Origin of the sequence: Phocaeicola sp. RTP21359st1_B8_RTP21360_211022 (genome assembly GCF_040911965.1) — a bacterium.
Taxonomy (GTDB): domain Bacteria; phylum Bacteroidota; class Bacteroidia; order Bacteroidales; family Bacteroidaceae; genus Phocaeicola; species Phocaeicola vulgatus.
This window is the reverse complement of record NZ_JBDFXP010000027.1, coordinates 1-57,671: the sequence shown is the minus strand read 5'-3', so window position 1 is coordinate 57,671 and position 57,671 is coordinate 1. Positions and strand designations below refer to the sequence as shown.

At 42.3% G+C, this 57,671-nt stretch carries 47 protein-coding genes and 1 pseudogene (1 of these 48 running past the window's edge); 28 read left to right on the top strand and 20 right to left on the bottom strand.

From position 1 onward, the window contains the following. Nucleotides 1-425: the beginning of a DNA translocase FtsK gene (locus tag AB5062_RS14355; RefSeq protein WP_005839358.1), read on the bottom strand. 2,041 nt of this gene lie to the left of the window's left edge; 425 of the gene's 2,466 nt are visible here — the first part of the coding sequence; the start codon lies at nt 423-425; the stop codon falls past the left edge of the window. Nucleotides 426-529: 104 nt separating this feature from the next. Here AB5062_RS14355 and AB5062_RS14350 point away from each other — a divergent pair, with 104 nt between their 5' ends. The 3 genes from AB5062_RS14350 to AB5062_RS14340 are packed head-to-tail and all read left to right on the top strand — an operon-like array spanning nt 530 to nt 2,914. After that, a complete protein-coding gene (locus AB5062_RS14350) occupies nt 530-1,093 on the top strand; it encodes a DUF5063 domain-containing protein (RefSeq protein ID WP_005839356.1) in 564 nt (187 codons plus the stop codon). Then, the gene (locus AB5062_RS14345; protein WP_005851745.1) at nt 1,090-1,740 is read left to right on the top strand and encodes a 3'-5' exonuclease; all 651 of its coding nucleotides are present in this window, start codon (nt 1,090-1,092) and stop codon (nt 1,738-1,740) included. The genes AB5062_RS14350 and AB5062_RS14345 overlap by 4 nt, the downstream gene beginning before the upstream one ends. After that, the gene (locus AB5062_RS14340; RefSeq protein ID WP_032952412.1) at nt 1,730-2,914 is read left to right on the top strand and encodes a class I SAM-dependent rRNA methyltransferase; all 1,185 of its coding nucleotides are present in this window, start codon (nt 1,730-1,732) and stop codon (nt 2,912-2,914) included. The genes AB5062_RS14345 and AB5062_RS14340 overlap by 11 nt, the downstream gene beginning before the upstream one ends. A gap of 652 nt (nt 2,915-3,566) precedes the next feature. On the opposite strand, the gene AB5062_RS14335 is transcribed toward AB5062_RS14340, so the two are convergent. The 3 genes and pseudogenes from AB5062_RS14335 to AB5062_RS14325 form a co-directional block, all read right to left on the bottom strand. Further along, nucleotides 3,567-4,355, bottom strand: coding sequence for a bifunctional 2-polyprenyl-6-hydroxyphenol methylase/3-demethylubiquinol 3-O-methyltransferase UbiG (locus AB5062_RS14335; protein WP_032952411.1), 789 nt, complete (start codon nt 4,353-4,355; stop codon nt 3,567-3,569). 55 nt (nt 4,356-4,410) lie between these two features. Further along, nucleotides 4,411-5,649 (bottom strand): autotransporter outer membrane beta-barrel domain-containing protein, encoded by a 1,239-nt coding sequence (locus AB5062_RS14330; RefSeq protein ID WP_032952409.1) that lies wholly within the window; start codon nt 5,647-5,649, stop codon nt 4,411-4,413. Next, a pseudogene (locus AB5062_RS14325) lies at nt 5,646-6,190 on the bottom strand (RNA polymerase sigma factor). Before AB5062_RS14325 ends, AB5062_RS14330 begins: the two are co-directional and overlap by 4 nt. Nucleotides 6,191-6,421: 231 nt before the next feature. Between AB5062_RS14325 and AB5062_RS14320 the strand changes: the two are divergent. From AB5062_RS14320 to AB5062_RS14255, 14 genes are all read left to right on the top strand, one after another. Then, on the top strand, nt 6,422-6,670 hold the full coding sequence (locus AB5062_RS14320) for a hypothetical protein (protein WP_169757486.1): 249 nt from the start codon (nt 6,422-6,424) through the stop codon (nt 6,668-6,670). 153 nt (nt 6,671-6,823) lie between these two features. Next, a complete protein-coding gene (locus AB5062_RS14315) occupies nt 6,824-7,957 on the top strand; it encodes an aldose epimerase family protein (protein WP_032952432.1) in 1,134 nt (377 codons plus the stop codon). A gap of 186 nt (nt 7,958-8,143) precedes the next feature. Continuing rightward, complete coding sequence (locus AB5062_RS14310) at nt 8,144-8,614, top strand: RNA polymerase sigma factor (protein ID WP_049764385.1); 471 nt, start codon at nt 8,144-8,146, stop codon at nt 8,612-8,614. Next, nucleotides 8,605-9,171: a hypothetical protein gene (locus tag AB5062_RS14305; RefSeq protein WP_008669490.1), complete on the top strand. Its 567-nt coding sequence runs from the start codon at nt 8,605-8,607 to the stop codon at nt 9,169-9,171. Before AB5062_RS14310 ends, AB5062_RS14305 begins: the two co-directional genes overlap by 10 nt. 21 nt (nt 9,172-9,192) lie before the next feature. After that, entirely contained in the window at nt 9,193-9,807 is a 615-nt protein-coding gene (locus AB5062_RS14300; RefSeq protein WP_005839337.1) for a DUF5024 domain-containing protein, read from the top strand. 201 nt (nt 9,808-10,008) lie between these two features. Beyond that, complete coding sequence (locus tag AB5062_RS14295) at nt 10,009-11,286, top strand: MFS transporter (RefSeq protein ID WP_012055782.1); 1,278 nt, start codon at nt 10,009-10,011, stop codon at nt 11,284-11,286. A 58-nt stretch (nt 11,287-11,344) separates the two neighbouring features. Then, entirely contained in the window at nt 11,345-11,911 is a 567-nt protein-coding gene (locus tag AB5062_RS14290) for a bifunctional nuclease family protein (protein WP_005839333.1), read from the top strand. Between the two features lie 28 nt (nt 11,912-11,939). Further along, entirely contained in the window at nt 11,940-12,641 is a 702-nt protein-coding gene (locus tag AB5062_RS14285; RefSeq protein WP_005839331.1) for a 16S rRNA (uracil(1498)-N(3))-methyltransferase, read from the top strand. A 4-nt stretch (nt 12,642-12,645) separates the two neighbouring features. After that, nucleotides 12,646-14,178: a DUF4836 family protein gene (locus AB5062_RS14280; RefSeq protein ID WP_016270504.1), complete on the top strand. Its 1,533-nt coding sequence runs from the start codon at nt 12,646-12,648 to the stop codon at nt 14,176-14,178. Next, the gene (locus AB5062_RS14275) at nt 14,175-14,819 is read left to right on the top strand and encodes an ATP-binding cassette domain-containing protein (protein ID WP_005851731.1); all 645 of its coding nucleotides are present in this window, start codon (nt 14,175-14,177) and stop codon (nt 14,817-14,819) included. Before AB5062_RS14280 ends, AB5062_RS14275 begins: the two co-directional genes overlap by 4 nt. Further along, on the top strand, nt 14,816-16,018 hold the full coding sequence (locus AB5062_RS14270) for a hypothetical protein (RefSeq protein ID WP_005839325.1): 1,203 nt from the start codon (nt 14,816-14,818) through the stop codon (nt 16,016-16,018). The genes AB5062_RS14275 and AB5062_RS14270 overlap by 4 nt, the downstream gene beginning before the upstream one ends. 8 nt (nt 16,019-16,026) lie before the next feature. Continuing rightward, nucleotides 16,027-16,440: a secondary thiamine-phosphate synthase enzyme YjbQ gene (locus tag AB5062_RS14265; protein ID WP_005839323.1), complete on the top strand. Its 414-nt coding sequence runs from the start codon at nt 16,027-16,029 to the stop codon at nt 16,438-16,440. Nucleotides 16,441-16,841: 401 nt separating this feature from the next. Then, nucleotides 16,842-17,447: a hypothetical protein gene (locus tag AB5062_RS14260; RefSeq protein WP_008669498.1), complete on the top strand. Its 606-nt coding sequence runs from the start codon at nt 16,842-16,844 to the stop codon at nt 17,445-17,447. A 256-nt stretch (nt 17,448-17,703) separates the two neighbouring features. Next, nucleotides 17,704-21,138, top strand: coding sequence for a bifunctional proline dehydrogenase/L-glutamate gamma-semialdehyde dehydrogenase (locus tag AB5062_RS14255; RefSeq protein WP_032952406.1), 3,435 nt, complete (start codon nt 17,704-17,706; stop codon nt 21,136-21,138). Nucleotides 21,139-21,954: 816 nt separating this feature from the next. On the opposite strand, the gene AB5062_RS14250 is transcribed toward AB5062_RS14255, so the two are convergent. The 5 genes from AB5062_RS14250 to AB5062_RS14230 form a co-directional block, all read right to left on the bottom strand. After that, nucleotides 21,955-22,728 carry a LytR/AlgR family response regulator transcription factor gene (locus tag AB5062_RS14250; protein ID WP_368326905.1) on the bottom strand — a complete coding sequence of 258 codons (774 nt, stop codon included), beginning with the start codon at nt 22,726-22,728 and terminating at the stop codon, nt 21,955-21,957. Then, nucleotides 22,721-23,749, bottom strand: a complete 1,029-nt coding sequence (locus AB5062_RS14245) for a sensor histidine kinase (RefSeq protein ID WP_005851718.1) — start codon at nt 23,747-23,749, stop codon at nt 22,721-22,723. The genes AB5062_RS14250 and AB5062_RS14245 overlap by 8 nt, the downstream gene beginning before the upstream one ends. Nucleotides 23,750-23,889: 140 nt before the next feature. Beyond that, nucleotides 23,890-25,179, bottom strand: coding sequence for a TolC family protein (locus tag AB5062_RS14240; RefSeq protein ID WP_005851717.1), 1,290 nt, complete (start codon nt 25,177-25,179; stop codon nt 23,890-23,892). Further along, nucleotides 25,166-28,225 (bottom strand): efflux RND transporter permease subunit, encoded by a 3,060-nt coding sequence (locus AB5062_RS14235; RefSeq protein WP_032952405.1) that lies wholly within the window; start codon nt 28,223-28,225, stop codon nt 25,166-25,168. The genes AB5062_RS14240 and AB5062_RS14235 overlap by 14 nt, the downstream gene beginning before the upstream one ends. A gap of 20 nt (nt 28,226-28,245) precedes the next feature. Beyond that, nucleotides 28,246-29,292, bottom strand: coding sequence for an efflux RND transporter periplasmic adaptor subunit (locus AB5062_RS14230; RefSeq protein ID WP_032934801.1), 1,047 nt, complete (start codon nt 29,290-29,292; stop codon nt 28,246-28,248). Nucleotides 29,293-29,510: 218 nt separating this feature from the next. On the opposite strand from AB5062_RS14230, the gene AB5062_RS14225 reads away from it, so the two are divergent. Beyond that, on the top strand, nt 29,511-29,762 hold the full coding sequence (locus AB5062_RS14225; RefSeq protein ID WP_005839298.1) for a GlsB/YeaQ/YmgE family stress response membrane protein: 252 nt from the start codon (nt 29,511-29,513) through the stop codon (nt 29,760-29,762). An 88-nt stretch (nt 29,763-29,850) separates the two neighbouring features. On the opposite strand, the gene AB5062_RS14220 is transcribed toward AB5062_RS14225, so the two are convergent. The 4 genes from AB5062_RS14220 to AB5062_RS14205 all read right to left on the bottom strand — a co-directional run bounded on the left by AB5062_RS14220 (nt 29,851) and on the right by AB5062_RS14205 (nt 36,027). Further along, the gene (locus tag AB5062_RS14220) at nt 29,851-31,308 is read right to left on the bottom strand and encodes an efflux transporter outer membrane subunit (protein WP_005839297.1); all 1,458 of its coding nucleotides are present in this window, start codon (nt 31,306-31,308) and stop codon (nt 29,851-29,853) included. After that, a complete protein-coding gene (locus AB5062_RS14215; protein ID WP_005839296.1) occupies nt 31,286-34,435 on the bottom strand; it encodes an efflux RND transporter permease subunit in 3,150 nt (1,049 codons plus the stop codon). The genes AB5062_RS14220 and AB5062_RS14215 overlap by 23 nt, the downstream gene beginning before the upstream one ends. A 12-nt stretch (nt 34,436-34,447) precedes the next feature. Next, nucleotides 34,448-35,599 (bottom strand): efflux RND transporter periplasmic adaptor subunit, encoded by a 1,152-nt coding sequence (locus tag AB5062_RS14210; RefSeq protein ID WP_005851698.1) that lies wholly within the window; start codon nt 35,597-35,599, stop codon nt 34,448-34,450. Nucleotides 35,600-35,721: 122 nt separating this feature from the next. Beyond that, a complete protein-coding gene (locus AB5062_RS14205) occupies nt 35,722-36,027 on the bottom strand; it encodes a hypothetical protein (RefSeq protein WP_227238691.1) in 306 nt (101 codons plus the stop codon). A gap of 233 nt (nt 36,028-36,260) precedes the next feature. Between AB5062_RS14205 and AB5062_RS14200 the strand changes: the two genes are divergently transcribed. Beyond that, nucleotides 36,261-37,421: a Xaa-Pro peptidase family protein gene (locus AB5062_RS14200; RefSeq protein WP_005839290.1), complete on the top strand. Its 1,161-nt coding sequence runs from the start codon at nt 36,261-36,263 to the stop codon at nt 37,419-37,421. A gap of 156 nt (nt 37,422-37,577) precedes the next feature. Here the strand turns inward: AB5062_RS14200 and guaA (AB5062_RS14195) are convergent, their stop codons facing one another. The 3 genes from guaA (AB5062_RS14195) to mscL form a co-directional block, all read right to left on the bottom strand. Next, entirely contained in the window at nt 37,578-38,885 is a 1,308-nt protein-coding gene (gene guaA, locus AB5062_RS14195; protein ID WP_005839288.1) for a glutamine-hydrolyzing GMP synthase, read from the bottom strand. Nucleotides 38,886-38,923: 38 nt separating this feature from the next. After that, entirely contained in the window at nt 38,924-40,477 is a 1,554-nt protein-coding gene (gene guaA / locus AB5062_RS14190; RefSeq protein ID WP_368326906.1) for a glutamine-hydrolyzing GMP synthase, read from the bottom strand. Between the two features lie 240 nt (nt 40,478-40,717). Then, the gene (gene mscL, locus AB5062_RS14185) at nt 40,718-41,158 is read right to left on the bottom strand and encodes a large-conductance mechanosensitive channel protein MscL (protein WP_005839284.1); all 441 of its coding nucleotides are present in this window, start codon (nt 41,156-41,158) and stop codon (nt 40,718-40,720) included. Nucleotides 41,159-41,309: 151 nt separating this feature from the next. Here mscL and gap point away from each other — a divergent pair, with 151 nt between their 5' ends. The 4 genes from gap (at nt 41,310) to kdsA (ending at nt 45,169) form a co-directional block, all read left to right on the top strand. After that, complete coding sequence (gene gap, locus AB5062_RS14180; protein WP_005839282.1) at nt 41,310-42,320, top strand: type I glyceraldehyde-3-phosphate dehydrogenase; 1,011 nt, start codon at nt 41,310-41,312, stop codon at nt 42,318-42,320. Nucleotides 42,321-42,440: 120 nt separating this feature from the next. After that, the gene (gene miaA / locus AB5062_RS14175) at nt 42,441-43,364 is read left to right on the top strand and encodes a tRNA (adenosine(37)-N6)-dimethylallyltransferase MiaA (protein ID WP_005851691.1); all 924 of its coding nucleotides are present in this window, start codon (nt 42,441-42,443) and stop codon (nt 43,362-43,364) included. A 5-nt stretch (nt 43,365-43,369) separates the two neighbouring features. Next, nucleotides 43,370-44,299, top strand: coding sequence for a diacylglycerol kinase family protein (locus AB5062_RS14170; protein WP_005839278.1), 930 nt, complete (start codon nt 43,370-43,372; stop codon nt 44,297-44,299). Between the two features lie 72 nt (nt 44,300-44,371). Next, on the top strand, nt 44,372-45,169 hold the full coding sequence (kdsA, locus tag AB5062_RS14165) for a 3-deoxy-8-phosphooctulonate synthase (protein ID WP_005839276.1): 798 nt from the start codon (nt 44,372-44,374) through the stop codon (nt 45,167-45,169). 160 nt (nt 45,170-45,329) lie between these two features. Here kdsA and AB5062_RS14160 read toward each other — a convergent pair whose 3' ends face one another. The 4 genes from AB5062_RS14160 to AB5062_RS14145 all read right to left on the bottom strand — a co-directional run bounded on the left by AB5062_RS14160 (nt 45,330) and on the right by AB5062_RS14145 (nt 49,209). Further along, on the bottom strand, nt 45,330-45,842 hold the full coding sequence (locus tag AB5062_RS14160; protein WP_005839275.1) for a ferritin-like domain-containing protein: 513 nt from the start codon (nt 45,840-45,842) through the stop codon (nt 45,330-45,332). Between the two features lie 32 nt (nt 45,843-45,874). Beyond that, nucleotides 45,875-46,027, bottom strand: coding sequence for a hypothetical protein (locus AB5062_RS14155; RefSeq protein ID WP_005851688.1), 153 nt, complete (start codon nt 46,025-46,027; stop codon nt 45,875-45,877). A 129-nt stretch (nt 46,028-46,156) separates the two neighbouring features. Further along, nucleotides 46,157-46,858 carry a Crp/Fnr family transcriptional regulator gene (locus AB5062_RS14150; RefSeq protein ID WP_005839272.1) on the bottom strand — a complete coding sequence of 234 codons (702 nt, stop codon included), beginning with the start codon at nt 46,856-46,858 and terminating at the stop codon, nt 46,157-46,159. 161 nt (nt 46,859-47,019) lie between these two features. Beyond that, on the bottom strand, nt 47,020-49,209 hold the full coding sequence (locus tag AB5062_RS14145; protein ID WP_005839267.1) for a glutamine synthetase III: 2,190 nt from the start codon (nt 49,207-49,209) through the stop codon (nt 47,020-47,022). 175 nt (nt 49,210-49,384) lie between these two features. Here AB5062_RS14145 and AB5062_RS14140 point away from each other — a divergent pair, with 175 nt between their 5' ends. From AB5062_RS14140 to AB5062_RS14120, 5 genes are all read left to right on the top strand, one after another. Continuing rightward, entirely contained in the window at nt 49,385-51,583 is a 2,199-nt protein-coding gene (locus AB5062_RS14140; protein ID WP_005851685.1) for a DUF5686 family protein, read from the top strand. A gap of 62 nt (nt 51,584-51,645) precedes the next feature. Beyond that, on the top strand, nt 51,646-53,079 hold the full coding sequence (locus AB5062_RS14135; protein ID WP_032952404.1) for a TolC family protein: 1,434 nt from the start codon (nt 51,646-51,648) through the stop codon (nt 53,077-53,079). Between the two features lie 17 nt (nt 53,080-53,096). Next, complete coding sequence (locus AB5062_RS14130) at nt 53,097-54,092, top strand: HlyD family secretion protein (protein ID WP_005839262.1); 996 nt, start codon at nt 53,097-53,099, stop codon at nt 54,090-54,092. 60 nt (nt 54,093-54,152) lie between these two features. After that, entirely contained in the window at nt 54,153-55,325 is a 1,173-nt protein-coding gene (locus AB5062_RS14125) for an ABC transporter permease (protein WP_008669564.1), read from the top strand. Next, nucleotides 55,309-56,499 (top strand): ABC transporter permease, encoded by a 1,191-nt coding sequence (locus AB5062_RS14120; protein WP_032952403.1) that lies wholly within the window; start codon nt 55,309-55,311, stop codon nt 56,497-56,499. The genes AB5062_RS14125 and AB5062_RS14120 overlap by 17 nt, the downstream gene beginning before the upstream one ends. The last annotated feature ends 1,172 nt before the right edge of the window (nt 56,500-57,671 follow it).

Here is a 57,671-nt window from a genome sequence, read left to right as displayed (position 1 = left end):
CCCAATGTGATAGAGAACCAGATGAGCAGGATAGAACAGGACATAAACCATTTCCAGATACGGAACTGGTAAGCTTTCATTAATTTCATACCCACTACGGCCAGGAATAAAATGATAAAATAAGCAGCTAAGCCGAAACATTCGTTTATAAGGAATTCGGCAAGTTGTGCACCGCGTGCTCCGGCGTAATTTTTTACATGATTGGCGGTTTGCATCAGTTCACCCGGCTGCTGATTATCCAAAATACTTTGGTCGGCGGCCCCCGTAAAGAAGAAAGAGGTAAATGCCAGTAACAGATAAACTGCAAAAATTACACTGATCAATCCGATTACAAAATGTGTGGTTTCGTTCTTTAAAAAAGCGGAGAATCGTTTGGTAGATACCTTTTTAGGCTCTGTCTCCTTATCTGATTTTTTCTTTGCCATAGGTCTTCGTTCTATTTATTATTTCGCAAATGTACATGAAAAACATTAATTATTGCCTTATTTAATCTCTTTTTTCTTAACTTTGCGATTCAATTTTAATGTTTATGGAAAAGTACAGTCAGGTGATATTTGACAAAAATACAGTAGAGTTTGTAACGGTAGCCGCCGAATTTTGTGGCTTTCTGGAACGTGCCCGTGATATGAAACGCTATGACTTTGTAGATACCGCCTTAAAAATACTTCCGTTGCTTTATTTGAAAGCGACTTTGTTGCCTCCGTGTGAGCCGATAGGAGAGGACGAACCCGAAACCTTCGTTACCGAAGAAGATTATGAACTGATACGTAGGGCTATAGCCGGTGTGTTAGGAGCCAAGGATGATTATCTGGAAGTGTTCTTGCCGGATATGGTGTACAGTGACACGCCCATCAAAAAATGTATTTCAGAGGATTTGGCAGATATCTATCAGGATTTGAAGGACTTTATCAGTGTGTTCCAACTGGGCCTGAATGAAACGATGAACGATTCTTTAGTGGTCTGCAAGGAACATTTCAGAGAGTTTTGGGGACAACGGCTGGTAAACACTATGCGTGCTTTGCATGATGTGAAGTACAGCCCTGCCGATGATGGCGAGGAGGAAGAAATGGAAGATGAGAATTCATTATTATGAAACAAATAAAGAAAACGATTACTAAAGCCGAGATAGCAGCAATGCCCAAGGTGCTTTTTCCGGGACGCATCTTCGTGATTTATACCGAGAGTGAGGCCGAAAAAGCGGTAGCCTATTTGAAAGATCAACGCATAGTGGGAGTGGATACGGAAACACGCCCTTCTTTTAAACGCGGTACTACCCATAAGGTAGCTTTGTTGCAAATATCTACGCAAGATACCTGTTTCTTGTTTCGCCTGAACCGGATAGGTATGCCCGATTCTCTGCAAGAGTTTTTGATGAGCGATACCTTGAAGATAGGTTTGTCTCTGAAAGACGATTTTAACTCGTTGCGGAAACGTGAGGATGTGCATCCCGACCGGGGAAACTGGATAGAGTTACAGGACTATGTAGGACGATTCGGCATAGCTGACCGGAGTCTGCAAAAAATCTTCGCCAATTTGTTTGGCCAGAAGATTTCAAAAAGCCAGCGTCTTTCCAATTGGGAGGCGGAGGTGCTCAGCGAGGGACAGAAACTATATGCAGCCACGGATGCGTGGGCTTGTGTGGAAATTTACAATTGCCTGACGGAATTGGAACGTACGGGCGGTTATGAGATAACAGAGGAAGAACCAATAGAAACAACAGTAAATACAAATGGCTTATAAGAAAGTATACCTGAAACCGGGTAAGGAAGAGTCGTTAAAGCGTTTTCATCCGTGGGTATTCTCCGGAGCTATCCAGCGCATTGAGGGAGAACCCGAAGAAGGCGAGATAGTGGATGTGTACACTTCGAAGAAAGAGTTTATAGCTTGCGGGCATTTCCAGATAGGAAGTATTGCCGTGCGCGTGCTCTCTTTCAAGGAAGGTGAGATTGATCATGAATTTTGGAAGTATAAACTGGAAGTGGCATACGATTTGCGCCGCAGTTTGGGTTTGGCCGGTAATCCTGCAAACAATACTTACCGTCTGGTTCATGGCGAAGGAGACAACTTGCCGGGCTTGATTATTGATGTATATGATCATACAGCTGTGATGCAGGCACATTCGGCCGGAATGCATGTTTACCGTATGGAGATAGCCGATGCCTTGTCCGAGGTGATGGGGGATGTAGTCCGGAACATTTATTATAAATCAGAAACCACATTGCCTTTCAAGGCGGATTTGGGACCGGAGAATGGTTTTATCAAGGGGGGAAGCTCCGAAAACATAGCGATGGAATACGGCTTGAAATTCCATGTGGATTGGCTGAAAGGTCAGAAAACAGGCTTTTTTGTGGATCAGCGTGAGAACCGCCATTTGTTGGAGCGTTATGCCAAAGGGCGTAATGTATTGAATATGTTCTGCTATACAGGAGGCTTCTCTTTCTATGCCATGCGTGGAGGCGCGAATCTGGTACATTCGGTAGACAGTTCGGCAAAAGCTATTGATCTTACCAATATGAACGTGGAATTAAATTTTCCGGGTGATACCCGTCATAAGGCGTATGCTGAGGATGCTTTTAAATACCTGGATCGTATGGGGGATCAATATGATTTGATAATTCTTGACCCTCCTGCATTTGCCAAACACAAGGATGCTCTCCGCAATGCATTGCGCGGCTATACGAAATTGAACGCTAAAGCATTTGAGAAAATCAAACCGGGAGGCATTCTGTTTACTTTCTCTTGTTCGCAGGTGGTGGATAAGGTGAATTTCCGTAATGCGGTATTTACAGCTGCCGCACAAAGCGGACGTAGTGTGCGTATTCTGCATCAATTGACCCAGCCGGGAGATCACCCCGTAAATATTTACCATCCTGAAGGAGAGTATTTGAAAGGGCTGGTGTTGTATGTGGAATAATTTGATTGGTTTGTATAATCATATATAGTACAAAGGCGTTTTTACAGAATTTGAAACTGTAAAAGCGCCTTTAAAATTTAAATGATGTTAATTGAAAGCAAATAATTGTAGTGTTATTATGTTTGATAACATAAAACTACTTATCTTTGCACTGTGTTTTTCATGGTATTAGATTTAAGGTTAATGAAGATTGGGTGTCTGGGATAGATACCCTTCTTTTTTTATATATGATATAGGCCGTTTTTTTAGGCTTCTTCTTCCTGAAAAAAAGATTTGCTCTGTTTTTTCTTCCACTTCTTACATTTTCTCTTTTGGGGTGACAGCCCTCTGTTGGTTCTTCTTCAATGCTGTCGGCATAGTTTGTTCTGCCTGGGTTTAAAGCTTTATATACGCTCTCCTAAGTCTTTTCGGGCTGATGATTAAGGGGATTTGTACGGTTATGTAGTACAGACTCCGGCAGTGGACTGTACAGTCGCCTATAGTAGACTGTATAGTCTATTCCAATCGTCTGTACAGTCCACTGCCGGAGTCTGTATTAGGTGGCTGGAAGAAAAAGCTTAATGTAACAGAAGAAAATGCTTAGATGGCGGGTTATAACATCTTGGTAATTATAGTGTTGGTATAAACATGAAAGTAGTATAAATGGGTTGCCTCAATCATGAAGCTCACGGTGGCGCGTTATATAGAAACAGGAGGTGCTGAAGTAGTTTCTGATATATTTTAACTGTGCCAGTACAGGATATAACTTTCGTGGCCGCAGATGGAACTTTTGTTGGTAGTGTGGATTGATGAACCATAATTGTCTGTCGGTTATTTCGTATCCATACTTTTCAGCAAGTTGTTCAAAGGTGTCTATGGTCATGCGGCAGCGTTTGATGTCTGATAATTCTTCAATACATGATGGTGTTTCATGGAAACATTTGAGCAGAAACCGATAGAGTATACCGGGACATAAATGAATGAAAGGGAGAGAGGAGACGAACCGGTTGTGGCAAATTTGCTGATGTCCGCCAAATGGCATTTGCCAAGACGGGAATCCCCAGAATATGATGCCTCCCTTAGCTAGAAGAGGAGAGAGGCAACGGAAGAATTCTTCTTTGTTACTGATGTGTTCAATAACATCGTGTATCAGGATGAGCTGGTAACGGGAAGCTGAGGAAAAGTTGAAGAAATCCGTTGTGGTGAATTCTCCTTTGTAGCCGGAGGCGGCGAAGAAGGTTTCTGCCTGGTGTATGCGACTGGCTGCACGGTCTATTCCTGTTACCTTGCAGCCTAGTTCGGCAAAGGGAAGCAGGTTGCCTCCTTCTCCGCAACCTATTTCCAGTATGTGGGTGGAAGGGCTGAGGGAGATAAATTGTTTCACATAGTCTATATAGAAACTACGGGACGTATTCGCTAGCTCGTTAAAATAACATTGTCTGTCTTTATGTCTTTTTTGCATGGTTGTTTTTTATCTTATAGATACAAGGATGGACAAAAGACTGCATGAAGTTTCCTTAATAATTCCAGCGCACCCCCAATTGCAGGTTGAAATGGAGCGGGTGTTTGTCACGTATGGTGTTTTTAAAGCTGCCGTCCTTGAAATAAAAAACTGTTCCGGGCTCAATGAAAGCACCTAGGGTGGGATTTATATTATATTGTATTCCCAATGCGGCGTGTATGGAGAATTGGAACGGTTTTATTTTCAGATTCTCTGTACTGGAATAGATTTTCTCTTTCTGAACGATGAAATCTTGTTCCAGTTTACCCGAAACGGATTTGTCTATTGTGCCTCCTCCTGTGGCATAAAAGGAAAAGGTGCGGGTGGTATAAAGCCGGCGGTCTAATTTCACAGACAAGCCTATGTAGTGGAGCTTTTGTCGTTTAACCCACTTGGAATCTTCTCCTATGGAACTCTCGGACGACAGATAGGTGTATTGCAGTCCCGCGCTGACCCCCCAGTGCCTGCTTATAGATTTACGGAGCGAAAGCTCAATGCTGACGGGGAGATTATAATGGGTATATTCTGTCATGGGCCGTCCCGTGTTGTCATTTGCTATTTGTAGTAGAGCTTCGTAAGCTTGTGCATCGGGAAAGTCCGATGGATATTCCTGCAAATAGTCTTTGAAGTCACTCCAATACATAATTTCATCCTTATGAGAACTCCCTATGTCTCCCCGGGAAAAAGTTTTGTTTATGAAGCCGGTACTTGCTCCGTTATTGCCGGCAGATATGGCAAGTGCCAAAGTATATCCGGAACGCTTATACGGTAATGCAAAGTGCTTGTGTCCGGAAGGGCGCTTGTGTACAGATTCTGTATCCCGGATTGTATCTTGTACCGGGGGCATACATTCTGTTTCTATATTATTTGCCGTATCGGTGTGGATACTTGTTTGGATTGGCGGCCTTGTCAAGGAAGCTGTCCTTGATTTTGTCCTGTCCTGTAACAGTTTGTTTTCAGGCATAATAGAAGGGCTGCCTGTAATGCTTCTTGGCTGGTATGCCGGTAAGGATACAACAGGTGAGGATGCTTTATGTATTTCTGTCTGTAAAAAATAAAAAGTAGTGGCAAAAGGTATGAATATCAAGAAGAAAACGGCTGCTATACGCATCGTTTTCATCCTTCTTCTCTTATGTAGATAGGGAGTGAAAAATTCCGTTTGAAAATGATTCCAATCATTTCCTGGGAGTGGCTTTTCGTATTCGTTAACCCGTTGTTTCAAGTGGTCTATCCACGGTTCTTCTTCCTGTTTCATAATGATTGTCGAGTTAAGTATTCTTTAATTTTCTGAGCAAGTATACATTTGCGCGGTACAGTTGTGAGGAGGATGAATGTTCGTTAATGCCTAATGTCTTCGCAATCTCCTTATGAGGCATTTCCTCGAATACGGCCAAGTTCAGTATGGTGCGATAGCCTGTCGGTAATTCAGCTATGAATTTCATCAGGGTTTCAATAGGAATTGAAATCATATCTTCTTCGTCCACAGGTTGCATGTTTTCTTCCAGGTCATCTACAGAAAGGAAAGAGCTGTTTTTCTGTTTGCGGAGATGGTGCAAGGAGGTGGTTACCATGATACGGGTGATCCAGGATCTGAATCCATGCAGGTCGGTGGCATGTAGCTGGCCGATGGCGGAAAACACTTTGACGAATCCATCGTGCATGACGTCCAGTGCCGAATCTTCGCCTACATAGCGATAGCACACTCCATACATTTGGCGGGAGAAGAGCCTGTATATGGTTTCCAAAGCTTCCCGCTTTCCGGCTTTACATCCCTCTATTAGTTCTGTGTCATTCATTCTTCTTTTGTCATGTTATTATATGAAGATACAGGAGAGGGTAAAAGACTGCATGGAAACAGAAGTTTTTCTGAAAATAAATGTAAAAAGAAGATAATTGTCTGCATTTGTTAGGTTAAAACAAAACAGATGAAAAATATGAGAATACAACTTTATGCAACACTGGCTTGCTTTCTTTTAACTTTGGTCACAACTTACGGGCAGGGCTGAAAACCTTATGTGGAAGCAGGGATGAATGATTGTATGGCGAACGTTTCATTGTTTATAATCCGTACTGCATATGGTTCGGAAGCGGAAAAGATAAATCTGCTTGCAGGATTGTTGCAGAAGGCAGGATTACAAGGCGAGATTAAGGTTGCCTGTGGAGTGGAAGCACTAGGTCGTTTGTTTGGGCTTAAGCGTTATCAGTCAGTTGTTTATGGATTTTCTATCATAGCGGGGCAGACAGGAATATCAGCCTGTCAATACGCTGGATGGTAAAAAGATGGTTTTGAAAGAGAGGAAGCGACAGGGTAAAAATTGGTTGAAATGGTTGAAAAGTTGGTCATCCTTTGAAAAAGGGAAGGCCGGCTTTTCTTATTTTCCATCGGAGGATTTACATTTGTGGTATTTAAAACCTATAAAATGAATGATATGAAAGGAAAACAGGGTCTGGTTTGTATGGGCTTGTTGCTGGTGCTCTCTTCTTGTCACACCGGTAAGCAAATCACAGCTTCTGGATTACAGCGGAAGGATTTTCAAACAGAAGTGAATGGGCAGCATACCGATTTATTTACATTGAGCAACAAGCAGGGAATGGAGGTCTGTATCACAAACTATGGGGCACGGGTGGTTTCTATCCTTGTCCCCGACAGAAATGGAAAACGGGAGGATGTGGTGTGCGGATTTTCCACGATTACTGAATATATGGAGCAACGGCAGAATTTTGGTTCTACGGTGGGGCGTTATATAGGACGTATTCTGAATGCGCGTTTCACGCTGGATGGAGTAGAGTATAAGCTGGTCCCTAACAATGGGAAGTCCGGGCATATATCACATGGAGGGAATCCCGGTTTTGCCGATAGAATATGGAAAGTGGAGCAGGCAGATACACATAGGGTCCGTCTGTCTTATCTCTCTCCTGATGGAGAAAATGGTTTCCCCGGAAACCTGAAAGTGACGTTGGTCTATAGTCTTGGTGAGGATGATAATGCGTTGGATTTGACATACGAGGCAACTACGGATGCACCCACGGTACTTAATCTTTCCCATCATTCTTTTTTTAATATTTCGGGAAATTTTACGAAAAGCGTGGAGGACCAGCAACTTTGGGTAGACGCAGATCGTTTTACTCCATACGATGATAAGAAATGTGTTACAGGAGAATATCTTCCGGTGGCCGGTACTCCCCTTGATTTTCGTATGCCGCATACTATCGGAGAATGTATAGATGCGGATCATCCCCAATTGAAGGTGGTAAACGGATATGATCATACTTGGGAATTGAATACGAAAGGAGATGATACAAGGCCGGCTGCCTGGGTGTATGATCCAGCAAGCGGGCGTAAGATGGAGATCTTCACCACCGAGCCGGGAATGCAAATTTATACCGGTAATGGACTGAAAGGAAAAATGACAGGTAAAGGGGGGATAGCTTATCCTTTCCGTTCGGCGGTATGTTTCGAAACGATGCATTTTCAAGATAGCCCCAACCAGCCCGGATTTCCTAGTACTGTACTCCGTCCGGGAGAGGTCTTTCGTAGTCATACGGTTTATAAGTTTGAATAATTGGTGCATCCGTCAACTGGCTGATGTGCCAATTAGCGGTGCTATATATGCCCATACGGTTATTGGTATATTGGTAAATTGACATGTCAGCAAATTTTTTTTTCATTTTGATGTAACGTTTCCCTACCTCTATGTGTCATACTGGTGAACATGGAACAAAATAGATTTGAAATAGAGGCAAAACGAATGCGGCCGGCTTTGTTAAGAATGGCTATCCGTTATTTGGAAAACTCCGACGAGGCAGAAGATGCAGTGCAAGATGCACTGTTGAAACTTTGGTTTCTTCGTGACCGTCTGGACCAATACCGCAGCGTGGATGCATTGGCTATTGTTATAACCAAGCATTTGTGCATCAACCGTCTGCGAGGCACTCGGATAGAGAAAGTCGATTTGGAGCAGGGCATCAGCATTGGTGGAGGTGAAAATCCTGAAATGAAACTGGTAGAGGAAGAGAATATGCAGGAGATACTGGAAGTAATAGGTACTTTGCCTGACTTGCAACAGTCTATTCTCCGCATGAAGCACCTGGAAGGTTTCGAAGTAGAGGAGATAGCCCGTCTCACAGGAAGTACGCCGGTGGCGGTACGAACCAATTTGTCGAGAGCTAGAAAAAGAGTAAAAGAACAATTTATGATACACAGTAAGGTATGGAATTAGATAAGAGGAATATAGAAGAATACATTAACCGTTTCCTGGAAGGGGAGACCACGAATGCCGAGGAGCAGGCTATTTATCGCTTCTTCCATACAGGGGATGTACCTTCTCATCTGATGGGATATGCTCCGATGTTTGCCTGGTATGAGGGAGGTATGCAGGGAGAACCGGGTATGTCGCAGCCAGACGGTCAGGAGGAGGTTGCCGGAGGGAAGAGATCGGAAAAGATACCGGTGGTTGGAAAAGAAGGCTTTTATCAGCGTATTCCGGTAGCTGTCTGGAGTGCCGGTATAGCGGCAATGATGGTCATTGCGCTGGGGTTAGGCTTGATTTTCTATTCGGAGAACCAAGCAGGCGGAAGTGGTGAATGGTCGTGCTACGAAGGTAGTTATGTGGAAGTGGGAGGCAAGCGAATTTCGGATGTGAAACAGATTATGCCTTGTATTATTGAAACACTGGAAGAGGCGGAACGGGTGGAGAAACTGGCTCAGGAGCGTGTGGAGGAAATTTGTCGTTCCGAGAAAGAGATAGAAGAAAAGGAATTATTGGTAAGCGAATAAAAAACATAAAAAAAATAAGATATGAAAACAAGATTTATTTTAGGAAGTGCATTGGCGGCTGTTTTGCTGATGTGGGGTGGAACAGGTAAGGTTATGGCCCAGAAGAATATTGATAAAATGGCGGCGGAACTGGAAAAACGGGATGATGTGGCTATCAATTCTGTAACGAAACGTGACCCTAAAACCCGCAAAGTGGTGAAGGTGGTGAAAAGTTTCTCGTTAAAGGATGAGAATATAGGTGCAAGGTTGATTGAGGCTTTCGAGAAGGATGAGGAATATGCCGAAACTGCCATCAAGGATATGCCGAAGGGAAGAGGCAAGGCGCAGAAAGCGAATTTTACGTTCATTTATAAGACGGATAATGAGAAACGTACTTACACCCTTAATGTCAAAGAAAGCGGAAGTGTAAGCATGACCGTCATTATCAGTCCGATGAAGGATGGGCAAGAAGTGGGTTCTGTTGTCCTTGACCCGGAATATTGGGATTCGTTCAATGAGCAGATGGCCGAATTAGGGAATAATCTAAGGGATTCCGGTATAGAGGTGCGCCAAATGAGTCGGGAAGAGATGGAGAAGATGCAGGAAACTATCCGCCAGTCATTGAAAGGACTGGATGCTTATGCCATAGCTGAATAGATGATGGCATTATTTTTCACGAACACAAGATAATAAAACACTCTCTTTTGGTTAGATTACAAAAACTTTTTAATTGTCTTGCCTTTCCGGAAGTTGTGAAACTGCCGGAAAGGCTTTGTTTTTTAAGATGAATCTCCATGAAAAATCGAATTGTTTTATATCTTTGCAAGTAATATAAAAAACACACATTAAAGAAGAAAGATGAAAAACGAAATTACCGGAATGAGACTCAGACTGATAGTCATGAACTTCTTGCAGTTTGCCGTATGGGGGGCTTATCTTACTTCCATGGGGACGTATTTGTTTAATATTGGCTTGGGGGCCAAGATAGGTCTGTTTTACGCCATGCAGGGGATTGTTTCCTTGTTTATGCCTGCCATAATGGGAATTATTGCCGACAGGTGGGTGCCTGCTCAAAAATTATATGGTTTCTGTCATTTTATGGCTGCCGTGTTTATGGTGGCTGCCGGGTGGTATGGCTATGTGGATGGTGAAGCGGTTAATTTCGGTACTTTGTTTACATTTTATTCTCTTAGTGTAGCTTTTTATATGCCAACATTGGCTTTGACAAATTCGGTAGCCTATACCGCACTGGATAAAGTAAAACTGGACCCTGTCATCGCTTTTCCTCCCATCCGTATTTTCGGAACGATTGGTTTCATCTGCTCCATGTTGCTGACGGATATCTTGGGATTCCAAAATAATTATATGCAGTTTTTTTCTTGTGCTTGCTTTGGAGTGATACTGGCGGTTTATGCGCTTACTTTGCCTGAGTGTCCTGTAAGTCGTGGTGGAGAACAGAAATCGTTGGTAGATGCTATGGGATTACGGGCGTTTACACTGTTCAAACAGAAAAAGATGGCTATTTTCTTTATATTTTCTATGTTGTTGGGGGTTTCTTTACAGATAACCAACGGTTTTGCCAATCCGTTTCTCAGCAGTTTCAAGGGAGTTCCGGAGTATGCCGATACGTTTGGAGTGAATCATGCCAATGCATTGATATCTTTGTCGCAGGTGTCGGAAACATTGTGTATCTTATTAATACCGTTTGTGTTGAAGCATTTCGGAATCAAGCGTGTTATGCTGATAGCCATGTTGGCATGGGTACTTCGTTTCGGATTGTTCGGACTGGGGAATCCTGGGCCGGGTGTCTGGATGTTTGTACTGTCCATGATTGTGTATGGGGTGGCTTTCGACTTCTTCAACATTTCTGGTTCGTTGTTTGTTAACAATGAAACTGATTTATCCATCCGTTCCAGTGCTCAGGGATTGTTCGTGATTATGACAAATGGTATTGGCGCTACGGTGGGAACGTTGGGAGCTCAGGCAGTGGTAAATCGTTTTGTTGATATGAACAGCAGTGCTCCGCAGATGGAGGGATGGAGCATGACATGGTTTGTCTTTGCGGGATATGCCTTGGCGGTTGCGGTATTGTTTGCTGTCATATTCAAGTATAAGCATCGTCCCGGGCAAGTTTGATAAATTATTTTTTGACCGTTTCCGATGTAGACGGGAATGGTGGAAGGAAAGTTAAATTATGGATGAAATAGAATTGAAGGTACATGATATGTCCTCTACATTGCAGCCGGCGGATGCATATGCGTTGGTGTTGGAAGAAGTGAACGGCAACCGTAAGCTGCCTATTATTATCGGTTCGTTGGAGGCGCAGGCTATTAAGGTGGTAATGATGGGCTATAAGATGCCCAGACCATTGACGCACGATCTTTTTCTGACGGTGACCAAAGAGTTGGGGACTGCTTTAAAGAAAGTATTGATATATAAGGTAAAGGATGGAGTCTATTATTCCTATCTGTTTTTGGAAAAGGAAGGTGAGGTATTTAAAATAGACTCACGTACTTCCGATGCGATTGCGTTGGCTATGCGTTGCGGGTGTCCTGTCTATACTACTGATGAGATTATGGAAAGTGAGCAATTGCATGAAGTTGGGAGTACGGCATTTTCTGTCAATGTAAATACAGTTGATGTGGTGATGCTGAAAGAAGCATTGTCAAAGGCTATAGAAGAAGAGAATTATGAGCAGGCATCCCGTTTGCGTGATGAGATAAAACGACGGGAACAAGAGGAGGAGAATACAATAGCTTGATATATAAATTGAAAAAACAAGAAGAACTATGCATGTTTTTTATACCCCTGATATAGCGAGTAACCTTGAGCTTCCGGAAGAGGAAGCAGGACATTGTTTACGGGTTTTGCGCCTTTCCATAGGCGATGAGATTATGTTGACCGATGGGAAAGGTTGTTTTTACAAAGCTGTAATCAGTGCTGCAAGCGGTAAACGTTGCCAAGTGAAGGTAACGGAAACGATTCCGCAGGAAAAAGGGTGGAACGGTTGGTTGCATATTGCCATGGCTCCCACTAAAAATATGGATCGTACTGAATGGTTTACAGAGAAAGCGACTGAAATAGGCTTTGATGAACTGTCTTTCCTGAACTGCCGTTATTCCGAACGGAAAGTAATCAAGAAGGAACGTATTGAAAAGATTCTGGTATCGGCAGTGAAACAATCGTTGAAGGCGACTATGCCGGTGCTGAATGAAATGACGGACTTTAATAAGTTTGTTTCACGGGATTTTAAAGGGCAGAAGTTCATCGCCCATTGCTATGAAGGGGAAAAACCTTTGTTGAAAGATATATTGCGTTCCGGAGAAGATGCTTTGGTGATGATAGGTCCGGAAGGAGATTTTAGCGAGGAAGAAGTGGCTAAGGCTATAGCGGCGGGTTTTCAGCCTGTCAGTTTGGGAAAGTCCCGTCTTCGCACGGAAACAGCTGCATTGGTAGCCTGTCATACGCTGAATTTATTAAACCAAAAATAAGAATATGAGAAAAGGTATTTGGGGATTTGCACTCGTAGCGATAGTGCTGCTTATGGCTTCTTGTTCGTCTGAAAGTGAGTATGCCAACGCTATTCCTAAGGATGCGGCAATGGTTATGTCATTCGATTTCAAGACGATGGCGGAGAAGAGCGGCATAAACGGTAAAGGAGGAGAAAAGGTTGTGGCCAAACTGACGGACGCATTGAAAAGCGGTTTGGAGGGTGAAGCTTACAAGACTGCCGAGAAGATTATTCAAAATCCGTCTGAATCGGGCTTGTCTTTTACCGATAAGGTGTATATGTTCATCACTCCTCATTCTAATGCTTTTGCTTTATTGGCGAAAGTGGATGATGAAGGTAAAGTGGAAGCTTTGCTGGAGGCATTAAAGAATGAGCAGATATGTACGGAGTTGAAAAGTGAAAGCGGATGTACATGGACACAGATGGGTACGGCGCTGTGCGCTTTTAATAAGGGGACTTTCTTATTGATGGGTAGTAATAAAGGAGATGCCCTCAGTTTGAAAGGAAGTTTGCTTTCATTGATGCGTCAGGATGCTGAAAACAGCTACGTAAAGACTACAGACTTTGGTAAGTTGGCTTCGGCAAAAGGTGAAGTCGTTACAGTGATGAATATGTCGTTCATTCCTAATGATATTACCATGCAGATGCGTATGGGAATGCCTGCCGATTTGAAACTGGAAGATATCAAATATCTGGTTTCCGCCACTTTCGAAAAAGGCAAAATTGTAGTGGACGTGGAGACTTTGATTGAAAACAAGGATTTGATTGCTATGTATGAAAAACAGTCGGCTGCTTCCTCATGTATTAAAGGAGCCTGTTTAGAGTATTTCCCTGCCAATACGTTGGTTTGGGCAGGAGGTAATATCAATGGAAAGGGTATTTATGATTTGCTTTGCGAAAATCCTACCATCAGGCAAGCGTTGGATAATTCGATGTTACCAATAGATATTGAAGGTATATTCTCTTCTATTCATGGAGATGTTGCGGTTGGCTATAATTCCTTGTCGAATAATGACTTGCTGATTTATGCTGATGTAACGAATAAAGACTTTTTGCAGTCCTTCGAAGACCTGAAACCTTTGTTGGCTATGACCGGTGGGCAGATGCAGTTGAACTCTACGGGTAAAGACCAATACGAGTTCCGTATGTATCGCCAAAGCATTTGGTTTGGTGTGAAGGACAATCTGCTTTATATCTCGAACAATGAAAGACTGGCAGATGAGGCAGGCCGCCGTTACGGAGTTTCTTTGCAGAATACTCCTTGGGCCGGACAGGTGACAAAGAACCGTTTCTTTATGGCGTTCAATGCGGCGCAGCTGGTGAAGGATGTTCAGGAGAATCCCCGGTTAACCCGTATGCTGGGCAGCGATGCCGCCATGTTCAATGCCATCCTGGGACCTTGCGACTATATGGATGTGATGGCTCCCGATTGGAAAAGCGCCCAAATGAATATTGTTATGAAAGATAAAGAGGTCAACGTGCTACAGTTGATTGTACGTGGATTGGAGAATTTATGAACACTATAGAATTACAACAGACCCTCCCTGCCGTTTTTGCAGGGAGGGATTCTATTATATCTGATGTCTGGCATCAGTCGTTGACTCTGAAGCGTGGAGAAGCTTATTTGGTGGAGGCAGCGTCCGGTACAGGAAAATCATCGCTTTGCAGCTACGTATACGGATACCGTAACGACTATCAAGGTATCATCTGTTTTGACGGGAAAAATATTCGTACGCTTTCGGTGCGCGACTGGGTGGAGATTCGGAAATGTTCCATCAGTATGTTGTTTCAGGAATTACGTTTGTTTACAGAACTGACAGCGTGGGAGAATGTGCAGTTGAAGAATTCGCTGACCGGATTTAAATCTAAGAAAGAAATCAAGGCTTGGTTTGAACAGTTCGGCATTGCCGATAAATGGGATACGCCAATAGCTAAAATGTCTTTCGGACAACAGCAGCGTGTTGCGTTGGTCCGCGCCCTTTGCCAACCTTTTGATTTTATTTTTCTGGATGAACCTATCAGCCATCTGGATGAGGAGAATGGACGGATTATGTCCCGGATATTGGTGGAGGAAGCGGATAGACAGGGGGCAGGTATCATTGTGACCTCTATCGGCAAGCATTTGGAGTTGAACTACACAAAAACGTTGAAGCTATGAGGTTGGTCTGGAAATTATTACGTCAGCATATCAGCTTTTCACAATTGGCGGGTTTTTTCTTTGCCAATCTGTGCGGTATGGTCATTGTGTTGCTGAGTGTTCAGTTTTATAAAGATGTGTTGCCGGTTTTTACAGAAGGTGACAGTTTCATGAAGAAAGACTATGTGATAGTAAGCAAGAAAGTGAGCACATTGGGTTCTTTTGTCGGTAAAAGCAAGACTTTTTCCGAACAAGACATTGCTGAAATCAGCGAACAGCCGTTTACCAAAGGGGTAGGGGCTTTTATCCCTTCCCAATTTAAAGTGTCGGCAGGCATGGGGATGGAGAACGTGGGATTGCACATGTCTACAGCCATGTTCTTTGAGTCTGTTCCCGATGAGTATGTGGATGTGAACCTGGATAAATGGGAGTTTGATGAATATGAACGGGTCGTTCCTATTATCATCCCCCGTAATTATCTGAATCTGTATAACTTCGGTTTTGCACAAAGCCGGAGCCTGCCGCAATTGTCGGAAGGGGTGATGGGTATGGTTAATTTGGATATACGTATTACCGGTGTGGGGCGTACGGAAAACTTTAAAGGAAAAATAGTTGGTTTCTCTAATCGTCTGAATACGATTCTTGTTCCGGAAACATTTATGACGTGGGCCAACAATGAGTTTGCCCCGGGGCAGAAAAGCGAACCGTCACGACTGATTGTTGAAGTGAACAATCCTACGGACGACCGTATTGCCAGATTCTTTAAAGACAAGGGATATGATACGGAAGATGACAAGTTGGATGCGGGAAAGACTACCTGGTTCTTGAAAGTGATTATAGGAATTGTGCTTTCTGTAGGTTTGCTTATCAGTGTGCTCTCTTTCTATATTTTGATGCTCAGTATTTATTTGTTACTGCAAAAGAATACATCCAAGTTAGAGAATCTGTTATTGATAGGTTACAGTCCGGCTAAGGTGGCGCTCCCTTATCAAATGCTGACATTGGCACTCAATGCTGTGGTGCTGTTTTTATCAGTGGGAATTGTGATTTATGTGCGGAGTAACTATATGGATATGATAGGAAAGTTATTCCCACAATTGGAAGAAGGAAATTTAGGACCGGCCTTGGTTATAGGTGTTTTGCTTTTTGTGGGTGTATCCTTATTTAATATAGTAGCGGTACGTCGTAAAGTGGCATCTATATGGATGCATAAAGGTTGATAATAGTTATGGTATCTCAGACAGAATTTACGCTTCGTCCCCGTACCAGGGGATTTCACCTGATTACTGATGAAGTGGTACGCAATTTGCCGCCACTTCCCCAAACAGGTTTGCTTTATTTGTTCATCAAACATACTAGTGCGGCATTAAGTATCAATGAAAATGCCGATCCGGATGTCCGTACGGATATGGAATCTATTTTTAATCATTTGATAAAGGAACGTGAGCCTTATTACGAACATACTTTAGAAGGTTGGGATGACATGCCTGCTCATGCAAAAGCAACAATTATAGGCGTCAGCCTCACTATTCCTATTACAGAAGGTCGGTTGAATATGGGTATTTGGCAGGGAATTTACCTTTGTGAGTTCCGCAACCATGGAGGTGGTCGTAAAATTGTAGCTACTGTAATGGGGGAATAACTTTTTCAGATGTTCATCCGGGTTATTATTTATTTAAAAAAATAGATTAATTCCACTTTAATCAGAACTCTTTTTTTAACTTTGTACCAATTCTTGAAAACAGATGAAAATTCATTTGAAAACAAGAAGGAACATATATAATTAAGAGCGTTTAAAATATTACCTTGTCTTAGAAAATCCCCAATTTTCAAAGCTGCACAAGTGTAATACAACAAGCGCTCACGTCTTGTGTTTATACTCCTTAACAGGATTAGTATATTCATAAAGACGTGGGACACTGTTGTTATTATTTGTGCAGCTGGTATGGGGATACCTCTAAGGCAGATAAAATATTAAGCAGGTCCCACGTCTCTTTTTTATGTCTGTACCATAAAAATGAACGGATAAAACTAGCCTGAGTGATGAAAATTATTGTTTGGAATTCGCAGGATAAATGTGTGGCTGATTATCATAAATTGATAAGAGGCTGCGATGTGTTGTGCCTGTTGGATTGCGGGCAATGGACGGTTCCGGTGTATGCACTTCAGATACAGAATGGTCTGTTTCACTGGAAAGATGAGCATGAAGGCCTTTCCTATGATATATTTTATTGCTTGGAGAAGGTGGCGTTTATATGTCGGGATGGTTTGTACAGCGGAGAATCTGTTCTATATAGCATTCATTCCAATATAGGATCTTTGGTAGGTATTCGTTTGCAGGATGATTTTTGGCTGTTTGCCAACCATGAGTCTAATCGGAGCAATGCCTGTCATATAGGTGAGTTTTATTTGCGTGAAATCTCAGATCGTTTCAGAAAGGCAGCTTTTGTAGCCGATTTTAAGGAAAAGTCTTATTCTTGGGCACAGGAAACGATAGGTAGATTATATTGTATCGCTCCTCCCAAAGGATACCATCCGCATACCATCAATTATTTATTTACCATTCATGTGGCCTGTACGGATTTCTATTTGTTGGAAGGCTATAGTAGGGCTTCCAATCAGCCTACTTTCTTTAAATTGGAAATTTAATATGTTTCGGATTATAATTTTTCACTTTTTCCTTTGATAATAAAAGAATTAGTGTATATTTGCGCATGAACAGTAACATTTTATAAGGAATTTACGTTATGGGCAGAGAACTTATATTTGACCGGTTTTCGCAGCAGGCTCTCCAGACCTTGCACCGGTATCGTGCCGTTATGTTCAGTCCTACGATGCTCATGTCTTTGGTTGTTTACCTATGATTTTTTTATCCTTAATTCTTACACATTAACATGAGTTTACTATGGACAACAGACCGACTATCGCTGAAGTACAAGAATGGGTACTGAAGCTTTATAACACGTGTGAACAAACCATCACTAGTGAGGAACGTAAAGAACAGCATAAATATGCCGTTATGGTACAACGGCCACAGGACAAAAAGTTCCTGGTGAAGATGCTGGACGAATCTTCTCAAATTCGTGATCGTAAGAAATTGGCAGAACGTATCAAGAAGCTGATAGACCGTTATGGTGTACCTGAGTTCTTGAATAAGCGTGATGCTTTCCTTTTTAAAATGTACCAGGCTTTTGGCCACCATTTTGATTTTATTGCCATACCAATCATAAAGAAGCGCCTTCGTATGGATACTTCTAAAGTGATTCTGGATGAGGCGCGTCCTAAATTAACAGCCCATCTGGCTGCCCGTTTTAAGCAAAAGATTGGTCAGAATGTAAATTTGCTGGGTGAGGTCGTATTAGGAAACGGAGAAGCAGACCATCGTTATTTCCATTATTTAGAAGCTTTGGAGGCTCCCGATATCAATTATATCTCCGTGAAAATATCGGGTATCTACGCACAGACCCATGCGCTGAATTATGAAGAAAGTTTTCCGGAACTGGTGAAACGTATGTGTGCGCTATATCAGAAAGCGATTGACTTTCCTTACGTAGATGAGAATGGTGTAAAACGTTCCAAGTTTGTCAATTTGGATATGGAGGAGTATAAAGATGCTCACTTTACATTGCGCTTGTTTAAAGAAGTGTTGAGCAGACCGGAATTTAAAAACTATTCGGCAGGTATTGTTGTACAGGCTTATCTGCCCGATGCGTATGAATTTCAGACTGAATTGTTGGACTTTGCCAAAGCGCGTATGGCTGATGGCGGTGCGCCATTGAAAATGCGGTTGGTAAAAGGTTGTAATCTGGAAATGGAAACGGTTATCTCTTCTCTTCGTGGCTGGCCTAATCCAGTGAGGACATCGAAAACAGAAGTCGATGCCAATTATTTGCATATTCTGGAACGGGCTTTGTTACCGGAGAATGCAAAAGCCTTGCATGTGGGGGTCGCTTCTCATAATTTGTTCACTATTGCATACGCCTATCTGTTGAGTCGGAAGCTGGGAAGCGCGGAGTACATGACTTTTGAGATGTTGGAAGGTATGGCTGATCATGTATGGCGTGCCCAATCCCAATTGGGAAATCATGTGATTTTATATGCACCGGTGGTAAAAGATGAGCATTTCCTGAATGCAGTATCTTACTTGGTCCGTCGTATGGATGAAAATACGGCTCCGGACAACTTTCTGACCCATTCGTTCAATTTGAAGCCGGGTACGGATACTTGGCGTTTCTTGCAGAACCAGTTTGAGGAAGCTTATAAGATGAAAGATGTTATTACGCATATTCCTACCCGTACACAAAACCGCTTGCATCGTTATACTCCCGTTCCACCAGCTGATGTAATGAAGAATGAACCTGATACTGATTTTGATTTGGCTCAGAACCAGGAGTGGGTTCGGAATATTTTTGCGAAGTGGAAGAAGTCACCGGCGGATTCACCTGAAATCATTCCTTTGCAGATAGGAGCTGAAACGGTGGTTTGTGAGAAGCGTCATAAATATATGGACCGTTGTCAGGATGATGAAGTTTGTGTATGTGAAATGTCACAAGCTGATGCCGGACAGGTGATGAAAATTTTGGAAATAGCCGAAAAAGATCCTGCCGGATGGAGAAAGACCACATTGCAGGAACGGCATAAAATAATGTATGAAGCTGCCAACAGACTGGGTGAGATGCGTGGTGATTTGATAGGTTGTATGTGTGCTGTGACAGGGAAGACAGTGGTGGAAGGCGATGTGGAGGTATCGGAGGGGATCGATTATGCTCGTTTTTATACCACTAGCATGAAGCAGTTTGCGGAATTGCCGGATGTGGATATTGCTCCTAAAGGGACTATTTTGGTTATTTCTCCGTGGAACTTTCCGTGTGCCATACCTATTGGTGGTATTGTGGCAGGACTGGCAGGAGGAAATACTGTGATTCTGAAACCGGCTACTGTTGCCGCTCCTGTGGCATGGTTGTTTGCCAAGGCATTTTGGGATGCAGGTGTGCCTAAAGAGGCTTTGCAGGTTATCATTACAGACCGTGAGGCATTAAAGGTATTGACTACTGCTCCGGCTGTCAAACATATTATTCTGACAGGAGGGACAGACACTGCCCAAAATATTGCACGCAGTAATCCGGCTACTCCATTGTCGGCAGAAACCGGTGGTAAGAATGCAATTATCTTGACAGCTTCCGGTGACCGTGACCATGCTATTATGAATATTGTGGCTTCTGCTTTTGGCAATGCCGGTCAAAAATGTTCCGCATGTTCTTTATTGCTGGTAGAACGCTCGGTCTATGAGGACAAGAACTTTCAAGATAAGTTGAAAGATGCCGCAACTAGTATGAAGGTGGGTAGTGTATGGAATCCTGGGAATGTGGTAGGTCCGATGATTACCAATAAGAATGATAAATTATTGAAAGCTCTGGAACTGGAAAAAGGGGAGTCTTGGCTGGTTCCACCTCGTTTTCTTGATAAGCATAAATATGTATTGGCTCCTACAGTGAAGTGGGGGGTACGTCCCGGCAACTATTCATTCAGAACGGAATTGTTCGGTCCGATGCTGAGCGTGGTTTGCATTGAGAATTTGCAGCAAGGCATTGATTTGGTAAACAGTTTGGAATATGGTTTGACTTCGGGCTTACAGAGTCTGGATGAAGGCGAACAGAAATTGTGGAAAGATTCAATTATGGCAGGTAACCTTTACATCAATCGTGGTATAACGGGGGCCATTGTAAATCGTCAGCCGTTCGGTGGAATGAAATTGTCGGCTTTTGGTGGAGGTGTGAAGGCGGGTGGTCCTAACTATTGTGCTTGTTTTGTAAATATTGCAGATAAGCCAGGCAGTACCACCGACTATACACAAAGTTATGTGAAGGCATACGAGCAGGAATTTGCGCATGCTCGTGATGTCAATAATCTGTATGGCGAGCAAAATGCATTCCGCTATCTGCCTTTAAAGAATATGGTTTTGCGTCTTTTCCCGGGAGATAACAATGAAGATGCAAAGATGATTGCTTTGGCTGCCAGAATTTGTCATACTCCATTGAGTATTAGTTTTGAACCTGGTGATGACCGTACCGCTGCATTGGCTTCTTTGGGATGTCCTTTAAAAGAAGAAGCGTTGGCCGGATTCCTGAAATCAATGAAGAATTATGAACGTATCCGCACTTGTGGGGCTGATATTCCGATGGAAATGTACGAGGAAGCTGCACGTATTGATAAGTATATTGCTACAGCTAAACCGGTGAAAGACGGACGTGTGGAATTGATTCATTACATCAAGGAGCAAAGTATTTCATTTGAATATCATCGTTATGGTAGTATTCTGGAGGTGCTGCCGGTAGAATAACTGTTTATATTATCGGGCGGAAACATTCCGTCCGATAATTCTTTTCAGTGTCTTTATATTTTTATGGAGTGCTTTATTATTTCATCAATAAGGGCAAGAGTAAAGGCAGATAAATTTTTAAATCAATACGTAATTATTTTAAAACTTGTTGGACCTGATAGTCTATAAGTTTTAGAAGATATTCTAGTATTCCGACAATTTTTTATAACTCATATTTTTTAACAATGCATTAAAAAGCTTTGTTATAGGATTTTGGCATAGAAATAAAATGGTACAATAATTTGTCCTGTTACTTGGCGGAATGAATATTTTTTCGATCTTCCTTGTTTGTCGGATAAAGCAGATTTGTGTAAAAAACTTAGAAATAAGTAAGAAGGATAATATGGTGTAAAAGCAGTCCGGCATATGGATGAATATCTGTGCCGGACTACTTTTTTATATTGTGGCGGAAGAAATGGAACTTTTGATAAACCTTTCGGACACACGCTTGTTTATGATAAGTTCATGTTTTTGACATGAGTAACATAAATCTATTGCAAAGACTAATGAAAGAAAATAGACCTCCTTTTTTGCCGTTTTCGCAATCTTGCTTTAATTATTTTAAAGTAAGGGGCTTTATTGGATTTTCGGAATTGTGTATCAGAACATTTCATCCTGATTCACAAAGATATATATGTCCCTATTTGCCCGATGCGCATATCTTGGAGTTCCGGCTTCCGGCAGCGACTATAGAGTGTGTTATCAATAAACAAGGTATATGCATTGAGGCTATCATGTTTACCGATTAGTAAGTGCTTAATCTTCCTTTTTCATTTCTTAATAATTAAGCCAAAGCTTGAATGAAGAAAGTTTTTCTTCACTGATGGTGATTTGGGCTTTGTAAGGAGGAAGGACACTGACTACTATCTTGCCATTAAAATAAGGTTCGGCATGGTCTATGGAAGCAATGCTGATAATAATCTGACGGTTGGCGCGAAAGAACTGTTCTGGGTCCAACTGTTCCATTAATTTATTCAGAGACAGGTCGATTATGTGTTCTTGTCCTTTTTGGGTGACGGCAAAAGTTATTTTATTTTCAGAATAGAAATAGGCTATGTCCGTTACTTGAAGAGACCAGAAACGGTCGGCTCCATAAATAAGGAAGCGTGTACGGTAACGTCTTTCTTTATGTTGCAGGGTATCCAGCAATGTATCCAGATATTTTTGGGGGCGGGAGATTCCTTTGTTTTGTAAAGTTTCGTATTTGATGATGGCATCGAGCAGACGTGTTTCGTCGATGGGTTTCAGTATATAATCTATGCTATTTACTGTAAATGCGCGGATGGCATATTGGTCGTAGGCAGTTGTAAAAATAATTATAGAGGAAGGATGCACGGCCGAAAGGAAATCGAATGCGTTTCCATCTGCCAATTGGATATCGAGGAAGATCAGGTCGGGTTGTGGATTATCTTTAAACCAAGCCACAGCTTCGTCCACACTGCCTGGTATAATGGTCAGTGTCCATTGCGGGCGCAGACGGGTAATCATGGAATGTAACAAACGTGCTGCTGGCACTTCATCTTCTATAATGATTGCGTTTAGTTTATTCATATGCTAAAGGTACTTTTACGGTAAACAAATTGTTTGCTTTAGTGACAATGATTCCTTCGCCGAGCAGTAGTTTGCAACGGTTGGAAAGATTATTCAATCCTACTCCCGAAGAGGTGTCATTACTCTTTTTAGGTTGGATAGGGTTACTTACTGTCAGGTAATAATTTTCAATTTCTATATTAATTTGCATAGGCTTGTTTGAGGTGATGGAATTATGCTTGATGACATTTTCTACCAGCAGTTGCAAAGTTAGTGGCGGGAGCATGGCTTCAGGATAGTCTTCGGGAAGATGACATTTGTAACTGATGCAATTTCCTAATCGGACTTCGTGAAGAAAGAGGTAGGATTTCATAAATTCCAATTCTTCGCTTAAAGGTACCAAGACTTTATCTTGACTTTGAAGGACATAGCGGTAAACGCTGGACAGATGTTTAGTGAAGCGGACTGCATTGGCGGGATTGTATTCTATTTCTGCAATCAGCGTGTTAAGACTGTTGAACAGAAAGTGTGGATTGAGTTGGTTTTGCAGGGCGGTGTAACGGGCTGTGTTATTTTCTTTTTGAAGTTCGGCAGCTTCTTGTTGCAGTTTTAATGTGTTCTGAATAGAACGGTTAGATAAAAGTAGTCCTACAATAACTAACTCCACCAACCATACCAGAAAGAGGATGCGCCAGCCGCCATTTGGGAAAATAAATATGTTGTAGGAACCTACCAGAAGTTTTCCGACAATCAATAAACTATAATTCAAAAGAAAGAACAGAAGAGTTACGGCTATATAAATGGTAATAATTTTCCAACGTTTGCGGATATTCAATGCATATTGACTGTTTAGCCAGGAACTGAGCCGCAACGTTGAGTAGCCAAGAATATTGAAGGCTGTGATGAAGAAGATAAAAGCACCTTTGGAAAATAGCATATCTGCCACATGGGGTGACAAATCGGAATAATTGGCTAGAAGAAGATAGGAAAATGCTCCTAGTCCGGAGAATAAAAGGCCATATAATGTAACATTCCATTTCATGTGAACAAAGCTACAATATTTTACAGAATAATCATAGACTGGAGAGGTGTTAAATTAATATTTTCCATTCACTATAGGTACGGATAAATTCCGTTCCTTGGTGAATGGAAGAATATGCTTTTCATGATGGTTGGTTTTATCTAATATTTGTTTAAAGCTTTCAGCAATGCGGAATAGTGTCCTTGTGCAGAAACTTTGGCTTGTACATAGTTGGTTTGTGAAATCTGCCGATAGTTTTGTGCCTCTATCATTTCCACTATTGATACTTTCCCTTCTGTATATCTTTCCAATGCCATTTGTTCGTTTTTGCGGGCTTTTTCCAATGAGTTTCTAGTTAATTGTACTTGTTCCATTGCTTGAGACAAGGATACACGGGCTGTCTGCACTTCCAGATTTACATGGTCACTTACTTGGTGCAGATTATCAGTCGCGGCACCGATCTGGAAAGAGGCTGCCCGTTTTTCGTTGCGTCGTTTCCCCCATTCAAAAATAGGTACAGATAACTTAGCATAAACGGCATAGTTGGGATCAAGGTCGGATTTAAAGTTATATCCTGGTGAAGAGTAACTTCCTTCTATGCCGACATACAGTTGCGGTTTATATTTTGAGTCAGTCAGTTTCTTTGAGCTTTCGGCTATGCCTATTTGGTCGTATGCTATTTTTAGTTCCGGTCGGTTAGAACCGTCTTGCTTCCATAACTGCTCATTCATTACGATGGAAGGAATGGTATCTTCCACTTCCGTTATTTCATGAAGTGCCGTGCCAATCAGTGAATTAAGTGCCATTCTTCCTGTTTCCAAACTGCTTTTTGCTTGGAGCAATTGGTATTCGGCTTCATTTAGTTTTACTTCTGCCATAAGTAAGTCTTGCGGGTCAACTAGTCCTGCTTCGACTCGCTCACGGATAGTTTTGGTGAGTGAGGCGATAGAGTTTCGATAGTCGGTAGCAACTTGCAGAAGTTCGGCACGGGCTACGGTATTCCAGTATTGCATATCGGTTTGGTAGCACAGGGCGGAACGAAAGTATTCCGCCTGATGTGCTGCCAGACTATGTTGATGTTTTGCCATCCGGATGGTTTCCAGCAGACGCCCGCCTGTATAGACCGGCTGTAATAGGGTAAGTGAGGCACCATATTTCATGTCCTTGCCTTCGAACGTCAGTGGGTTTTGCATACTGGGCAAGTCCAGAGTGAGCTGGATGGGGTTGCCGGTATATTGAAAGTTGGCGTCACCCGAAAGTTTGGGACGCAAATCTTTTCGGGCGGCTTTTTCCAGTTCGATACTTGCAGAGATGTGTTTATCCGCCGCCTTCAGGTCGTGGTTGTATTCCACAGCCATCGACCTGTACTTTTCCAATAAATCACTTTGTTGGGAGAAAGTAGCGGACGGAACACTAAAAATAAAGATAAACAGTATATTAATTCTTTTCATAGGATGCATATTTAGAATTACTCTTAATTTTATAAAACATGGCATATAATGCCGGGGTTACGAATAACGTTAGCAATGTGGCAAACGTCAGTCCGAAAATAATAGTGGCTGCCATACCGCCGAATGCTATATCGAACAATAACGGAACCATTCCTAAAATAGTAGTGGTCGCTGCCATAAGTACAGGTCTTGTTCTTGACACTGTAGCTTCTATGATGGCGGTATAAGGTGCGATTCCATTTCGGCGCTGTATATTTATTTCATCCAGTAACACAATCACATTTTTAATAATCATACCTAATAATCCCAGCCATCCGGCGATGGGGAAGAAGCCGAAATCGAATCCGGTGAGCAGCATACCTATGGCAACCCCGATAAGGGAAAGGGGAAGGATACACAGGATAATGACCGGTTGTCTGAAGTTACCGAATAATGCTACAAGAATTACAATGAGCATCAGAAAAGCCAAAGGAAAGAACTTGGCAATGGCCTGCATCGCTTCGCCTTGGTCTTTGTATTGGGCATCCCAGAAGAAGGTATATCCTTCGGGCAATTCTATTTCTTCTATCTCTTTTCGTATTTCTCCGTGTACTTCCGCCATGGTGTGTCCCGGTTTTACTCCACACATGGCTGCCATGGATAACTGACGGTTATAAGTACGTATTTGCGGAAATTCCCAAGTGGTTTCAATTTTTTCCGTTATTTGTGACAGAGGTGCCGAATGCTCCCCGTTCCAAACAGAGAAATCCCCTAAAGATCGCTCGTCTGTAATATGAACCCCTTCCGATTTTAGTAATACAGGTACTTTCTTTTCATTATCCCGATAAATTCCTACAGGAGTTCCATCACTGATAGACTTGACGGATTGCATCATTTGTGCTTTGGTGATACCTAGTGCTCCGGCTTTTACCGGATCGTAAACAGGGCGGATCATTAAACTCATGTTGCCCCATTCGTTGCGGGCGTCCGCTACTTTGGGATTGCGGCGCATGATTTCTATTGCTTTCCCTGCCAGTGAATCTAGTACAGCAGGATCCGGTCCTAGAAAACGGGCTTCGATGACGGCTTCTGTCAAAGGGCTAAGCTCGAATTTGTTCACTTTTATCAGGGGTTCGGGATATTTCTGGCGGATGGAGTCTTGCAGTAGCGCATGTAATTCCTTTGAATCTTTGGAGGTCTTGCATTTTACCAGTATTTGTGCATAATTGGATTGAGGACCGAAAGATACATTGGATAAATAATAGCGGGGTGGCGTGCGACCTATGTAGGTAGAAACCATTTCTGTTTCTTCGTGTCCGCGTATATAGTCTGCCAGACTGCTTGCCATGCGGTCTGTTTCGTTAATGTTTGTTCCTTCGGGCAGCCACATATCTACGGTAAAGTATTGTTTTTCCAGTGCGGGTACGAATACTTTAGGAATAAATTTGAAACTCCAGGCAGAGAGTATCAGCATAATGGCCAGTGAGCCGATGGTGACCGACCGGTGGCGGAGCACCCAATGTAAAGCATTGCGGAAACGGTTGTAATATTTTCCGTCGAACAGTGCCGCTTTCAGTTCCTCGGGACGTGGGCGGCGGACAAATTCCTGTATAAAGAAAGGTGTCTGTGTCAGTGCGAACACCCAGCTGAACATCAGGGATACTCCGATAACCACGACTAATGAGGATAACAGTTCACCTGTGATATGTGGTGAATAATAGATAGGAAGGAAAGTAAGAATAGCGATTACGGTTGCTGCCAACAAGGGCAGGGCGGTAGTCGAGCAAGCCTGCATGATGGCTACACGTTTCCGCATTCCACGCTCCATATTGATTAAAGCGGAGTCTGACACAACAATGGCATTGTCTACCAACATCCCCATGGCGATAATGATGGCGGCCAGTGACATTCGCTGGAGTGCGATGCCGCAAGCCATCATGACAATGAGAGTGGCGAAGATGGAAAAAATCAGTCCGCTACCTATCAGCGTGCCATTCTTGAACCCGATGAAAAATAATAGAATGGCTATAACAGTTAAAACGGAAATGATGAGATTCAAGACAAAGCCTTGATTGGCAACGGCTGATTCATATCCTTGATCGTAGATAGAGGTCAGTTCATATCCTTCAGGCATGGATTGGGATAATTCGTCAATGCGTTTTTTCACAGCTTCTGCCATATCCACTACATTTCCGGTGGGGACGGTGGAGATGGCAATACCTATGGCCGGATTACCGTCAATGCGCATCAGATTGCTGGCAGGTGTCTGATAACTTTCTTCTATTTGTGCAATGTCGGCAAGGCGGAAATGTTCACCGGAGCGTGATACGATAGTCAGGTTTCTTATATCATCTAATGAATAAAAATTTCCAGTGGATTCAATGCGCAGCCGATTTTGTCCGGCATCAATACCTCCGGCATCTACCACTTTGTTTTGTGCTTCGAAAGCGCGGGCTATATCCGAGGTCGTAATTCCGCTTTGTGCCATGACGGATGGGCTGACAGATACGTCAATGGTAGGTGTCTGTATTCCGTAGATTTCTATTTTAGCAACATCTTTTATTTTCAATAGTTCGTTTTTGATAATCTTGGCTTCGTCTTCCAGTTCCCGATAGGTATGGCTCTTTCCAGTCAGTCCATAGAAAACTCCCAATACATCTCCAAAATCATCGTTAACAACAGATGGACCTGCTCCGGCGGGGAGTTTGCTTTGTACATCATTTACTTTACGGCGTAATTTGTCCCAAAGTTGTTGCATTTCGTCTGCCCGGATTTCCTTTTTTACATAAACGGTTATTTTTGAAAGTCCTGTTCGGTTTTCTGTTTTCAGATAATAAAGTTCACCAAGAGATTGGATGGATTCTTCCAGAACATCTGTTACTTGAGATTGTACCTCGGAGGGGGATGCTCCGGGATACGGAGTCAGTACGAGTGCTTGTTTGATGGTAAAGGGGGCGTCTTCCAGTTTTCCCATTTTGATATAGGAGAACAGCCCACCGGCCAATATCAATACCAACAGCAAGATAGTGACTGCTTTCTTCTGTAGAAAATATTTTACGAGTTTCATGATTGTTTATTTCTGTGATATTATTCGTTTTCTACACTTATTTTCATTCCATCCGATAGGAAGCGGAGCCCACTGTTTGCTACAGTTTCATCAGGATACAAGCCTTCGGTGATAGATACATAACCGTTTGGCAATAGATCCCCTTTCTTTACTTTTCTCTTAGTTACTTGTTGGGTTTTGGAATTTACTACCCATAAATAATCTCCTTCTGTAGGGCGATGGCAAAGGGCTGTTTGAGGGATGGCTGCTCCTTGGGAAAGAGTTGAAACGGAAGGGGCATTTAGGCTTGCTTTACCAGACATACCTGCCAGTAATTTCCCTTCTTTATTGGGAAGTAGAGCGGTCAGCAGATAAGAGAGGTTATTGCGGGTAGTCCCTTTGGAAATTTCCATTATCTTAGCATTATATACTTTATCGGGTTGGGCGTCAAATCGTACTTGTATTGTATCTAGTGCTTGCGCTGCACGGGCAATGTCTTGAGTGACATAAATCTCCAGTTTAAGTTGGTCTATATCAATAAAAGAAATGATGGGCTGGGTTGCTTTCACATCTTGAAATTTCTCTATATATACTTCACCCACATAACCATTGAATGGAGCGATAAGGCGTGTGTCTTCCAGTTCATAGGAAGCTGTATTGAAAGTTGTTTTTGCAGTGATATAGTCTGCTTTTGCTTTTTCATAAGTACTTGCAGAAACATTTCCTTTGTCGTATAACTTTTGTATACGTTCGAATTCCGCTTTTGCCTGATGGTAGATTGCTTCGGCACGTTCTTTACGGATGCGGAAATCGCGCGGATCTATTTCGGCTATGATGCTGCCTTGTTGGTATCGGTTACCTGCGTATACATCGAAACGGTCGATGGGACCGCCTACTCGGAAAGATAACTCGGAAGTGCGAAAAGGTCGGGCAATAAAAGAGAATTCTTTGTCACCCTGATGTGAAACTGGAACAGCTTGTGTTGTTTTTACAATAAGGTCTTGTTTTTTATCATTGCCTTCGGCAGCACAGGAAGAAAGTAGTGCGGCAAGGCTTAATAATAGCATGGAATGTACGTTTATCTTCATATTTTGTCTTTTAAGTTTGAAACAAAAATAAAGATTGAAGGGAGAACAGATGGGGAAGAAAATGCTGAAGCCGGAAAAAGAAGACCGGAAAAAGGGAAAATGCATCCTGAATAATTTTATCTATGAAGTAAAAAAAGATTTATTCAGGCAACTTTTTATACAGAATAGCTGTTTTTATCAGTAAGATGATTAACTATAAACTCTAAAGAATAAAGCGTATGTATTTTATTTGGTACATTATTATCGGAATTATTGCTGGTTTTGTTGCCGGTAAGTTGATGAGAGGGGGAGGTTTCGGTCTCTTTATTAATTTATTGGTTGGTATTGTTGGTGGTGTCCTGGGCGGCTGGGTATTCAGTTTGTTTGGTATTGCAGCAACTGGTATTATTGGCAGTCTTGTTACCTCTATTGTGGGAGCTATATTATTGTTGTGGATTGTTTCTTTGCTCAAGAGGTCTGATATTTCTTGAATTATAAGAGTAAAAAAGAACCGTCCTGACGACACGCTTGCCGGGGGCGGTTCCTAACCAAACAAATCAAAAAATATAAGTATATTAACTAATTGCTTCCACCTCCTAAGGCACGGTAAAGCATGATATGCAGTTTACAAGATTCCACATTCAGAGCGATACGTTCCAATTCACAATCCAGGAAACGTTCATCGGCCGACAGTACATCCAGATAGCCTGCGAATCCTACTTTAAACATTTCATTTGCATTATAAATAGATCGATGATGGATACGGCTTTCTTCTTCTTTCAACTTTTTGCGCTGGTGCATTTGCGATGATGCAGTAATGAGGTTTAATACTTCTTCATAGGCTTTTAATACCGTATCGTGATATCCTAACAAAGCGATGCGTTGCTGGCTTTTCGCATCATTCCATAATGCACGTATAGTATTTTGTTTGAATATAGGTGCTGTGATACCTGCACCGAGATTGTAAACCAGGGATGCAGGAGCAGTAAACCATTTATCCAGATCAAATGCGTTAAAACCTCCGTTTCCTCCAATCACGATGGATGGGAAGAAAGCTTTTCGCGCTGCAGATACGTCGGATTTACTAGCTAATAACTCCAGTTCGGCAGCCTTTATATCCGGGCGATATTGCAAAAGTTGTGACGGGATTCCTGCATCTGTGGGAAACTCATAACTACATGCAGTTTCAAATGACACTCGTTTCACCTTGAAAGGCAGTCGTCCTAATAAGGTGGCGATGGCACGTTCCTTTTCACTTATTTGCTGTTCGTTTGCAAGCAGCATTTCTTCCAATTTAAGGCGTCGTGACCGGAATTGGTCTACAGAAAGTCGGGTTACTTCACCTTCTTTCATCAGTTCATCGGTTAAATTATAAGCATCTCTGGCTGTTAGGATGGCTTCGCGTAGCACATATCGCTGTTTATCCAGTCCTATTAATTCAAAATAGTGTGTACCTACTTCTGATATCAATAAGGTGCGTGCCAGACGCATAGCTTCTACAGACTGCATCCAGCGGGATACGGCCGATCGTTTTTTATCGGTTAGCTTACCCCATATGTCAGCTTCCCATTGAAAATTGAGTCCTAGGTTGAAATTCCGGTAGGGATCTGGAATATGTTTGTCTTTTTCTAAATCGGGAGTGTTGGTGGTGCTGTTACCAACTCCGTCCATAGTGTACTCGCCAAAACGTTGTACTCCACCATCAATGCCTAATGAAAGATCGGGCAGCAGCGCTCCTTTTCCTACTCGAACTTGTGAACGGGCAATGGATATCCGTTCTATAGTTTGAAGGAATGAATGATTGTTATTTAACGCTTCGGCTATATAACTTTGCAATAACGTATCTGGAAAAAATGTTTTCCATGACATGGAAGAGATAGTAGTGCTGTCCGTTTCCCTATCCATATAGAACTCGGGTAACTCTATCTTTTCTGTCGGAGTAAGGGAAGGGGCTTTGCAACTTACCATAATCAGACAGAAAGCTCCTATTATTAAACCTGTTTTGTTTATATTGTTATTTTTCATCTTCTTCATCATAGCTGACTTTATTACGGTTAAGATGTGCAGACCAACTCTCGAAAACAAGGTAAAGTCCAGGTACAAGGAAGATTCCTACGAATGTACCGATAAACATACCTCCGGCGGCAGCTGTTCCGATGGAACGGTTGCCCAAAGCACCGGCTCCGCTTGCCATTACCAACGGGATTAGTCCGCATATAAATGCAAAGGATGTCATCAGGATGGGGCGCAGACGGCTTACGGAACCTCTAACGGCAGCATCAAAGATGCTCATTCCCTGTTTGCGGTACTGGTTGGCCATTTCCACAATAAGAATGGCATTTTTGCCTAGCAGACCAATCAACATTACCAAGGCTACCTGGGCATAAATATTATTTTCCAAGCCTGCCAGTTGCAGGAAAAAATAAGAACCGAAGATACCTGCCGGCAATGAAAGTATGACGGGAAAAGGCAGTAACAGACTCTCGTATTGTGCTGCCAGCAACAAATAAACAAACAGCAGGCAGATACCGAAAATAAGAACGGTTTGTCCACCCGAATCTTTCTCTTCACGAGTAACTCCTGACCATTCTATATCATAACCGCGAGGTAATGTCTCTTTGGCAATTTGTTCCACTGCTTCGATAACCTCTCCTGAACTGACTCCTTCGGCAGGTTCACCTGTAATCAAGGCCGAGGTGAACATATTGTAGCGTGTAATCTGGTTAGGACCGAATATACGGTCCATCGTCATAAAGTTAGAGTAGGGTACCATATTCCCGTCCTTGTTCTTGGCATAGAACTTATACAGATCTTCAGGATTCATACGATACTCTGGAGAAGCCTGTAACATCACCTTATACATTTGTCCGAAACGAATAAAGTTGGATGAGTAGAAACTGCCGATATAGGATTGGAGTGTTTCCATGGATTCATTTAGATTTACTCCTAATTTAGCTGCTTTAGCAATATCCACTTTCAGCAGATATTGTGGAAAATTAGGATTGAATCCTGAGGTTGCTCCCACAATGCGCGGATCTTCATTCAGTTTTTCTACTAATGTATTGGCAACATCGGCAAATTCTGCAAAGCTGCCTGCTGTTTTATCTTGTAAACGAAGTTCGAAGCCGCTGGCATTACCGAATCCCGGAACTGTAGGAGGCAGGAAGAACTGAATATCCGCATCTTTGATATGCGAGGTGCGGTCTTTGTATATCTCTATAAGTTCGGCTGCTGTTTGATCGCGTTCACTCCACGGGGTGAGATTAATCATACCCATACCGAAATTGGCACCTTCCGTTTCAGTCATCAAACTATAACCTGCTAATGTGGAGATGCTTTCAATTTCTTTGAAAGGAAGCAATGCAGCTTGTACAGCGTTCAAGGCTTTTTCGCTGCGTTCCAATGTTGCTCCCGGAGGCGCATCTACATTGACATAAATCATACCTTGGTCTTCATTGGGAATAAAGCCTGAAGGAAGTACCTGGCTCATGCCGAAAGTGGCAAGGAAGAAAATAATCAGTGTGGCATAAGTGATTATTTTCCGGCTCAAATACTTGTGTAATCCGATATTGTATTTCTTTTCAAAGCGGTCGTACCGGCGGTTGAAAAAAATAAAGAAACGACGTAGCCATCCTGCTTTTTTCTTCTTTTTTCCATCAGCGGGTTTCAGTAACAAAGCACATAGGGCAGGCGAGAGGGTCAATGCGTTTATTCCTGAGATAACAATGGCTACCGCCAGTGTCAATGAGAATTGCCGATAGAAAATACCTACAGTTCCCTGCATGAAGCCCACCGGAACAAAGACTGCCGACATGACTAGCGTGATGGCAATAATGGCTCCACCGATTTCATTAATAGCTGCTACAGATGCTTTATAAGGAGAGAGTTTCTCATGATGCATCTTTACATGGACAGCCTCTACGACGACTATTGCGTTGTCTACTACAATACCTATTGCGAGCACAAGGGCGAATAAGGTCAACATATTTATGGAGAAGCCCAGCATTTCCATAAAAAAGAATGTACCGACCAATGAAACTGGTACGGCGATAGCCGGAATTAAGGTGGAACGGAAATCTTGTAAAAATATATACACCACAATAAATACCAGTATGAATGCTTCGAGCAGTGTCTTCAGCACTGACTGTATGGAGGCGTCAAGAAAGCGTGATACGTCATAGGAGATATTGTAATCCATGCCAGGCGCAAAACTGCTTTCTTTGATTTCTGCCATTTTGGTTTTAATATTTTGGATGACTTCCCTTGCATTGGAGCCGGGGCGTTGTTTGATCATAATAGATGCCGATGGCCTTCCGTCGGTCATAGAGGTCATGTTATAATCTTCAGAATCGAATTCAATAGTGGCAACGTCTTTCAGACGTAGCAGTGAACCATCGGGAAGAGCTTTCAATACAATCTCTCCATATTCTTCTGCTGTGCTGAACTTTCCGGTATATTGTAATACATATTGCAGTTGTTGGGGTAATTTGTCTGAACTGATACCTGTCTTGCCGGGTGCTGCTTCTATGTTTTGATTACGGATGGCTTCAGTTACATCTTGAGGTACCATGTTGTAGGCGGCCAGCCGATTAGGATTCAACCATACACGCATGGCATAATCACGGCTACCCATGATTTCTACCAAGCCTACACCGTCAATACGTTTTAATTCGCGCAAAATATTGATATCGGCAAAGTTATAAACAAACTTTTCGGTATGTGCACTGTCCGTACTCATGATGTTCAAGTACATCAACATACTGTTTACTTCTTTTTCTGTAATAACTCCGGCACGGATTACTTCTTCAGGCAATTCGTCTAGTACGGTAGTCACACGGTTCTGTACATTTACGGCAGCTACGTCCGGATCGGTTCCCACTTTAAAATAGATAGTAGTAAGGGACATACCGTCGTTGGTACAAACAGTGGTCATGTAGGTCATGCCGGGTACTCCGTTGATGGCACGCTCTAACGGGGTGGCGACTGTTTTAGACATCACATCGGCACTAGCCCCGGTGTATCGGGCGGTTACCGTTACAGATGGGGGTACGATATCGGGAAACTGAGTGATGGGCAGTGTCAAAATAGACAGTACGCCCAAGCAGACGATAATGACGGAGATTACTCCTGAAAGTATCGGTCTTTTTATAAATAGCTTAAACATAAACTGTCCGTTTTATTTTACGATAGGTTGTTTTAATTCAACTTCTTTTCTGATTGCTTCCATATCAATGGTATCAGTCTTGATGGTAATGCCATCTTTCATCATTTGCACTCCCTCGTATACGATGGCAGTGTTAGGAGAGAAGTCTTGTGTCACATAGTAATTATTATAGCGTTCCAGCGGTTGGAAGCTGCGTACTTTTACTACACTGGCACTATCAACGGTATATACATAGGTGAAATCTTGAATTTCGAATGTTGATTTCTGGGGAACTAGGCAGATGTTGTCCATTTGGGTCATCATACGTACTTTTCCAGTCACTCCATGTTTCAGCAGTCCGTCCGGGTTCGGAAAACGGACACGGAAGGCAATGGAGCCGGTTCCTCGTTCAAAGTCACCTTCTACTGTTTCTAATGTGCCTTTGTGGGAGTAGATGGAACCGTCTGACAAAATCAGTTCCACATTATTTTCTTCGTGCTGTTTTTGTCCGCTAAGTTGTTGGCGCTTGTATTCCAGATACTCGCTTTCGTTCACTTTATAGTAAGCAAAGATCTCGGAAATATCACTTACGGTAGTCAGTAAGCTTTGCGGATTTACCAGACTTCCCGTCTTATAAGGAATACGGTCTATGTAGCCGTCAAAAGGGGCAGTGATAGTAGTGTAAGAATAATCCATCTGTGAACGTTGCATTTGTGCTTTTGCCTGTTCCACTTTCATTTGGGCTACTTCTTTTTCTTTATTGGCTTGGTCGAGTCGGATTTTTGATAAGATTTGTTTGTCAACCAGCCGGCCTATTCTTTCGGCTTCATAATTTGCCATTTCATATTGTGCCTGTGCTTGTTTGTAATTGGCTTGCGCCTCTTTTACCGTTTCGCTATATTGGTCGGAACTGAGTTGGAATAGGGGCTGTCCTTTTTTGACTTTCTGTCCTTCGTCTACATATATTTGTTGAACAAATCCTTCCACTTTGGGCTTAATTTCTACAAACTGTATAGCTTGCACATCAGCTACATATGAGCGTGGAAACTCAATGGTTGTGGGGTGAAGAATGGTGATGGGAATGAATTCTTTGTGATGTTCCTGCTTGTTGTCCGATTGACCACAAGAGCATAGCAATCCTGTGCATGTACACAGGACCGCAATTTTCTGAAAATTACTCTTCATGAAATTACGAATACAATTTAAAAAGATTAATAATTGAGTTTGAGTAAATAAAAGATCCGGCTTGCATTCAAATCTTTCAGAATACAAGGCCAATATGTATGAATATGCTTTAATGTGACATATTAAATGCGGTACACACAAAAGATAATGTGATGATGTACCACTTTCCCCGGATTTTCACTGACAGGTGTGTAACTTTGTACCGGAACTTGGGGAATAGCAAAAAGATTGACCAGCATGTCGATAGTGCAGGGTAAAAAACGACTGTTTGGCAGTTGTGCACGTCCCGACTGGAAATAATAAGTTTCTTCTCCTCTGTTTTCTTCATTGTTGTCAGAAGGCAGGGTGGGTTGTTCCATCGTTTCTACCATAGCCAGATTGGCATCAATCAGTGGAGCGCATACATCAAATTGTACGAGTAATAACATAATTACGCATACTATTCTTACCACATATTTTTTGATACCGTTGAACATGAAAGATACTTTGTTTGTCAATTCGTTTGCAAATTTAATATAATTGAACACTGTTTTCAAACTAATCATCCAAAATTAGTGAGTTTTAATATATCCTTTCTCTTTTTTGGAACTACTATCCTTTATACTGACTGAAATCTGTTATTTTTGTACTCAGTATTTTAAATAATCAGATAATATTACTTATGTTACAACCCGAATTGAAATTTCGTCGAGATAAAATACGCTATTTAATGGCTCAACAAGGCATTGATGCTGCCCTGATAGCTTGTAATGTAAATTTGCTTTATACGTATGGTGAGATAGTGAACGGCTATCTTTATTTACCGCTTCATTCACCGGCACTTCTCTTTGTAAAACGTCCTAATAATATTGTGGGAGAATTTGTATTCCCTATTCGTAAACCTGAGCAGATAGTGGACTTGTTAAAAGAAAATGGTATACCTGTAGCTTCAAAGATAATGTTGGAAGGCGGGGAACTGCCTTATGCGGACTATATGCGTCTTGCATCTCTTTTTCCTGAATCGGAGGTAGTGGATGGAACTGCTATTATTCGTGAAGCGCGTAGCGTAAAGACTCCGCTGGAGATTGAACTTTTTCGTCGGTCGGCTGCTTTACATGCTCGAGCATATAGTAAGATTCCCGATGTATACCATCCGGGGATGACTGATCGTGAACTATCTGTTGAGGTGGAACGCCTGATGCGACTGGAAGGTTGTCTGGGAATATTCAGAGTATTTGGTCAGAGTATGGAGATATTTATGGGAAGTGTGTTGGCCGGAGATAATGCAGCTACTCCTTCGCCTTATGATTTTGCCTTAGGTGGTAAGGGATTGGACCCGTCTTTGCCCGGAGGAATGAATGGAACTTTGTTGAAAGAGGGGTATAGTGTAATGGTGGATATAGGGGGAAACTTTTACGGATATATGTGCGATATGAGTCGTGTGTTCTCCATTGGAAAATTAAATGATGAGGCTTATGCAGCTCATCAAGTCTGTCTTGAAGTGCAGGATAAGGTTGCCTCTATGACGGCGCCTGGTGTGGTGTGCGAGGATCTTTATAATGCGGCCATTGAGATCGTGACGAAAGCCGGATTTGCCGATCGTTTTATGGGGGTGTCCCAACAGGCACGTTTTATAGGACACGGCATCGGGTTGGAAATCAATGAGGCACCAGTGTTGGCTCCGCGTATCCGGAGGGAGTTGGAAGAGGGAATGGTGTTTGCCCTTGAACCTAAAATCGTATTGCCGGGAGTAGGACCGGTCGGCATTGAAAATTCTTGGGTAGTTACAGAAAACGGAGCCGGCAAACTGACCATTTGTAATGAGGAGATTATAGAGCTTTGATTCCTTGGATGTAAATATTGAAGCGGAAATATCAAAAAAACGAAAAATTTTATGGTTCTTGTTCTAGTGTCATTGGGGGCAAAGTGAAGAACTTGAATATAAAAAAGATCCCGAAACTTTTAGTTTCGGGATCTTACATGGTTTGAAGTATATTTTTTATTCCCACTCAATGGTCGCATTGGGTTTGGGCGACAGGTCATAGCATACGCGGTTCACATTCTTTACTTCTTTTAGAATACGGTCGGTAATTTTCATCAGAATGGACCAGTCTATCGGTTCGATAGTAGCTGTCATAGCATCTACGGTGTTGACAGCTCGGATAATAACAGGCCAGTCAAATGAACGGGCATTGTCACGCACGCCTACTGATTTGAAATCGGGTACTACGGTGAAATATTGCCATACTTTCTTGTCCAAGCCTGCCAGTTGGAATTCTTCACGCAAGATGGCGTCCGATTCGCGAACAGCTTCCAAGCGGTCACGAGTGATAGCCCCCAAACAGCGCACTCCCAAACCAGGACCAGGGAACGGCTGACGGTAGACCATGTCGTATGGTAAACCAAGTTCCACTCCGCAGGCACGGACTTCGTCTTTGAACAACTGGCGTAAAGGTTCTACTAATTCAAACTGTAAATCCTCGGGTAAGCCACCTACATTGTGATGGGATTTAACCATTTTGGCTGTTTTAGTACCACTTTCTACGATATCAGGATAAATTGTACCTTGTCCCAAAAAGTCGATTCCATTTAGCTTACGGGCTTCCTCTTCGAACACACGAATAAATTCACCACCGATAATCTTGCGTTTCTGCTCCGGATCAGTTACATTTTCCAGTTTACTCAGGAAACGGTCTGTAGCATCCACGTAAATCAAATTAGCGTTCAACTGATTTTTGAAAACTTCAATTACTGCTTCCGATTCACCTTTGCGCATTAATCCATGGTTCACATGTACGCAGACCAGATTATTGCCGATGGCTTTCAGCAACAGAGCTGCTACTACAGAACTGTCTACACCTCCGGAAAGTGCCAATAATACTTTCTTGTCGCCTACCTGGCGGCGGATCAATTCAATCTGGTCATTGACAAAGTTTGTCATATTCCAGTTAGCCTCTGCCTTGCAGGTATCAAAAACAAACGATTGTACAGCATTCTTTATTGCTTCCACATCATCCGTCAGTTGGGGAAGCTTCACTTCGCAACATGCTTTGTCATGACCGGCAGCCATTACGGGGATCCCTGCTTTGTAAATCTCGGGAAGCACGTCAATATCCACTCCGTCAATTACATGGTTGGGACCGCCATTGATAATGACACCCTTTACATTGGGCAATGCTGTCAGCTCGGCGGCTGTGATATCGTGCGGGTAAATTTCACTATATACACCCAAAGCACGAATGGCTCTGGCAAGCACGGTGTTTTCGGTGCTTCCCAAATCCAAGATAACAATCATATCTTGTTTCATTCCGTTATGTTGTTTTTAAGTTATTAGTTGGTTGTCTATTATTCCCACTCAATTGTGGCAGGCGGTTTGGACGAGATATCATAGCATACGCGGTTTACACCTTTTACTTTATTGATTATGTCGTTTGAAACCTTAGCCATAAATTCATAGGGAAGATGAGCCCAGTCGGCGGTCATGGCATCCGTACTAGTTACGGCACGTAGGGCAACGGCACGTTCGTATGTACGTTCGTCCCCCATTACTCCCACACTTTGTACGGGTAGCAAGATTACGCCTGCCTGCCATACTTGGTGGTAAAGGGATGTTTCGTTTCCGTCCGAGTCTTTCACTTTCCAGTCTCTCAATCCTTGGATATAGATATCATCGGCGTCTTGCAGAATACGTACTTTCTCAGGAGTGATATCACCCAAAATACGTACCGCAAGTCCTGGTCCGGGGAATGGATGGCGTGTAATCAGATGTTCCGGCATACCCAGTTCACGACCTACGTGGCGTACTTCATCCTTGAATAGCAGACGCAGAGGCTCGCATAGTTTCAAATTCATTTTTTCGGGCAGTCCACCTACGTTGTGATGACTTTTGATTACAGTGCCGGTGATACTTAATGACTCGATACAGTCAGGATAAATGGTACCTTGTGCCAGCCATTTCACATCTTTAATTTTATGAGCTTCTTCATCGAATACGTCAATAAAACCTTTGCCGATAATCTTACGCTTCTTCTCAGGTTCTTCCACACCTGCCAGTTCACTGAAGAATTTTTGGCTGGCATCCACTCCGATTACATTCAGTCCGAGACATTCATAATCATGGAGTACATTTTTGAATTCGTTCTTACGCAGCATGCCGTGATCTACAAAAATGCAGGTAAGATTCTTGCCTATCGCTTTATTTAATAATACGGCTGCCACAGATGAGTCTACTCCGCCACTCAGCCCCAGTACTACTTTGTCATTTCCCAGTTGCGCTTTCAGTTCGGCTACAGTCGTTTCAATGAAAGAGGCAGCGCTCCAGTTCTGTTTCCCCCCGCAAATGTCGACTACAAAATTTTTCAGAAGCTGGGTTCCGTCTTCACTGTGGAACACTTCCGGGTGGAACTGTACTCCCCATACTTTCTCTTCCTTTATTTGATAAGCAGCGATGGCTACTTTATCTGTTGAAGCGATAATTTTGAAATTCTCCGGAATGGCGGTGATGGTATCTCCGTGGCTCATCCATACTTGTGAGTGTTCACGGACGTTCTTCAATAGTGGGTTCTCTTGGTCGAAAGTGGAAAGGTGTGCACGTCCGTATTCACGTGTGCCGGCCGGTTCCACTTTCCCACCGTTTGTATAAGACATGAACTGTGCACCATAGCAGATACCCAAAATAGGATACTTTCCGCGAATGTCACTCAAATCGACTTTAAAGGCGCTTTCATCATACACCGAGAAAGGGCTTCCCGAAAGGATAACGCCGATTATGGACGGATCATTGTGTGGAAATTTGTTGTAAGGCACAATCTCGCAATAAGTATTCAGTTCGCGAACGCGACGGGCTATGAGTTGTGTGGTTTGTGAACCGAAGTCGAGAATAATGATCTTTTCTTGCATATATATATATTAAGATATGTAAATGATTTCGTGCCGCAAAGATACTCAGAAAAAATAAAAATCCGTCATGCTGTTGAGGCTTTTTATAATTGAATTGGAAAAACTTTGTTCTTCCTGCTTCCTTGTGGAAAAATATGCAAAAAAAAGATTGGAATGTTTAGGAAATGTCGGCTGGTATATAAATCACGGGCTGTCCGACAAGCATTTGAGGGCAGCCCGTTTTTTTGTGTGGATAATATTTTATTTTTTGCCAGCCTGTTCCTTCAACAAGTCACGGATTTCTGTAAGTAATACCTCTTCCTTGCTAGGGGCAGGTGGGGCGGCGGGAGCAGGAACTTCTTCTTTCTTGCGATTCAGCTTGGCAAGTAATCTTATAAATAAGAATATAGAAAAAGCAATGATGATAAAGTCGAAAGTAGCTTGTAGGAAGTTGCCATAATTCAACGTTACGGCAGCTTTTTCAACTCCATCCACTACTTCGGCCGGCTTTAATTGTAGTTTTAAATCTGTAAAGTTCACGCCACCTACCAGCAATCCGATGGGAGGCATGATGACATCGGCCACAATGGAAGATACTATTTTACCGAAGGCTCCGCCGATGATGACACCGACTGCCATGTCAATGACGTTTCCGCGCATTGCGAACGCCTTAAAATCTTGCAAGAAGCTGCTTTTTCCCATTTTTTTTTATTTTAATATGAATTTATGTGCGAATATAAAAACAAATTCTTATTTTTGCACCGCGTTTAGGAAATAAATACTAAACGTTTAACAACATTCCAACGTAGAGTGTTTAAAAGCTATATTATAAAACCTTTAAAATTTAAACAAAATGATTAAAGTAGGTATTAACGGATTTGGTCGTATCGGCCGTTTTGTATTCCGTGCAGCTCAGAAAAGAAACGATATTCAGATCGTAGGTATCAATGACCTTTGCCCGGTTGATTACTTAGCATATATGTTGAAGTATGACACTATGCACGGACAATTTGACGGTACTATCGAAGCTGACGTAGAAAATAGCAAATTGATCGTGAACGGCAATGCAATCCGCGTAACAGCTGAAAGAAATCCGGCTGACTTGAAGTGGGATGCAATCGGTGCTGAATACGTAGTTGAATCTACTGGTTTGTTCTTGACTAAAGAAAAAGCTCAGGCTCATATTGAAGCTGGTGCTAAATATGTAGTTATGTCAGCTCCTTCTAAAGATGATACTCCGATGTTCGTTTGCGGTGTAAACGAAAAGACTTATGTTAAAGGTACTCAGTTCGTTTCTAACGCTTCTTGTACTACTAACTGTTTGGCTCCTATCGCTAAGGTATTGAATGACAAATGGGGTATCACTGACGGTTTGATGACTACAGTTCACTCTACAACAGCTACTCAGAAAACAGTTGACGGTCCTTCTATGAAAGACTGGAGAGGTGGTCGTGCTGCTTCTGGTAACATTATCCCTTCATCTACTGGTGCTGCTAAAGCTGTAGGTAAAGTTATTCCTGAATTGAACGGTAAATTGACTGGTATGTCAATGCGTGTTCCGACTTTGGATGTTTCTGTAGTTGACTTGACAGTTAACTTGGCTAAACCGGCTACATATGCTGAAATCTGTGCAGCTATGAAAGAAGCTTCTGAAGGTGAATTGGCTGGCGTATTGGGTTACACTGAAGATGCAGTTGTTTCTTCTGACTTCTTGGGTGATACTCGTACTTCTATCTTCGATGCTAAAGCTGGTATCGCTTTGACTGATACTTTTGTTAAGGTGGTTTCTTGGTATGACAACGAAATCGGTTACTCTAACAAAGTATTGGATTTGATTGCTCACATGGCTTCTGTAAACTGCTAATCAGTTAAAAACCATATAGCGAAAGCCGTCTGAAGTAATTCAGACGGCTTTTTTTATGTAGTTTTGCGTGCTAAGTTGCACATTTTCGTTATCTTTGTGCGACTGTTACAAAAACTTAGGATGGAAAAGTACGATTTGATAACGATATTAGGACCTACCGCTTCAGGAAAGACTCCTTTGGCAGCGGCTTTAGCTTACAAGTTGGATACCGAAATTATCAGTGGAGATAGCCGGCAGGTATATCGCCGGATGGATTTAGGTACGGGAAAGGATTTGGAAGACTATGTCGTGAATGGACAGCAAATACCTTACCATCTGATAGACATTGTAGACCCCGGATATAAATATAATGTATTTGAATTTCAACGTGATTTTTTGAATGCTTATGATCAAGTGAGATGGAAAGACAAACTTCCTATATTATGCGGAGGTACGGGGATGTATCTTGAATCCGTGTTGAAGGGATATAGGCTGCTTCCTGTTCCAGAGAATCCCAAACTTAGGGACTCGTTAGCAGATAAATCATTAGCGGAACTCACCCGGTTGTTGTCAACTTACAGGAAACTTCATAACTCTACGGACGTAGATACTGTAAAGCGGGCTATCCGGGCCATTGAAATAGAAGAGTATTACAAGCACCAATCAGCGGAATACCGTGAGTTCCCGCAAATTCATAGTTTGATCATTGGAGTAGATATAGCTCGTGAGTTACGTCGTGAAAAAATATCCCACCGTTTGAAGCAGCGTTTGGATGAAGGGATGGTAAACGAAGTGAAGGCTTTGTTGGATAGTGGTATTTCTTCCGAGGATTTGATTTATTACGGATTGGAATATAAGTATTTGACTTTATATGTCTTGGGTAAACTTTCTTTCAATGAAATGTTTCATCAATTGGAAATAGCTATCCATCAATTTGCCAAACGGCAGATGACCTGGTTCCGGGGCATGGAGCGGCGAGGGTTCACTATACATTGGCTGGATGCTTGCCTGCCTATGGAAGATAAGGTGGAAAAAATCATTAATTTGTTACACACTAAAAACTAAATGTTATGGCTGTAGAACCAAACAGATGGGGGATTATTTATAATCCGAAAGCCGGAAGCCGTAAGACTCAGAAGCGTTGGAATGAGATACGTAGCTATATGGAAAACCGTAAGGTGGTTTTTGACTACGTACAGTCCGAAGGTTTTGGGTCGGTGGAACGACTCGCCCGTACCTTGGCTAATAATGGTTATCGAACCATTGTGATTGTAGGTGGAGACGGAGCGATCAATGATGCTATTAACGGTATTATGACTTCTATGGTGGAGGATAAGACAAATATCGCTTTTGGAATCATTCCTAATGGTATTGGTAATGACTTTGCCAAATATTGGGGGTTGGATGAAGATAATTATAAAGCAGCGGTAGATTGGATTATCAATCGTCGTCTGAGGAAAATTGATGTGGGGCGTTGTAATTATTTTGATGGAGAGAAGCACACCTCCCGCTATTTCCTGAATGCCATATATATAGGTTTAGGTGCGCGTATTGTACAGATCTCAGATGGTACCCGCCGTTTTTGGGGAATACGTGAGTTGTCTTTTGCCGCTTCCATGTTCCTGTTGCTGTTTGAACGTAAATTGTACCGTACACATCTTTGTATCAATGGCGAACATATTCGTGGACGTATCATGACGGTATGTGTGGGAAGTGCCCGTGGATACGGTTTGACACCTAGTGCAGTTCCTTATAATGGCTGGTTGGATGTGTCGGTTATTTATCGTCCGGAGTTAATTCAACTTTTCTCGGGTATGTGGATGCTGTTGCAGGGACGTATTTTAAATCATAAAATGGTGAAACCTTATCGTACACGGAAAGTAAAAGTACTACGTGCGCAGAATGCTTCTGTCAGTTTGGACGGGCGTATTTTAGACCGCCATTTTCCTTTGGAAATTACGATCCAGCCGGAAGCTATAACTTTGATTATCCCTAATTAAAAACTATAGATATCCATTTCTTGCTTTAAGGATAGAGGCAGAGTAGATATCTCAATGAATAGACGTAAGATAATGACAATTTCAGATTTAAGAAAGACAGATAATTTCTTTTTACTGGCTGGTCCTTGTGTGATCGAAGGAGAGGAAATGGCTCTCCGAATAGCAGATCGTATTGTGAAAATAACAGATAAACTGGGTATTCCCTATGTGTTTAAAGGATCTTATCGTAAGGCTAACCGTTCCCGTTTGGATTCGTTTACAGGAATAGGTGATGAAAAGGCCTTGAAAGTACTTCGTAAAGTACGGGAAACTTTTGGAATTCCTGTGGTAACCGATATTCATAGTGCTGGAGAAGCTGCTATGGCCGCTGAATATGTGGATGTGTTGCAGATTCCTGCTTTCCTGTGTCGCCAGACTGATTTGCTGGTGGCGGCAGCTCATACCGGAAAGATTGTCAACATCAAGAAAGGACAATTTTTATCACCTGGCGCCATGCGTTTTGCTGCTGACAAAGTGGTGGAGGCGGGTAATGATCAGGTTATGCTGACCGAGCGGGGAACGACTTTCGGGTATCAGGATTTGATTGTAGATTATCGGGGTATTCCGGAAATGCAGACTTTAGGTTTTCCTGTAATTCTGGATGTGACACATTCTTTGCAACAACCTAATCAGACTGCCGGTGTGACAGGTGGTATGCCGCAGCTTATTGAAACGGTAGCCAAGGCTGGCATAGCGGTAGGAGTGGACGGTTTGTTTATGGAAACCCACGAAGACCCTTCTGTCGCTAAGAGTGACGGAGCGAATATGTTGAAACTGGATTTGCTGGAAGGGCTATTGACCAAACTGGTAAGAATCCGCCAAGTGTTATAAATGTTATTCGTTGGGGATTCACAGGTAAGATGGGTTAATTTATTTGGACTATGGGGCAACTTGCATGAATAGTATAAAATAAGGTCGGTTTTTGCAGTAGAAACCGGCCTTACCTTTCTTTCTCCGTCAAAACAGAAAAAAGAATAGAAGCAGATGTGGATTATTTTTTTAGAATATAAGCCTTCATGCGGGCTATATCATTTAAGTAATCTTGCAAATCTTGTTCATGGTCCTCTTCTTCTGCCATAATATGTTTGGCAATATCACAAGTGGTGAAGTCAATTCCGTTTGTGAATTCAGCAATTTGCTGATAGCGGTAGATGGCACAACGTTCGGATTCTACATTTTGTTTCAACAAGATTTCCGAACCGAAATCTACGGGCGCATCATATTTGCAGCGAGCTAAATCAAACCATTGTTTAGGGTCAAGTACGGGTACGCCTTCCAATTCAATGATACGGTCGGCCAATAATTTTGCATGGTTATATTCCTCGGCTGCATGTTCTTGAAACTCGCGTTGTACATCACCGCGCATAGCGCCTTCTACTACGAATGAACCTACCCAGTATTGGTAGAAAGCCAACCATTCTTCGGACAGAGCTGCATTCAGCTGAGCCAATAAGTCCACAATGTCAATTTTATCCTTCAGGATATTCACAGATTCTTTAGCCATAATGTAAAGTTTAAGTTAGTGTTTATTATTATTTAGTCCACAGCGGGTATAGTCATGTCGTCTAACACACCTATGCCTTCCTGGTCTACATCTTTTTTTACGTCAGAACTGGTATAAAGCCAGATACCGAATCCCAGCACAAATAAAATAAGGAGGATGATTCCCCATAATTTACCTTTACTCATAGTTTCTTGGTTTTAGTTTCTTTAATAACAGCTGGTGCTGAAAAAGGTTTTGTAAGTAGAGAAAAAAACAGGCGTCTGTTATGGAAAAACGGACGCCTGTGTGTGTGAAGTATGAATTGATATTAGATTTTATCCTATTTTGCTGATTTTTTTTAGTTTCTCTTCATCAATGATTTTAATTTTTCTACCGTCGATGGTAATCAGTTTTTCAGTTGCAAAGTTAGAAAGCGTACGGATTGCGTTCGAAGTAGTCATATTTGATAAGTTTGCCAAATCTTCTCGTGAAAGGTAAATGCTTAGTGTAGATTCATCTTCTTCTACTCCATAAGTATCTTTCAAAAATAACAGAGATTCCGCCAATCGTCCACGAATATGTTTTTGCGTAAGATTTACGGTTCTTTCATCAGAAATTCCCAAATCTATAGAAAGTTGGCGGATAAAGAACAAAGCTAATTCAGAGTTGTCTTTTATCAGTTTCATAATGGCCGGCATGGGAATAAGGCAGATAGTGCAAGGCTCGAAAGCGGAAGCAGCTGTCACGAAGTTCCCTTCGGCAAAAAAAGCTCGGTATGCGAAATATTCTTTCGTCTTTAATACGCGGATAATCTGGCTACGTCCTCCCACACCTTCTTTGTAGATTTTTACTTTTCCACTAAGAAGACACATAAGGTGCATCGGAGTTTCTCCTTCGCAGTATATCGTCTCATTCTTTTTATACTTCTGTATCGTAAAGTTCTGAGCCAAGAACTCTCTTTGTTCCTGTGTTAAAGGTTGCCATAAGTCTGGTATACTTTCAGCAATCTCAGTTTCTGATAATTCTTTTCTAACCATAAACGTGCTATAAAACCGTGTTATAGAGCACAAATATAAGAAGAAAAAATAAAAGGACGAAGTAATCAGAAGAAAAAAGAAAGATATATTATTAATTTATCTTCAAAAAATAACAAAAGGATAGGTTCTTATCTCCTATCCTTTCTTTTTTTTGTGAAATTTTATTTGGTGAACAGTAATTCACGATATTTAGGTAATGGCCAAATCTCATCGTCTATTTCTAGTTCCAAATGGTCAATATGGTCGCGGATTTCTTCCAGATATGGACGCACTTGTTCCTCGTAACTGAAGGCTTTCTCTACTTGGCTTCCCAAATGATTTGCTACTTTTCGGGCTTCTGTCATGTTGTGCACGGCTTTTTTAATAGCAAGTATGCGGTTTTGAATTTCACGTACCAAATTCTTCCGGTCTTCGGTCAGCTCTTCGTATTCTTCGGTGGAGAATATCTCTTTCAGACCACGAAGATTTTCTAATAGTCTGTTCTGATAAATTACAGCTGTGGGAACAATATGATTGATAGCTAGATCGCCTAGTACACGACTTTCAATCTGGACCTTTTTAGTAAACTTTTCCAGTTCCACTTCTATACGACAGAACAATTCATTTTCATTGAATATTTTTTCGCCTATCAGTACTGCACGAGATTGCTCATCGTTGAACTTCAGGATGGCTTCGGGTACATGGCAGATATTGGTCAATCCGCGTCGCGCGGCTTCTGCTTTCCATTCTTCCGAGTAGCCGTCACCTTCAAAACGGATGTTTTGTGAAGCGATGATGGTTTCTTTTAATACCTTATACAGAGCTTCTTCCTGTTCCATCCCTCCGTTTACTAATTTATCTATCTGGGTCTTGAACTCATTCAACTGGTGTGCCATAGCGGCATTGATCACAATCATTGATGCGGCACAGTTGGCAGATGAGCCTGCAGCACGGAATTCAAAACGGTTTCCGGTGAAGGCAAAAGGAGAGGTACGGTTACGGTCTGTATTGTCTTGCAATATGGCAGGTATGCGCCCGATACCCAATTGCAATGCTTTCTTTTCATCAGGGGTCAGTTCGGCGTCATTCAGACGTGCCACTACTTCGTCCAACATATGGGAAAGATGACGTCCTAGGAAAATAGACAGAATAGCGGGGGGGGCTTCATTTGCTCCTAGGCGATGGCTGTTTCCGGCACTGACAATAGAGGCACGTAGTAAATCTTGGTTTTTATAGACCATCATCAGTACGTTGACTATGAAAGTCAGGAAAAGCATATTTCCTTCCGCAGTCTTGGCAGGAGAGAACAAATTGATACCTGTGTCTGTACAAAGTGACCAGTTGTTGTGTTTGCCCGATCCGTTTACTCCTTTGAATGGTTTTTCGTGGAGCAGTACAGTAAAATTGTGTTTGGAAGCGATACGTTTCATCAGGTCCATTACCAGCTGGTTATGGTCGTTGGCCAGATTTACATCTTCAAAAATAGGAGCTAGCTCAAATTGGTTGGGAGCCACTTCGTTATGCCGTGTTTTTACCGGAATCCCTAGTTTGTGACATTCCAGTTCCAATTCTTTCATAAAACTGGTTACACGTGGAGGGATGGAACCGAAGTAGTGGTCGTCTAGCTGCTGGTCCTTGGCAGACGAGTGTCCCATCAAGGTGCGTCCGGTCAGGCAAAGATCCGGACGTGCATTATATAGTGCGGTATCCACTAAAAAGTATTCTTGTTCCCAACCCAGATTGGCGAATACGCGTTTTACGTTTGGATCGAACATTCTGCAAACCTCAGTTGCCGCTTTGTCTACAGCACCTAATGCCTTCAACAAAGGAGTTTTATAGTCGAGTGCTTCGCCTGTATAAGAGATGAAGATAGTAGGAATACAAAGTGTGCTGTCTACAATGAAAGCCGGAGAAGAAACATCCCATGCCGTATAGCCACGTGCTTCAAATGTGTTCCGGATACCGCCGTTGGGAAAACTGGATGCATCCGGTTCTTGTTGGATAAGCAGTTTGCCCGAGAAGCGTTCTATAACATTACCGTCGTCACCGAATTCAATAAAGCCGTCGTGCTTTTCGGCAGTTCCGTCAGTCAGAGGCTGGAACCAATGAGTGTAGTGGGTAACATTAAAGGTCTTTGCCCAATTCTTCATGCCATTGGCTATCATGTCGGCCATTTCACGATTGATAGGGGTACCTTTCTCGATTGCGTTTATTACTGCTTTATAAGCCTCACTAGGCAGATATTCCTGCATTTTTTTACGGTCGAATACGTGGTTGCCGTAATAATCAGCTAACTTTTCAGAGGGGTAGTCAACTTTAACGGGGCGTCTGTTGGCTAACTCCTGTAGAGCAAAAAATCTCATTTTGGACATGTTGTCTTTCTTTTACTGGTTGTTGGCTGCAAAAATACTGCTTTTTGATTAATAATTCGCTATATCGCTAATCATTTTTCATTTCTGTTAAGGATGTTAATTAAGTATTATCATGCGTCAGCCTGTTGGTTTTTGTTTATATTTGCTCTTCAAACAATGAAAAGAAAGTACATTGATGCACTATATACGGATTGTCAGGTTGATTATATTTTGTCTTTTGTTACCTTTAGCTGTTCAGGCTAAGAGGGAAAAGGTTGATATGCCCGACAAGCCGATGGTGTCCGATTCCATTCTTCAGTGTATTTTCCAGTTTTCGCCGTTCTATTCCCGTATCATTGATGAGTATAAGGCTGATTTATATATAAAAGGAAAAGTAAAGGTACATAAGCGCAATCACCTTATCCGCTATGTACCGTCCATGTTTCGTTTCGAAAAACACATCAATGATTACCTTATGGAATCTCTTAGTGAGCTGCATTATACGGCCCCTGATATATACGACCGTAAGATAAAAGCGGTATCCACTACATTTCCACGTAACAGGGGACAGATAACGGATGTGATGGATTATTTGAACATGAATATCTATTCTTCTTCATTGATGTCCGATAAACTTCTTTCTCCTTTGGATAAGAAATCTAGCAGATATTATCATTATTTATTGGATTCTATAGCCGGTCCTCCCGATTGTCAGCGGTATAAAATACTTATTATTCCCAAATTCCGTGGTACACAGTTGGTCAGTGGATATATGTGGGTTAGTGATCAGATATGGACTATTCGTGAACTTTATATTGAAGGCGTTTATGATGTGATCCGCTTCAAGGTCCGTGTCAAGATGGGAGAGGAGGGCGATGTGGAGTTTCTGCCGGTGCAGTTTGATTTGAATCTTGTTTTTAAGTTTATAGGTAACCATCTGGAAATGGATATGGGAGCCTGGTTGAAATACAATGAAATTAAATTTTATGAAGGAGCCGCCCGGCGTAAATCTCAAAAGAAGCATCGCCATGACCTGACGGAATCCTATAAGCTGACTTGTGATTCGGAACAGCTGATAACAGATAAGGAAAAGTTCAATGAGCTGCGTCCCATTCCGCTGTCCGCTTTGGAGGATTCTTTGTATAGAAGTTATGCTTTACGTCAGGATACGCTTTTACGCGTACCGAAAAAAAAGAAGAATGAACATTTGGAGTTTTGGGGGGAGTTGGGTGACATGCTTATCAGTAGTTACAATGTGAATTTGTCCAGTATGGGGAGTGTGCATTGTTCTCCACTTATTAATCCGGTGCTGTTGGATTATAGCCACAGCAGGGGCTTTTCGTATAAGCAGAAGTTTAAATACAGTCGGCTTTTTCATGATGGACGTATACTTAGAATCAGTCCGCAGATAGGTTATAATTTTACACATAAGGAACTTTATGTGAAAGCGGATGCCGATTGGCAATATTGGCCGGAAAAGCAGGCTAGTTTTGAGGTTAGTGTAGGTAACGGTAACCGCATATATAGTAGTGTCGTATTGGATCAGCTAAAGCAATTGCCCGATAGTACCTTTAATTTTGACCAATTGGAATTGGACTATTTCAAGGATGTGTATCTCAATCTGTTCCATAATATAGAAATAGTGAACGGCTTGTTTATTAAAGCAGGTGTTTCCGTACATTGGAGGTATCTGATAAATAATTCGAAAGTCATTCTTGAAAAGCCGTTGCCTGATAAGGATTGGGCTGCATTGCGAGGTATCAGATCAGAATACAATAGTTTTGCACCTCGTATACGTATTGAATGGACTCCCGGTATGTATTATTACATGAACGGTCGCCGGAAGATGAATGTAGGTTCCAGTATGCCTACTTTTATGCTGGATTATGAACGGGGCATTAAAGGTGTATTCAAGAGTACGGGTGCTCATGAACGTTGGGAGTTTGATATACAGCAAAACTTGAAACTGAGCGGAATCCGAAGTATCGGTTATCGCATTGGGGGGGGGATGTTTACCAAGCAGGAAGATATGTATTTCGTGGATTTTGCTAACTTTGCCCGTCGTAATCTTCCCGAAGGATGGAATGATGATATTGGTGGCACTTTCCAATTGCTGGACGGACGTTGGTATAACTCCTCACGTCAGTACTGGCGGGGGAATTTCACCTATGAGTCTCCTTTTATTCTCTTGAAACCCTTAAACCGTTGGCTGGGATTAGTCCAGCAGGAGCGTTTGTATGGTGGTATCCTGTTCATGCCACATCTTAATCCATATATCGAGTTGGGTTATGGCATCGGCACACATATATTTGATGTGGGGGCTTTTGTAAGCACTATCAACGGGCAATTTGATACCTTTGGTTTTAAATTCACTTTCGAGTTATTTAATAAATAATCCTGTTCAAACAATCTGTTTGGTTTTCTGTTTATTACAACATAACAGAAACTAAACAGTGTATGCATTATAAAATATTTTTATGTGTTCTTTTGTTCCCGGTTTCATTATCAGCTCAAAACGGGGAATTATCTTTAACATTGGAACAATCTGCCAGCCTGATGAACAAGGGCAACCGCACGTTGCAAATGGCGGATAAGGCTGTAGATATAGCACGCAGTGAGCGACAAAAGATGAATGCTTTTTGGTATCCGTCTTTGAATGCATCGGGTGCATACGTCCATTTGTCCAACCATATTGAGGTCAAGGAACCTTTAAGGCAATTTACCGATCCGGCAAAAGACTTTGTACATTCCATTGTGCCCGATGATAAATTTATTTCTTCTATTCTTGATAATATAGGTGCGCATACCCTTACTTTTCCTTTATTAGAACGTAACCTGACGACCATAGATGCTAATGTGATGTGGCCGCTTTTTACAGGCGGAAAACGAATTTTTGCAAGCCGTATCGGCAACCGTATGGTAGATTTGGCCAAAGCAGGTAGGGAAGAGGCGGGAGCTACTTTGCAATCGGAGTTGGTGGAAACTTATTATGCTTTGCGTCTGGCGCAAAGAGTGGTGGATGTACGCGAGCAAACCTTTTTAGGCTTGCAGAAACATTACCGTAATGCCATGAAGCTGGAGGAGAACGGTATGATAAATAAGGCCGAACGCCTCTTTGCTCAGGTCACTATGGACGAGGCCAGACGTGAGTTGGAATCTGCCCGGAAAGATTTGAATGTGGCGCAAAATGCCTTGAAAGTCTTGTTGAATGTGGAAGACGCCATATCCATCAACCCCAGTTCTCCTTTGTTTATGAACCATGATCTGCCCGATGAACTTTATTTCAAGAATCTGGTAAGTACCGGCAGCTATATAGTAAGTAAATTGCGAATACAGGAGGCGATGGCAGATAATCAATTGAAAATCAGTAAAAGTGCATATATTCCTACCATTGCATTGTTTGGAAAGCAGACACTTTATGCAGAGAATCTTCCGAAAAACCTGATGCCCCGTACTTTGGTAGGAGTGGGTTTTACTTGGAATATATTCGACGGACTGAACCGTGAAGCCAATATCCGTCAGACACGTCTTACTAAACAAACTTTGCAACTGGGAAGGGAAAAGGCTCAGAATGAATTGGGTGTTTTGGTAGACAAGTTATATAGCGAAATTCAGAATGCAAAGGATGATGTCGCCGCACTCAACACCACGATTGAGATGAGTCGTGAATTGGTACGTATCCGTAAAAAATCCTTTCAGGAAGGAATGGCTACCTCTACTGATGTGATTGATGCGGAAACGATGCTATCCAAGGTGCAGATTGCTTTTTTGCTGGCTTATTATAAATATGATGTGGCACTGGCATCTCTGCTCTCTACTTGCGGAATGCCCGAAAGTTTTTGGCAGTATAGCCGTACCGGACAAACCGAGAACTTTATATTCGGGAAATAATAAAAAAAGAAAACAATATGGAAAAAGAGAAGAAACAGTTAGGAGTCGCTTTTATCGTTGTTCTTGTGGCCATTGTTATGGTGTCTGCCATTGGGATTATAGCTATGAGCAATAAACCGGTTGTATTGCAGGGGCAGATAGAAGCTACTGAAATACGGATTTCCGGAAAACTTCCCGGTAGAATTGATACCTTTTTGGTCCGGGAGGGACAGTATGTAAAGATGGGTGACACCTTGGTTGTGATTAACAGTCCTGAGGCTTGGGCGAAGTTCCAGCAGGTAAATGCCTTGGAAGATATTGCGAAATTTCAGAACAAGAAAATAGACGACGGTACACGTCGGCAGATAGTCCGTTCGGTAGAAGAATTGTGGAACAAGTCAAAGAGTGACTTGCAACTGGCCACGGTGACGTATGACCGTATTCAGGCACTTTACAAAGATAGCGTGGTCACCAGCCAGCGGAAAGATGAAGTGGAAGCCATGTATAAAGCTGCTGTTGCCGCCGAACGGGCGGCGCATCAACAATTCCTGTTAGTGAAGGACGGAGCGCAGAAAGAGGATAAAGAGAGTGCCCGCTCCTTGGTGGATGCGGCTCGGGGCACTGTGAATGAGGTTCAGGCCTTGTTGATGGATGCCCGCCTCACAGCTCCCGAAGACGGACAGATATCAACCATCTACCCCAAGCGTGGAGAACTGGTAGGAGCGGGGACTCCCATTATGAGTCTGGTAGTATTGGATGATTGTCATGTAGTGCTTAATGTCCGTGAGGACTATATGCCTTATTTCCGTATGAACGAGAATTTTATGGGAGATATTCCGGCTCTTGATGTAAAAAACAAGGCATTTAAAATCAATTACATCAGCCCGTTGGGGAGTTTTGCCACTTGGCGTTCTACCAAGCAGACGGGGACATACGATATGAAAACTTTTGAAATTCATGCGCTGCCTGTAGAGCCGATGGAGGGATTAAGACCGGGTATGTCCGTCTTGGTAAATCTGGATGAATTGAAATGATAGAAGGATAGCTATGTTATTCTGATTGCAGTGAATGGTAAATATAAATGAACTACTTGAATGAAAGAATCTCCTTTTATAGCGGTATTGAAACGTGAACTGGACCGTATGGTTTCCCGGCGCATTTATTTTGCATCGTGTATCGTCTTGCCTTTGTTTTCTATCTTCTTTATGGCTACAATTTTTGGTAACGGACAGATGGAGAATCTGCCTGTGGGTGTTGTGGATGGTGATAATACAGCCACTTCTCGTGAGATAATTCGTATGACCGAGGCTGTTCCCACTTTCCGCATCACTCGGCATTATGCCGATGAAGCGGAGGCCAGGGCAGATGTGCAGCGGAAAAGTATTTATGGATACCTCAGTATTCCGTCTGGTTTTGAAGCAAAGGTGATGGATGGTAAGGAAACAGCTCTGACTTATTATTACCATTATGCATTGATGAGTGTGGGAAGTGAGATTCACGGAGCATTTCAAAGTTTGTTGAAAAGCATCTCGGTAGTTCCCATTGTCACTCATGCTGTGGCATTGGGTATAAATCAGGAAGAGATAGAATCTTTTCTGTTACCGGTCACCACACAGAATCATCCGTTATTTAATCCTGATATGGATTATTCGGTCTATCTTACACAGCCATTCTTCTTTGTTTTTCTGCAAGTTATCTTGTTGTTGGTCACTACATACTCCATTGGCAGTGAAGGGAAATTCCATACTTCAGCCAATTGGCTGGCAGTGGCAGATGGGAATATCTGGGTGGCAGTCACTGCCAAGTTACTTCCATACAGTTTTATCTTCATCGTTATGAGTATTCTGGCAAACTATGTCTTTTTTGGTGCCATGCATATACCGATGGATTGTGGTTTTTGGGCGTTGAATCTTACTTCGGCACTATTGGTCATTGCTACGCAGGCGCTGGCGGTTTTTCTGTTCTCTCTTTTTCCTGCGTTGAGTATTATTATCAGTATCGTTTCCATGGTAGGATCGTTAGGCGCTACCCTTGGCGGGGTTACCTTTCCGGTGCTTCACATGTTTGCACCGGTGTACTATGCCTCTTATCTTTTCCCCGTCCGTCACTTTGTCGAGATTGGACAGAATCTGCTTTATGGCAACTATGGTTATGCGTATATGTGGGGCAATGTAGCCTGTCTGCTGTTGTTCCTTATTCCTCCTTTATTGTTGTTACCTCATTTGAAACGCTCTTTAATCAGTCGGAAATATGACGATATTGAATAATATATTAGCTGTATCTTGGCACGAGTTTCGTGTGATGTGTACCCGCTATTCCATTTTATTGGTACTCAGCGGTGGCATCTTTGTGTATGGATTACTTTATAACTATATGTATGCTCCCAATGTGGTACGCGATGCTCCGGTGGCAGTAGTGGATATGAGTCGCACTCCGTTAAGCCGCAGTTACATCCGTTTGCTGGATGCCACTCCGCAGGCACGGGTATTGACAAACAATGCTGATTTGCCTGCTGCTAAGGAATTGATGAAATATGATGAAGTGGTGGGTATTGTTTACATTCCCGCGGATTTTGACGCTCGTGTGGGGCGTGGTGAAGAAGCGATATATATTATGTACAGCACCACTACGGCTTTCCTTTATTTTGCTTCCATGCAGGAAGCGTCTGCTGGAGCCATGCTTGCTGTGAATGATGATGTCCGACCCGAGCAAGTGGTTTTTCTACCTCAGGATGATATACAATTTGTGGTTCAAACAAGGTCTGTCGATGTGGTAGGTACTGCCCTGTATAATTATACCGATGGTTATGGTACTTATTTGATACCTGCCGTTTTGATGGTTGTTATTTTTCAGACGTTGATATTTGTTATCAGCATGTTGAGTGGGAAAGAGCGTGAAACTGGAGATATACTGATGTTTGCAGGCCCTGAAGGAAGGGATCTTTCTTTTTTACGTATGGCATCCGTAGTGATAGGAAAATCATTTACTTATTTAGTCTTTTATGCTTTATTCTCTGTCTTTTTGTTGGGGCTTCTTCCTTTAGTTTTCCAATTGCCTCATTTAGCATATCCGTGGAAAATTGTGGCACTTATGATACCTTATATTCTTGCTACCAGTTTCTTTGGATTGGCCTGTTCGTTATTTTTCAGTGATAGTGATGCTCCATTGTTGTTGGTAGCTTTCTTCTCTGTAGGATTGATTTTCCTGTCCGGAGTTTCTTATCCGCTGGAGTTAATGCCTTGGTATTGGCAATGGATTCATTATATGGTTCCTGCGGCTCCCGGAACTTTGGCCTTTGTTAAGATAAATTCTATGGGAGCTAGTATGTCTGAAATCAGTCAGCAATATATTATCCTATGGATACAATGTGCGATATACTTTGTTTTGGCTTGTCGAGCCTATCGCTACAATATAAAGAAAGCAAAGTGTGAAAGACAATAATTTTATGTGTGATTGTTTTTTATGTAATTCGTTTTGCTGATTCTCTATTTTTTTTTATAAGGTCTGTTTGGAACTGGAGCGAGGGGCCTGAAAGTTGTTGATATTTTAATTCTTGGTGATTATTCTCTTGTTGTTTCTTTTGTTTTTTCAGCTCCTTTTATGAGATGATGCAAGGGGGAAACTTGCAAACTTGCACAACTTGCAGTCTTTCCACACACACACACACACACACACGAGCGCGCGCGATTGCGCGTATGCGTACATTATAATGGCGATGGATTATTATATCCTGGTAAAGTAATGACATACAATCCGATGAGAGTGTGAAGGGTAGAGTGGAGGAAGAGGTGGAGTGGTGTGTTGGCTTCCATCTTTTTTCCTAGTTCTAGGTAGTGAATGGTCTGGTTCTATCCTGTTTTTTTGTAATGGGGGGATGAAGAAAATCTTTCTGGGGGTTATGGTAACCGATGAGCGGTAGGTGAACAGCAGCCGGCAACTTTTCTGACGGAGTATCTGGGTATTGGACGGGATGCTATGTGCTTTTGTATAGTTTGTGTGTTCCGAAGGGTTAGTAACGTGTGTTCCGTAAGGTTAGTAATGTGTGACCTTGTACGTTACTAACATAGAGGCCTGTATGTTAGTAACGTACCTTGTTTAAAGTAGCTAGGAGGTTTTTCGCATGCAGGATACGTGTCTTCCGCAGAATTATGTGAATTGTATTGGTAAGGTTAAAGTGTGTGGTTGCCGCAGATTCAGGGAGTCGGTCCTTTACGGTCAGTGTCTGTTTTGTTCTAGTCCTTGTCTTCCGCTTTCTTATTTTCTCCTTGTCAGGCTTTCCTGCTCTTTTCCACCGGAAGTCTTGTCACGTATCTCCCTTTCCGCCTTTTGCATTCTGTTATCCTTTCCTCCGTTGTAGTTCTCTCCGGTATCGTCCGTCTGTCTTCCGCTCTCTTTTTTATGCTTTATTATTTTTTCATATTATAATGTACGCGCACGTGTGTGTGTGGGGGGATGCTGCAAGTTTTGCAAGTTTGCAAGTTTGCCTTCCGTTTTTCCGTCTTTTCTTGTTTTCCGTCTGCTGTTTTCGTATGGGTTCCTTCCTTTTTCCGTCCTTATACGCGCGTGCGAATATTATAATGTGTGTGTCTTTTTCCTCCGGTGTCCTCCGTTAT

What these genes read in the sequence shown, in the direction of transcription:
- AB5062_RS14350 (WP_005839356.1), top strand. Translation starts at nt 530, where the DNA reads ATGGAAAAGTACAGTCAGGTGATATTTGACAAAAATACAGTAGAGTTT.
- AB5062_RS14345 (WP_005851745.1), top strand. Translation starts at nt 1,090, where the DNA reads ATGAAACAAATAAAGAAAACGATTACTAAAGCCGAGATAGCAGCAATG.
- AB5062_RS14340 (WP_032952412.1), top strand. Translation starts at nt 1,730, where the DNA reads ATGGCTTATAAGAAAGTATACCTGAAACCGGGTAAGGAAGAGTCGTTA.
- AB5062_RS14335 (WP_032952411.1), bottom strand. Translation starts at nt 4,355, where the DNA reads ATGCAAAAAAGACATAAAGACAGACAATGTTATTTTAACGAGCTAGCG.
- AB5062_RS14330 (WP_032952409.1), bottom strand. Translation starts at nt 5,649, where the DNA reads ATGAAACAGGAAGAAGAACCGTGGATAGACCACTTGAAACAACGGGTT.
- AB5062_RS14320 (WP_169757486.1), top strand. Translation starts at nt 6,422, where the DNA reads ATGAATGATTGTATGGCGAACGTTTCATTGTTTATAATCCGTACTGCA.
- AB5062_RS14315 (WP_032952432.1), top strand. Translation starts at nt 6,824, where the DNA reads ATGAAAGGAAAACAGGGTCTGGTTTGTATGGGCTTGTTGCTGGTGCTC.
- AB5062_RS14310 (WP_049764385.1), top strand. Translation starts at nt 8,144, where the DNA reads ATGCGGCCGGCTTTGTTAAGAATGGCTATCCGTTATTTGGAAAACTCC.
- AB5062_RS14305 (WP_008669490.1), top strand. Translation starts at nt 8,605, where the DNA reads ATGGAATTAGATAAGAGGAATATAGAAGAATACATTAACCGTTTCCTG.
- AB5062_RS14300 (WP_005839337.1), top strand. Translation starts at nt 9,193, where the DNA reads ATGAAAACAAGATTTATTTTAGGAAGTGCATTGGCGGCTGTTTTGCTG.
- AB5062_RS14295 (WP_012055782.1), top strand. Translation starts at nt 10,009, where the DNA reads ATGAAAAACGAAATTACCGGAATGAGACTCAGACTGATAGTCATGAAC.
- AB5062_RS14290 (WP_005839333.1), top strand. Translation starts at nt 11,345, where the DNA reads ATGGATGAAATAGAATTGAAGGTACATGATATGTCCTCTACATTGCAG.
- AB5062_RS14285 (WP_005839331.1), top strand. Translation starts at nt 11,940, where the DNA reads ATGCATGTTTTTTATACCCCTGATATAGCGAGTAACCTTGAGCTTCCG.
- AB5062_RS14280 (WP_016270504.1), top strand. Translation starts at nt 12,646, where the DNA reads ATGAGAAAAGGTATTTGGGGATTTGCACTCGTAGCGATAGTGCTGCTT.
- AB5062_RS14275 (WP_005851731.1), top strand. Translation starts at nt 14,175, where the DNA reads ATGAACACTATAGAATTACAACAGACCCTCCCTGCCGTTTTTGCAGGG.
- AB5062_RS14270 (WP_005839325.1), top strand. Translation starts at nt 14,816, where the DNA reads ATGAGGTTGGTCTGGAAATTATTACGTCAGCATATCAGCTTTTCACAA.
- AB5062_RS14265 (WP_005839323.1), top strand. Translation starts at nt 16,027, where the DNA reads ATGGTATCTCAGACAGAATTTACGCTTCGTCCCCGTACCAGGGGATTT.
- AB5062_RS14260 (WP_008669498.1), top strand. Translation starts at nt 16,842, where the DNA reads ATGAAAATTATTGTTTGGAATTCGCAGGATAAATGTGTGGCTGATTAT.
- AB5062_RS14255 (WP_032952406.1), top strand. Translation starts at nt 17,704, where the DNA reads ATGGACAACAGACCGACTATCGCTGAAGTACAAGAATGGGTACTGAAG.
- AB5062_RS14250 (WP_368326905.1), bottom strand. Translation starts at nt 22,728, where the DNA reads ATGAATAAACTAAACGCAATCATTATAGAAGATGAAGTGCCAGCAGCA.
- AB5062_RS14245 (WP_005851718.1), bottom strand. Translation starts at nt 23,749, where the DNA reads ATGAAATGGAATGTTACATTATATGGCCTTTTATTCTCCGGACTAGGA.
- AB5062_RS14240 (WP_005851717.1), bottom strand. Translation starts at nt 25,179, where the DNA reads ATGAAAAGAATTAATATACTGTTTATCTTTATTTTTAGTGTTCCGTCC.
- AB5062_RS14235 (WP_032952405.1), bottom strand. Translation starts at nt 28,225, where the DNA reads ATGAAACTCGTAAAATATTTTCTACAGAAGAAAGCAGTCACTATCTTG.
- AB5062_RS14230 (WP_032934801.1), bottom strand. Translation starts at nt 29,292, where the DNA reads ATGAAGATAAACGTACATTCCATGCTATTATTAAGCCTTGCCGCACTA.
- AB5062_RS14225 (WP_005839298.1), top strand. Translation starts at nt 29,511, where the DNA reads ATGTATTTTATTTGGTACATTATTATCGGAATTATTGCTGGTTTTGTT.
- AB5062_RS14220 (WP_005839297.1), bottom strand. Translation starts at nt 31,308, where the DNA reads ATGATGAAGAAGATGAAAAATAACAATATAAACAAAACAGGTTTAATA.
- AB5062_RS14215 (WP_005839296.1), bottom strand. Translation starts at nt 34,435, where the DNA reads ATGTTTAAGCTATTTATAAAAAGACCGATACTTTCAGGAGTAATCTCC.
- AB5062_RS14210 (WP_005851698.1), bottom strand. Translation starts at nt 35,599, where the DNA reads ATGAAGAGTAATTTTCAGAAAATTGCGGTCCTGTGTACATGCACAGGA.
- AB5062_RS14205 (WP_227238691.1), bottom strand. Translation starts at nt 36,027, where the DNA reads ATGTTATTACTCGTACAATTTGATGTATGCGCTCCACTGATTGATGCC.
- AB5062_RS14200 (WP_005839290.1), top strand. Translation starts at nt 36,261, where the DNA reads ATGTTACAACCCGAATTGAAATTTCGTCGAGATAAAATACGCTATTTA.
- guaA (WP_005839288.1), bottom strand. Translation starts at nt 38,885, where the DNA reads ATGAAACAAGATATGATTGTTATCTTGGATTTGGGAAGCACCGAAAAC.
- guaA (WP_368326906.1), bottom strand. Translation starts at nt 40,477, where the DNA reads ATGCAAGAAAAGATCATTATTCTCGACTTCGGTTCACAAACCACACAA.
- mscL (WP_005839284.1), bottom strand. Translation starts at nt 41,158, where the DNA reads ATGGGAAAAAGCAGCTTCTTGCAAGATTTTAAGGCGTTCGCAATGCGC.
- gap (WP_005839282.1), top strand. Translation starts at nt 41,310, where the DNA reads ATGATTAAAGTAGGTATTAACGGATTTGGTCGTATCGGCCGTTTTGTA.
- miaA (WP_005851691.1), top strand. Translation starts at nt 42,441, where the DNA reads ATGGAAAAGTACGATTTGATAACGATATTAGGACCTACCGCTTCAGGA.
- AB5062_RS14170 (WP_005839278.1), top strand. Translation starts at nt 43,370, where the DNA reads ATGGCTGTAGAACCAAACAGATGGGGGATTATTTATAATCCGAAAGCC.
- kdsA (WP_005839276.1), top strand. Translation starts at nt 44,372, where the DNA reads ATGACAATTTCAGATTTAAGAAAGACAGATAATTTCTTTTTACTGGCT.
- AB5062_RS14160 (WP_005839275.1), bottom strand. Translation starts at nt 45,842, where the DNA reads ATGGCTAAAGAATCTGTGAATATCCTGAAGGATAAAATTGACATTGTG.
- AB5062_RS14155 (WP_005851688.1), bottom strand. Translation starts at nt 46,027, where the DNA reads ATGAGTAAAGGTAAATTATGGGGAATCATCCTCCTTATTTTATTTGTG.
- AB5062_RS14150 (WP_005839272.1), bottom strand. Translation starts at nt 46,858, where the DNA reads ATGGTTAGAAAAGAATTATCAGAAACTGAGATTGCTGAAAGTATACCA.
- AB5062_RS14145 (WP_005839267.1), bottom strand. Translation starts at nt 49,209, where the DNA reads ATGTCCAAAATGAGATTTTTTGCTCTACAGGAGTTAGCCAACAGACGC.
- AB5062_RS14140 (WP_005851685.1), top strand. Translation starts at nt 49,385, where the DNA reads ATGCACTATATACGGATTGTCAGGTTGATTATATTTTGTCTTTTGTTA.
- AB5062_RS14135 (WP_032952404.1), top strand. Translation starts at nt 51,646, where the DNA reads ATGCATTATAAAATATTTTTATGTGTTCTTTTGTTCCCGGTTTCATTA.
- AB5062_RS14130 (WP_005839262.1), top strand. Translation starts at nt 53,097, where the DNA reads ATGGAAAAAGAGAAGAAACAGTTAGGAGTCGCTTTTATCGTTGTTCTT.
- AB5062_RS14125 (WP_008669564.1), top strand. Translation starts at nt 54,153, where the DNA reads ATGAAAGAATCTCCTTTTATAGCGGTATTGAAACGTGAACTGGACCGT.
- AB5062_RS14120 (WP_032952403.1), top strand. Translation starts at nt 55,309, where the DNA reads ATGACGATATTGAATAATATATTAGCTGTATCTTGGCACGAGTTTCGT.